This window comes from Pseudomonas sp. EL_65y_Pfl1_R83 (assembly GCF_963970695.1).
Taxonomy (GTDB): Bacteria; Pseudomonadota; Gammaproteobacteria; order Pseudomonadales; family Pseudomonadaceae; genus Aquipseudomonas; species Aquipseudomonas tritici.
Genome location: NZ_CAXAQI010000003.1, coordinates 283,361 through 339,969, shown reverse-complemented (window position 1 = coordinate 339,969; position 56,609 = coordinate 283,361). Strand labels below are relative to the sequence as shown.

The 56,609-nt window shown below is 60.2% G+C and carries 54 protein-coding genes (1 of these 54 cut by a window edge); 34 read left to right on the top strand and 20 right to left on the bottom strand.

The features are described 5' to 3' along the window. Positions 1 to 320: 320 nt before the first annotated feature. Both AACY08_RS06005 and AACY08_RS06000 read right to left on the bottom strand, forming a co-directional pair. Entirely contained in the window at positions 321 to 956 is a 636-nt protein-coding gene (locus AACY08_RS06005; RefSeq protein WP_339468587.1) for a response regulator transcription factor, read from the bottom strand. A gap of 180 nt (positions 957 to 1,136) precedes the next feature. Further along, positions 1,137 to 1,949 carry a response regulator gene (locus AACY08_RS06000; protein ID WP_339468585.1) on the bottom strand — a complete coding sequence of 271 codons (813 nt, stop codon included), beginning with the start codon at positions 1,947 to 1,949 and terminating at the stop codon, positions 1,137 to 1,139. Between the two features lie 391 nt (positions 1,950 to 2,340). On the opposite strand from AACY08_RS06000, the gene AACY08_RS05995 reads away from it, so the two are divergent. The 10 genes from AACY08_RS05995 to AACY08_RS05950 all read left to right on the top strand — a co-directional run bounded on the left by AACY08_RS05995 (position 2,341) and on the right by AACY08_RS05950 (position 11,472). Next, a complete protein-coding gene (locus AACY08_RS05995; protein WP_339468583.1) occupies positions 2,341 to 2,970 on the top strand; it encodes a DUF1120 domain-containing protein in 630 nt (209 codons plus the stop codon). A 94-nt stretch (positions 2,971 to 3,064) separates the two neighbouring features. Further along, complete coding sequence (locus AACY08_RS05990; RefSeq protein WP_339468582.1) at positions 3,065 to 3,682, top strand: DUF1120 domain-containing protein; 618 nt, start codon at positions 3,065 to 3,067, stop codon at positions 3,680 to 3,682. Positions 3,683 to 3,721: 39 nt separating this feature from the next. Continuing rightward, positions 3,722 to 4,345 (top strand): DUF1120 domain-containing protein, encoded by a 624-nt coding sequence (locus AACY08_RS05985; RefSeq protein ID WP_339468581.1) that lies wholly within the window; start codon positions 3,722 to 3,724, stop codon positions 4,343 to 4,345. An 82-nt stretch (positions 4,346 to 4,427) separates the two neighbouring features. After that, positions 4,428 to 5,054 (top strand): DUF1120 domain-containing protein, encoded by a 627-nt coding sequence (locus AACY08_RS05980; RefSeq protein ID WP_339468580.1) that lies wholly within the window; start codon positions 4,428 to 4,430, stop codon positions 5,052 to 5,054. A 2-nt stretch (positions 5,055 to 5,056) separates the two neighbouring features. After that, a complete protein-coding gene (locus tag AACY08_RS05975) occupies positions 5,057 to 5,803 on the top strand; it encodes a fimbria/pilus chaperone family protein (protein ID WP_339468579.1) in 747 nt (248 codons plus the stop codon). Between the two features lie 137 nt (positions 5,804 to 5,940). Continuing rightward, positions 5,941 to 8,379: a fimbria/pilus outer membrane usher protein gene (locus AACY08_RS05970; protein ID WP_445261415.1), complete on the top strand. Its 2,439-nt coding sequence runs from the start codon at positions 5,941 to 5,943 to the stop codon at positions 8,377 to 8,379. An 11-nt stretch (positions 8,380 to 8,390) separates the two neighbouring features. After that, the gene (locus AACY08_RS05965) at positions 8,391 to 9,515 is read left to right on the top strand and encodes a DUF1120 domain-containing protein (RefSeq protein WP_339468577.1); all 1,125 of its coding nucleotides are present in this window, start codon (positions 8,391 to 8,393) and stop codon (positions 9,513 to 9,515) included. Between the two features lie 10 nt (positions 9,516 to 9,525). Then, entirely contained in the window at positions 9,526 to 10,158 is a 633-nt protein-coding gene (locus AACY08_RS05960; protein ID WP_339468575.1) for a DUF1120 domain-containing protein, read from the top strand. 10 nt (positions 10,159 to 10,168) lie between these two features. After that, positions 10,169 to 10,804: a DUF1120 domain-containing protein gene (locus AACY08_RS05955; protein WP_339468573.1), complete on the top strand. Its 636-nt coding sequence runs from the start codon at positions 10,169 to 10,171 to the stop codon at positions 10,802 to 10,804. Positions 10,805 to 10,845: 41 nt separating this feature from the next. Beyond that, complete coding sequence (locus AACY08_RS05950) at positions 10,846 to 11,472, top strand: DUF1120 domain-containing protein (RefSeq protein ID WP_339468571.1); 627 nt, start codon at positions 10,846 to 10,848, stop codon at positions 11,470 to 11,472. Positions 11,473 to 11,483: 11 nt separating this feature from the next. Here the strand turns inward: AACY08_RS05950 and AACY08_RS05945 are convergent, their stop codons facing one another. The 5 genes from AACY08_RS05945 to AACY08_RS05925 all read right to left on the bottom strand — a co-directional run bounded on the left by AACY08_RS05945 (position 11,484) and on the right by AACY08_RS05925 (position 17,044). Then, positions 11,484 to 12,779, bottom strand: a complete 1,296-nt coding sequence (locus tag AACY08_RS05945; protein ID WP_339468570.1) for a CynX/NimT family MFS transporter — start codon at positions 12,777 to 12,779, stop codon at positions 11,484 to 11,486. 95 nt (positions 12,780 to 12,874) lie between these two features. Beyond that, positions 12,875 to 13,639, bottom strand: a complete 765-nt coding sequence (locus AACY08_RS05940; protein WP_339437903.1) for an amino acid ABC transporter ATP-binding protein — start codon at positions 13,637 to 13,639, stop codon at positions 12,875 to 12,877. Between the two features lie 11 nt (positions 13,640 to 13,650). Further along, positions 13,651 to 14,748: an amino acid ABC transporter permease gene (locus tag AACY08_RS05935; RefSeq protein ID WP_339468568.1), complete on the bottom strand. Its 1,098-nt coding sequence runs from the start codon at positions 14,746 to 14,748 to the stop codon at positions 13,651 to 13,653. A gap of 10 nt (positions 14,749 to 14,758) precedes the next feature. After that, complete coding sequence (locus AACY08_RS05930; protein ID WP_339468567.1) at positions 14,759 to 15,940, bottom strand: amino acid ABC transporter permease; 1,182 nt, start codon at positions 15,938 to 15,940, stop codon at positions 14,759 to 14,761. A gap of 72 nt (positions 15,941 to 16,012) precedes the next feature. Then, entirely contained in the window at positions 16,013 to 17,044 is a 1,032-nt protein-coding gene (locus AACY08_RS05925; RefSeq protein ID WP_339468566.1) for an amino acid ABC transporter substrate-binding protein, read from the bottom strand. 345 nt (positions 17,045 to 17,389) lie between these two features. Here AACY08_RS05925 and AACY08_RS05920 point away from each other — a divergent pair, with 345 nt between their 5' ends. Continuing rightward, the gene (locus AACY08_RS05920; RefSeq protein ID WP_339468565.1) at positions 17,390 to 18,046 is read left to right on the top strand and encodes an alpha/beta hydrolase; all 657 of its coding nucleotides are present in this window, start codon (positions 17,390 to 17,392) and stop codon (positions 18,044 to 18,046) included. A 96-nt stretch (positions 18,047 to 18,142) separates the two neighbouring features. After that, positions 18,143 to 19,618: an ATP-dependent RNA helicase RhlB gene (gene rhlB / locus AACY08_RS05915; RefSeq protein ID WP_339468676.1), complete on the top strand. Its 1,476-nt coding sequence runs from the start codon at positions 18,143 to 18,145 to the stop codon at positions 19,616 to 19,618. 53 nt (positions 19,619 to 19,671) lie between these two features. Here the strand turns inward: rhlB and moaE are convergent, their stop codons facing one another. The 5 genes from moaE to AACY08_RS05890 all read right to left on the bottom strand — a co-directional run bounded on the left by moaE (position 19,672) and on the right by AACY08_RS05890 (position 23,791). Beyond that, positions 19,672 to 20,121 carry a molybdopterin synthase catalytic subunit MoaE gene (gene moaE / locus AACY08_RS05910; protein ID WP_339468564.1) on the bottom strand — a complete coding sequence of 150 codons (450 nt, stop codon included), beginning with the start codon at positions 20,119 to 20,121 and terminating at the stop codon, positions 19,672 to 19,674. A gap of 2 nt (positions 20,122 to 20,123) precedes the next feature. Next, positions 20,124 to 20,366 (bottom strand): molybdopterin converting factor subunit 1, encoded by a 243-nt coding sequence (gene moaD / locus AACY08_RS05905; RefSeq protein ID WP_053131334.1) that lies wholly within the window; start codon positions 20,364 to 20,366, stop codon positions 20,124 to 20,126. Beyond that, positions 20,363 to 20,836: a cyclic pyranopterin monophosphate synthase MoaC gene (gene moaC / locus AACY08_RS05900; protein ID WP_339468562.1), complete on the bottom strand. Its 474-nt coding sequence runs from the start codon at positions 20,834 to 20,836 to the stop codon at positions 20,363 to 20,365. The genes moaD and moaC overlap by 4 nt, the downstream gene beginning before the upstream one ends. 96 nt (positions 20,837 to 20,932) lie before the next feature. After that, on the bottom strand, positions 20,933 to 22,327 hold the full coding sequence (locus AACY08_RS05895) for a PhoH family protein (protein ID WP_339468560.1): 1,395 nt from the start codon (positions 22,325 to 22,327) through the stop codon (positions 20,933 to 20,935). Between the two features lie 339 nt (positions 22,328 to 22,666). Beyond that, positions 22,667 to 23,791, bottom strand: coding sequence for a polysaccharide deacetylase family protein (locus tag AACY08_RS05890; protein ID WP_339468558.1), 1,125 nt, complete (start codon positions 23,789 to 23,791; stop codon positions 22,667 to 22,669). 120 nt (positions 23,792 to 23,911) lie between these two features. On the opposite strand from AACY08_RS05890, the gene yaaA reads away from it, so the two are divergent. From yaaA to AACY08_RS05825, 13 genes are all read left to right on the top strand, one after another. Further along, positions 23,912 to 24,691 (top strand): peroxide stress protein YaaA, encoded by a 780-nt coding sequence (gene yaaA, locus AACY08_RS05885; RefSeq protein WP_339468556.1) that lies wholly within the window; start codon positions 23,912 to 23,914, stop codon positions 24,689 to 24,691. 915 nt (positions 24,692 to 25,606) lie between these two features. Continuing rightward, entirely contained in the window at positions 25,607 to 26,923 is a 1,317-nt protein-coding gene (locus AACY08_RS05880) for a nucleotide sugar dehydrogenase (protein ID WP_339417661.1), read from the top strand. Between the two features lie 83 nt (positions 26,924 to 27,006). Continuing rightward, positions 27,007 to 28,488, top strand: a complete 1,482-nt coding sequence (alg8, locus tag AACY08_RS05875; protein WP_314569913.1) for a mannuronan synthase — start codon at positions 27,007 to 27,009, stop codon at positions 28,486 to 28,488. A gap of 37 nt (positions 28,489 to 28,525) precedes the next feature. Beyond that, a complete protein-coding gene (locus tag AACY08_RS05870) occupies positions 28,526 to 29,692 on the top strand; it encodes an alginate biosynthesis protein Alg44 (RefSeq protein WP_339468555.1) in 1,167 nt (388 codons plus the stop codon). An 8-nt stretch (positions 29,693 to 29,700) separates the two neighbouring features. After that, complete coding sequence (gene algK / locus AACY08_RS05865; RefSeq protein WP_339468554.1) at positions 29,701 to 31,224, top strand: alginate biosynthesis TPR repeat lipoprotein AlgK; 1,524 nt, start codon at positions 29,701 to 29,703, stop codon at positions 31,222 to 31,224. After that, positions 31,221 to 32,708, top strand: coding sequence for an alginate export family protein (locus tag AACY08_RS05860; protein ID WP_339417658.1), 1,488 nt, complete (start codon positions 31,221 to 31,223; stop codon positions 32,706 to 32,708). The genes algK and AACY08_RS05860 overlap by 4 nt, the downstream gene beginning before the upstream one ends. Beyond that, positions 32,708 to 34,282, top strand: coding sequence for a mannuronan 5-epimerase AlgG (gene algG / locus AACY08_RS05855; RefSeq protein WP_339468553.1), 1,575 nt, complete (start codon positions 32,708 to 32,710; stop codon positions 34,280 to 34,282). Before AACY08_RS05860 ends, algG begins: the two co-directional genes overlap by 1 nt. An 11-nt stretch (positions 34,283 to 34,293) precedes the next feature. Beyond that, positions 34,294 to 35,739 carry an alginate O-acetyltransferase gene (locus AACY08_RS05850; protein WP_339468675.1) on the top strand — a complete coding sequence of 482 codons (1,446 nt, stop codon included), beginning with the start codon at positions 34,294 to 34,296 and terminating at the stop codon, positions 35,737 to 35,739. Between the two features lie 24 nt (positions 35,740 to 35,763). Continuing rightward, positions 35,764 to 36,873: a mannuronate-specific alginate lyase gene (locus AACY08_RS05845; protein ID WP_339468552.1), complete on the top strand. Its 1,110-nt coding sequence runs from the start codon at positions 35,764 to 35,766 to the stop codon at positions 36,871 to 36,873. Between the two features lie 214 nt (positions 36,874 to 37,087). Next, the gene (locus tag AACY08_RS05840) at positions 37,088 to 38,620 is read left to right on the top strand and encodes an MBOAT family O-acyltransferase (RefSeq protein ID WP_012722328.1); all 1,533 of its coding nucleotides are present in this window, start codon (positions 37,088 to 37,090) and stop codon (positions 38,618 to 38,620) included. Between the two features lie 11 nt (positions 38,621 to 38,631). Further along, positions 38,632 to 39,816 carry an alginate O-acetyltransferase gene (locus AACY08_RS05835; RefSeq protein WP_339468551.1) on the top strand — a complete coding sequence of 395 codons (1,185 nt, stop codon included), beginning with the start codon at positions 38,632 to 38,634 and terminating at the stop codon, positions 39,814 to 39,816. A 16-nt stretch (positions 39,817 to 39,832) separates the two neighbouring features. Further along, entirely contained in the window at positions 39,833 to 40,486 is a 654-nt protein-coding gene (locus AACY08_RS05830; RefSeq protein ID WP_339468549.1) for an alginate O-acetyltransferase AlgF, read from the top strand. Between the two features lie 208 nt (positions 40,487 to 40,694). Then, positions 40,695 to 42,146, top strand: coding sequence for a mannose-1-phosphate guanylyltransferase/mannose-6-phosphate isomerase (locus tag AACY08_RS05825; protein ID WP_339417649.1), 1,452 nt, complete (start codon positions 40,695 to 40,697; stop codon positions 42,144 to 42,146). 92 nt (positions 42,147 to 42,238) lie between these two features. Here the strand turns inward: AACY08_RS05825 and AACY08_RS05820 are convergent, their stop codons facing one another. Together AACY08_RS05820 and AACY08_RS05815 are read right to left on the bottom strand one after the other, a co-directional pair. Further along, entirely contained in the window at positions 42,239 to 42,715 is a 477-nt protein-coding gene (locus AACY08_RS05820; RefSeq protein ID WP_339468547.1) for a hypothetical protein, read from the bottom strand. A gap of 177 nt (positions 42,716 to 42,892) precedes the next feature. Then, on the bottom strand, positions 42,893 to 43,129 hold the full coding sequence (locus AACY08_RS05815) for a hypothetical protein (RefSeq protein WP_339468545.1): 237 nt from the start codon (positions 43,127 to 43,129) through the stop codon (positions 42,893 to 42,895). Positions 43,130 to 43,486: 357 nt separating this feature from the next. On the opposite strand from AACY08_RS05815, the gene AACY08_RS05810 reads away from it, so the two are divergent. The 3 genes from AACY08_RS05810 to AACY08_RS05800 are packed head-to-tail and all read left to right on the top strand — an operon-like array spanning position 43,487 to position 45,179. Beyond that, positions 43,487 to 43,951, top strand: coding sequence for a multidrug transporter (locus tag AACY08_RS05810; RefSeq protein WP_339468544.1), 465 nt, complete (start codon positions 43,487 to 43,489; stop codon positions 43,949 to 43,951). A 14-nt stretch (positions 43,952 to 43,965) separates the two neighbouring features. Then, positions 43,966 to 44,778: an SDR family oxidoreductase gene (locus tag AACY08_RS05805; protein ID WP_339468543.1), complete on the top strand. Its 813-nt coding sequence runs from the start codon at positions 43,966 to 43,968 to the stop codon at positions 44,776 to 44,778. Then, on the top strand, positions 44,778 to 45,179 hold the full coding sequence (locus tag AACY08_RS05800; RefSeq protein ID WP_339468542.1) for a DUF4440 domain-containing protein: 402 nt from the start codon (positions 44,778 to 44,780) through the stop codon (positions 45,177 to 45,179). Before AACY08_RS05805 ends, AACY08_RS05800 begins: the two co-directional genes overlap by 1 nt. A gap of 103 nt (positions 45,180 to 45,282) precedes the next feature. Here AACY08_RS05800 and AACY08_RS05795 read toward each other — a convergent pair whose 3' ends face one another. The 4 genes from AACY08_RS05795 to AACY08_RS05780 are packed head-to-tail and all read right to left on the bottom strand — an operon-like array spanning position 45,283 to position 50,078. After that, a complete protein-coding gene (locus AACY08_RS05795) occupies positions 45,283 to 46,143 on the bottom strand; it encodes an HlyD family secretion protein (RefSeq protein WP_339468541.1) in 861 nt (286 codons plus the stop codon). 9 nt (positions 46,144 to 46,152) lie between these two features. Further along, positions 46,153 to 46,353, bottom strand: coding sequence for a DUF1656 domain-containing protein (locus AACY08_RS05790; RefSeq protein ID WP_012722318.1), 201 nt, complete (start codon positions 46,351 to 46,353; stop codon positions 46,153 to 46,155). After that, positions 46,343 to 48,532: an FUSC family protein gene (locus tag AACY08_RS05785; protein ID WP_339468540.1), complete on the bottom strand. Its 2,190-nt coding sequence runs from the start codon at positions 48,530 to 48,532 to the stop codon at positions 46,343 to 46,345. Before AACY08_RS05785 ends, AACY08_RS05790 begins: the two co-directional genes overlap by 11 nt. A 10-nt stretch (positions 48,533 to 48,542) precedes the next feature. Beyond that, on the bottom strand, positions 48,543 to 50,078 hold the full coding sequence (locus AACY08_RS05780; protein WP_339468539.1) for an efflux transporter outer membrane subunit: 1,536 nt from the start codon (positions 50,076 to 50,078) through the stop codon (positions 48,543 to 48,545). 182 nt (positions 50,079 to 50,260) lie between these two features. Between AACY08_RS05780 and AACY08_RS05775 the strand changes: the two genes are divergently transcribed. The 5 genes from AACY08_RS05775 to AACY08_RS05755 all read left to right on the top strand — a co-directional run bounded on the left by AACY08_RS05775 (position 50,261) and on the right by AACY08_RS05755 (position 54,680). Next, positions 50,261 to 51,229 (top strand): LysR family transcriptional regulator, encoded by a 969-nt coding sequence (locus AACY08_RS05775; protein WP_186688424.1) that lies wholly within the window; start codon positions 50,261 to 50,263, stop codon positions 51,227 to 51,229. A gap of 129 nt (positions 51,230 to 51,358) precedes the next feature. Beyond that, complete coding sequence (locus AACY08_RS05770) at positions 51,359 to 52,333, top strand: 2-hydroxyacid dehydrogenase (RefSeq protein ID WP_339468537.1); 975 nt, start codon at positions 51,359 to 51,361, stop codon at positions 52,331 to 52,333. A 113-nt stretch (positions 52,334 to 52,446) separates the two neighbouring features. Continuing rightward, a complete protein-coding gene (locus AACY08_RS05765) occupies positions 52,447 to 53,349 on the top strand; it encodes a chemotaxis protein CheV (protein WP_339468536.1) in 903 nt (300 codons plus the stop codon). Next, entirely contained in the window at positions 53,346 to 53,828 is a 483-nt protein-coding gene (locus AACY08_RS05760; RefSeq protein WP_339468535.1) for a GNAT family N-acetyltransferase, read from the top strand. Before AACY08_RS05765 ends, AACY08_RS05760 begins: the two co-directional genes overlap by 4 nt. Positions 53,829 to 53,936: 108 nt before the next feature. After that, positions 53,937 to 54,680 carry a YkgJ family cysteine cluster protein gene (locus AACY08_RS05755; RefSeq protein ID WP_339468534.1) on the top strand — a complete coding sequence of 248 codons (744 nt, stop codon included), beginning with the start codon at positions 53,937 to 53,939 and terminating at the stop codon, positions 54,678 to 54,680. A gap of 180 nt (positions 54,681 to 54,860) precedes the next feature. On the opposite strand, the gene AACY08_RS05750 is transcribed toward AACY08_RS05755, so the two are convergent. Next, on the bottom strand, positions 54,861 to 55,631 hold the full coding sequence (locus AACY08_RS05750; RefSeq protein ID WP_339468533.1) for a transporter substrate-binding domain-containing protein: 771 nt from the start codon (positions 55,629 to 55,631) through the stop codon (positions 54,861 to 54,863). Positions 55,632 to 55,795: 164 nt separating this feature from the next. Continuing rightward, positions 55,796 to 56,029 carry a hypothetical protein gene (locus AACY08_RS05745; RefSeq protein ID WP_339417613.1) on the bottom strand — a complete coding sequence of 78 codons (234 nt, stop codon included), beginning with the start codon at positions 56,027 to 56,029 and terminating at the stop codon, positions 55,796 to 55,798. Positions 56,030 to 56,242: 213 nt separating this feature from the next. Here AACY08_RS05745 and AACY08_RS05740 point away from each other — a divergent pair, with 213 nt between their 5' ends. After that, positions 56,243 to 56,609: the start of an efflux RND transporter periplasmic adaptor subunit gene (locus tag AACY08_RS05740; RefSeq protein ID WP_339468531.1), read on the top strand. 800 nt of this gene lie beyond the right edge of the window; the window shows 367 of its 1,167 coding nt (coding positions 1-367); the start codon lies at positions 56,243 to 56,245; its stop codon lies off the right edge, out of view.

Genomic DNA, 56,609 nt, shown 5'->3' with positions numbered 1-56,609 from the left:
CTTGATCCTTGGGCAGCGGCGTCCGTAACAGGGTCGTAGTGGATGAACTACTCGCCGCTTATCGCTATTTTTATCGCGCCCCATGCAACAACAACCGCCACTGAGATCGGTAATTCATTCATTAACACCCTGATCACCAGCTTGCATCTTTATCGACAAACATAAGGCATATTTGTCCGCCAGACGGCTAAACAGTACGCCTCTGCAATTAAACGAGTGACTGAGGCGCCTACACTCTTTGCGCGAGAGCCTGCAATACTTTACAACGCCGCTATTGCACACCCAATACAACAATTACGAACCCTTCAACATTCGCCAAACTAAGGCACCATGCCGGTATCTCGTGCATACGCAAACAAGTCGACATCAGTCGAAATACACAACCGCTGCATCGCCGTACTCTTCTGTTTACTGATTGTCGAGATACTCCGATTAACCCGCGCAGCAATCTGGCTGACGGTCATGCCGCTGGCCAGCATGCGCACCACCTCCTGCTCCTTGCCGGAAAGCGTAGGCGCAGTGGTTGGCTGGGCCGAACATGCCTGGTCCAACTGAACGCGCAAACACTCACTGACAAAGGTGCGCCCCTGAGCCACGGTGTTAAGGGCCTGGGGCAATTCCCTGGCAGATGCGCTCTTGGCAACCACACCGCGCGCGCCATGGCCGAAGGCCGCCCGCAGCGTTGCGACATTGGCAAACATCGTCACCACGATCACCGGCAGATCCGGATAGGTGCGATTCAATAATCCCAACAGCCCATACCCGTCAGCCTGCTGGTTCCCGGGCATCGCGAAATCGGTGACGATCAGATCACACGGCACACGACTCACCAACTCCAACAGTTGATCCGGACCCTCGGCCTCACCCACTACTTTGTACTTGCCACTCGCCTCGATCACGACGCGTTGTCCAACACGAACTATAGGGTGATCGTCAGCAATAATAATGCGGATCATCGACTGCTCCATGATGGCAATTTGAGACCGGCAAAATACCGCGATAGTCTTTTTGCAACAATAGGTAATAAATCTCCAACTTTCGATTTAGTCCTGCATTTAAAGCCCCAACAAAAGCACCTACACAAATAAGAGAAAAGTAATACAGAAAAGTACTACGTAACAAAAGGATGTATTCCTTCAGAGATGACTTAGATAATCCAAATAACGCGCCACTTCATGGCGTAACGCATCCAAGGCCGTTCGGTTCAACGCCATGCCTGTTGAATGCACGCTGTTGATCAACGCCACCGTAGGTCCTTCCAATCCGGTTTCCCCGAGGAACGCCACACTGCCCACCAAGCGGTGCAAACATTGTGCGGCCATCCTGGCGTCCAGCGTCGCTTGCGCATGGATCAGCATTGCCAAGTCGGCATGAGCTTCCTGAATCAGACTGAACAGCATCGGCTCCACCACATCCCAGGAACCAAATGTCTCGATCAGGCTGGCGCGGCTAGGGAAAGTGCTGTTGTGCGCCACCGTCGAACCTGTTCGCGTCCCGGCGAAAGCCGCACATTGCGGCGGCGGTAGCCAACAACGCAAGGCATCACGCAACTGCGCAAAACCGATGGGTTTGGGCAGCCATCCATCCATGCCGCATGCCACACAGAGGCGGGTTTCTTCCGGGCCCAGGCTGGCGGTCATCCCCAGCACCGTAATGGGCAGGCGACCTTCGGCGTGCTCGCGCTGGCGCAGTTCGCGGGTCATGGTGTAACCGTCCATGACTGGCATGCGGCAATCGCTGATCACGAGGTCGAAACGCTTGATCGCCAGCGCCTGTAATGCTTGCTCGCCATTACAGCAGCACTGATGGGCCACGCCGAGTTTTCCCAGTAGTGAGCCCAGCAGCAGGCGATAGGTGCAGTGGTCGTCCACCACCAACACCCGCACACGGGACCAAGGGTTCGCCAGGGCGTCTTCGGGCGCACCTAGGTCTGGAAAGTTGCCCGGCATAGAGCCCTCATCGAGAGCGATCAGTCCAACCGCCCAACCTGCGCGAGCAACACGTGGATCACAGCCGACTTGCTCGCAGCGAGACGATTACGCGAGTCCAAATGAAGGCGTTCAGGTAATCAAAGAGCGCGCAAAAGTATCCGAATGTATGGAAAACGGCGATACAACAAGTACGACAACCGACGCTCAAGCGCGAACTTTCAAGAAACAAGCCCTTTTGAAAGTGCCGACCTGTCATTCGTAATAGTTGCATTTCCTGTGTGGGGTCCCGGCGATACATTCTCTCCCGCTTTTCGCTGAAGCTGCGCATGCCCGAAAAAACCATAAACCCTTGGGCAACTTCACCGCGCGAATCTGTCCCCATGGCCCTTGCACAGGAAGACCAGCCGACATGAAAGACTCTCTCGCAGCCCTGACCGGCGCCCTGCTCATTGCCCACGCCAGTGTGTCAATGGCCGCCAGCACGGTGGACCTATCGGTCAAAGGGTCAATTACGCCGAGCGCCTGTACCCCCAGCATCAGCAATAACGGGCTGGTGGATCACGGCAAGATCTCGTTACAGGACCTCGAACCCACAGGGCCAACCGAACTGCCTAAAGCCGTCCTGAAACTGGGGGTTGATTGCGAGGGCGCAAGTTTGTTCGCACTGGCGTCCGTAGACAATCGTGCTTCAACACCTGGCCCTTCTTCTAGTTGGGTCATGGGGCGTCTGACGCCAACAACGTGGATCGGTTCTTATTTCTTGACGATGCAAAACATCCTGACCGATGACCCTGCCGCCTATGCGATCTACTCCTTCGATAACGGCTCGACCTGGCTGTTCAATTCTGAACAGGACTTGCCGTCCAGCACGCTTATAGCGTTTGGCAACCAGACCTCAGGCATCAGAGCACCGGTCCACCTCACTAACGTTTCTCTAGACCTGTTAGTCGAGTCCTTCATCCACTCGAAAACGGATATTCCGACCGGCACAACGATAGCGCTGGACGGCTCAGCCACATTTGAACTGCGCTACCTGTGACCCCTCTCGATTGGAAATTTCCGCTGGGCGACCACCCCACGTTAGGCGCGCTTGCCTGCAGACCGACTGCGCGCCCTCACAAGGACATGTGCTTATGAACAAAAACGCTCTTGCCTTCCTGCTGGCGGCGTTTACGCCAGGCGCTTTCGCCGCCAGCAATACCGACCTGAATGTAACCGGGGCCATCACCCCCAGTTCATGCACGCCCCTGCTGTCGAATGGCGGCGTGATCGATCACGGCAAAATGACCGCCCGAGACCTGCAACCGACCAAGCCGACCCAGCTTGATCCGGCAGAAATGCGCCTGGAAGTGCAGTGCGAGGGAGAGACTTTTTTCACCCTGAGCACGGTGGATAACCGTGCGGGCAGCTCGGCGATCAACCCGGCGCACCATGGCTTGGGTACCACCCCTGAAGACCAGAAACTGGGCAGTGTGGCGTTCTCACTGTTTGACCCCGTGGCGGATGAAAACGCGGTAAACGTGATCATCTCGCGCAATGGCGGTGCCAGCTGGAGCCTCTCGCCCTATCTGGGCCACAAGGCGCTGACGTCGTTTGCCGCCGTGGGCGCGCCCCCCCACACGCCTATCGCGCTGAAAAAACTGAGCGCCAGGTTGCGCGCCTTCACCATCATCGTTCAATCCACCGACCTGACCCTGCTCGATGAAGTGCCCATCGACGGCCAGGCCACGCTGCAACTGAAGTACCTGTGAGCAGCCGTTTTTCAACTTTTCCCGCTAAGGAGCAATACCATGAACAAAAGCCTGAACCCCCTGCTTGCCGCTGTGCTGATCGCGAGCGCCGGTAATGCGCTCGCGGCCTCCAGCGTTGATTTAACCGTGAAGGGCCTGATCACGCCGAGCGCCTGTGAGCCGAGCTTGCCCAATGGTGGAAATGTCGATGTCGGCAAAATCTCCGCCAAGGATCTCAAGCTCGATGACATCACCAACTTGGGCGAATACCGCCTCCAACTGACCGTGACGTGCGACGCTGCAACCTTGATGGCGATTGAACCTCAGGACAACCGCGCAGGCTCCAGCTCTGACAACGTCCCGTCGCGCTTCGGCCTGGGCCTGATCAACGGTGCCGAGAAGCTCGGGTTCCTCGAGATGTGGCTCGAAGCTCCGCTCGCCGACGGCGTAGCCGGACGCATCATTGGCTCAACGGACGGCGGCACGACCTGGGTCCGGCAACCGACCCTGGCAACCGGCAACATTACATCGGTTGCCGACAACACGACCATGGCGCCGATTCCGGTCCAGGTGCTCACCACTGATTTGGCTGTCACGCCGTCCATCGCCCCCGCCAGCAGCCTGACCCTGCTCGACGAAGTGGCCATTGATGGCTCAGTCACCCTGACCGTCAAATACCTGTAATGGCACGCGGGCGCAACGCAATGCCTTGCGCCCATCGCCGTTTTCACAGATGGCCCCTTGACCAAGGCTCCAACACCCGACCATGAACATGCTCTCACGCCGTTTGATGCCGACTTTTCTTTGCCTGTGCGCTACCCCTGCCCTGTGCGCCTCATCGGTGGAGGTGACGTTGTCCGGCAGCATCATTCCCAGTGCCTGCACGCCGACGCTATCGCCCAGTGGCATTGTCGATCATGGGCGGGTTCCGGCCCGTTCCCTCAATGAACACGTGTTCACCCGATTGCCCAGCAAGCAACTGGACCTGCATGTGAGCTGCAACGAGCCGGTGCTGTTTGTGCTGGTAGGCGTGGACAACCGTGCTGATTCGTCAGTGGGGCCCGGCTTTTATTACGGCCTGGGCAACAACATTCATGCGCCCGATGAGCGCCTCGGCTCGGTATCTCTGGCCATCCATGAAGTGATGGCTGACGACCAGCCCGCGCTGGTGCTGGCCTCTAGTAATCAGGGCGAGACCTGGTTTCCGGAACCCAACGCCTACCCCGACAACTACATGGGCTTTGCGCCACCCGGCACCCTGATCCCGGAACCCCACCGCCTGGTCACTGCCACCTTGCAAATCGACACATCGATCAACGCCGCCGCCTACCTGACCCTCGACCAAGAGGTGCCGCTGGACGGCTCCATCGTGCTAGACCTGAGGTACCTGTAGTCATGTTCCCTCTTCCTTGTTTTGCAGTTTTCTCACGGGCCTTCAACGTCGTGCGTTATGCCTGCCTGTACCTCGGCGCGGTAGCGTTGTCCCTGTGGGGCCCAACGCTGGTGCTCGCCGACGGGATGGTGCCGGATACCTCAGTGGTGATCGTCAACGAAGCCGACGGCGAAGCCTCGGTGTCGGTGACCAACACCGATTCGAAGCTGGCGCTATTGCACGTGACCCTGGAGAACATTCCTGAAGACACCGCTTCGCGAGTGTTTGTTACCCCACCCTTGTCTCGGGTCGAACCCTCCAAGAGTCAGTTGATCCGCTTCATCCTGCAAACCCCCGAACCGTTGCAAACCCAACACCTGATGCGCGTCATTTTCGAGGGCATGCCCCAAGGCAAGACCGCAGGCCAGGCCGGGCATGCGCGGGTCGGCGTGACCGTGCGCCAGAACCTGCCAGTGATCTTGCATCCCAAAGGCCTGGCACCCAACCGCACGCCCTGGACCGGGCTGACCTGGAGCCTGCAAAACAGTCAACTGAGCGTGCATAACCCGACGCCCTACGTGGTGCGTCTGGCCCAGGAATTGAAGCTGCTGCCGGGCGATGGTTCGGCGCTGCTGCCACGCACTTACGTACTGCCGGGAGAGACCTTGAGCGTTGCTGCCAGCCAACCGACGGCCAGCACTGTGCAGCTGCAACCGGCCACCGTTTATGGCTTTGCCGTGGAACCCTACCAAGCACCGATCACCCTCTGATCGCAGCGCCGGGAGGACTGGTTCCCGGCGCCCTGATAACGAAGTGGCCTCACCGTGAAGGCCACCAGGAGCCTGCCCGCGCCAGGGAGTGGAACGGGAACGCCTCCATTATTTGAGTACGACTTGTGAGCACAGTAATGACTGATCGCGACGGCGAAGCCGAGCCTGGCGTTTCACTGCGCCGGGCGCGCCGTAGGTGGCTGGCGGGCCTGGCGCTGGCCCTCGGGACCACCCTGCCAGCGGCCAAACCATTGGCGGACGAGGTCGCCGGTTCGTTCGATCCGCAAACCTTGTCCCAGCGTGGCATCGACCCGACGCTGGCCAACCTGCTGCTGCAAGCACCGCGCTTCGCCGCCGGGCGCCATGCCCTCAATCTGAACGTCAACGGCCAGCGGCGCGGCCGGATCGACGTAGTGTTCAACGACCAGGGCGGGTTGTGTTTCAACCAGGCGCTGCTGGACGCAGGCAGCTTGAAAATGCCGGCTGACAATGCCGAATGCCATGACTTCCTCAGCACGTACCCGCAGACCGTGATCGAGCAAGACCCGGCCAGCCTCAGCCTGTCCCTGATCGTGCCGACCGAGGCCTTGCGCCCCGCCGTGCAAGATATCTCCGGCTACCAGACTGGCGGGTATGCCGGCGTGCTCAACTACGATGTCACCGGCCTGCAAAACGAGTACGGCGACGACAACAGCCGCTTCGCGTCGGCCAATACCGAGGTTGGCTTCAATGCCGGCGACTGGATCGTGCGCAGCCGCCAGGTGCGCACCTGGCAAGACAAAGTCTCGCGCACGACCCATCTGGACGCCTACGCCCAGCGCACCTTTGCCAAACAGCAGGCAGTGTTCCAGGCAGGACAGATCAACCTCTACAACCCGGTGCTGGCCGGTGCGCAAATCACCGGCGCCCAGGTGCTGACCGAAACCGCGCTGAAGGACCAGAACCAGGGCGCGACCATCACCGGCATCGCCAACAGCCCGGCGCAGGTGGAGATCCGCCAGAACGGTACGTTGATTCATTCCACCGTTGTGCCCGCCGGGCCGTTTTCCCTGACCGATGTGCGACGCCTTAACAGCCGCTCCGACGTGGAGGTGACGGTCAAGGAAACCACGGGTGAAGAACGCCGCTTCACGGTACCAGCCGCCATGCTAGGTCTGGGTTTGCCGGCGCCTGGTTACTCGGTGGCCGCCGGTCGCCTACGTAAAATCGGTGACGGCGAAGGTGCTGAACCCTGGGTGGTCAGTGGCGGCTGGAGCGGTGCGCTGCACCCGCAAGTCAGCGTCGGCGCCGGGGTGCTGGCGGCCGAAGACTATCGCGCAACCGGGCTGAACCTGGGGTGGTTGCCGTGGCAAGACGGCCAGTTTCAAGTCTCTACACAACTCGCCCAGGCCAGTCGCCCAGGCAATGAACGCGGCGTGCAAACCGACCTGTCGTGGTCGCAGCGCCTCACCGAGAGCTGGGCGATTACCACCGCCGGCTCTTGGCGCACGATGGGTTATCGCGACCTTGAGGACTCGACTTACGCCACTGACACCCGCGAACAACAACGCTCGCGCTACCGCGACCAACAAAGTGCCACGGCATCCTGGTCGCATCCTATGCTGGGGGCATTCAGTGCAGGGATCTCGCGCTCGTCGACCTTTACCGGCGACAACAGCAGCCGCGCGCTGGCGTCATGGGGTACCAGCTTTGGTCAGGTATCGGTATCGGCCAGCGCCGAATGGCAAGTCGGCGGCCGCCAGCAAAGCGATGACAGTGTCTACCTGAACATCAGCGTGCCCCTCGGTGAAAACCGCCGTGGCCGCGCATGGGCACGTCATGCCGGCGGCGAGCATCGCCTCGGCGTGGGCATCAACGAACAACTCAACGACCAACTGAGCTACCGCGTCGGCGTGGAACGCGACAGCCGCGACCGTGCGGTGGAGTCGTCCGTGGGTGTTTCGGCCTTGCCTTATTACAGCCAGTTGGACTTCAACTACACCCGCAACGACGCCGAGCGCTCCAGCTATCAAGGCGGCGCGCGCGGTGGGGTGGTGCTGCATGGCGATGGCCTGACGTTCTCGCCGTACCCGGTACGCGAAACATTTGCGGTGATGTCGGTGGGCGACATGGCCGGGATCAAGGTCAGCACCCCAAGCGGCCCCGTGTGGACCGACTGGCAAGGCCAGGCCGTGGTGCCGCAACTCAGCGCCTATGGCCGCAGCCCGGTGGAGGTGCACACCCGCTCGCTGCCGCGCAACGCTGATATCAGCAATGGCCTGGCCGTGCTTTCCGTCGGGCGTGGCGCGGTAGACAAGGTCGAATTTGGCGTAGCCCTGACCCGTCGTGCACTGCTCAACGTCACCACGAAGGATGGCCAACCACTGCCCCGTGGCGCCACCGTGACTACCGAGGACGGCGAGTTCGTGACGCTGGTGCAGGAAGGCAGCCAAGTGTTCCTGCCCGATGTGCTTGACGGTCGCCCGCTATGGATCAGTGCCCCCGGCCAACCCCGCTGTCGCCTGAGCTTTGAACTGCCCGAGAAAGGCGACCCCCAGGTGTACTACGAAACCGCGCCGGCGCGGTGCCAATCATGAGGACTTCTACCATGGGCCTGAAACCCGTCTTGCTCTCGCTTGGCTTGCTACTGGGCGCCAATGCCTGGGGCGATGAGTGCCAGCTGAGCCTAAGCGAAACCGTGTTGGATTTCGGACTGATGAACCGCGCTATCGCGTTGGTTCCAGCAGACGAACGCCTGCTTGGGGAACGGCGTTTAAGCCTGACCCTGAACTGCCCGACCCCCACTGACATGAGCCTGTTCTATCGCGGTATTGCAGCCGGTACCGAGCGTTTTCAGTTTACCTCGCGCGGCAGTTACAGCCTGCGGGCAAGCGATGCGTTACTCGACGGCCAGGCCGTCGAACTGGGCTTGCTTGCAGGCAGCGGCCAGCCTGCTCTCAGCACGGGCGCCACCCTGCGCTGGCGCCCGGAGCACGGCATCGTGCCGATGCGCGCCGGGGTGCCGGTCAGTGGGCGCAGCTTGTCGCTGCAGCTTGAGGCGAGTGCCTGGGCCAGTGAAGAGGCCTCGCGGGTCAGCGATGCCGTCACCTGGGAAACCAGCGGAGTGTTTGACGCGATCAGCACCGGACGCTCACGGGAACTGCGCCTGCAAGCGCGCTTCGCTCCGGCGGCTTGCACGCCGAGCCTGTCCAACGGCGGCACGGTGGATTTCGGCAAATTGTCGGTGATGGATTTGCACATGGACAAGGAAACCGCCCTGCCCGACCGACCGTTGGTGGTCAGCGTCGCGTGCGATGCCCCCACGGCCTTCACCTTGCGTTTGCAGGACAACCGCCAGGGCTCAGCGACCGGTCACAACGACGAAACCACCTACGGCCTGGGGCTCGATGCCAAGGGGCAAAAAATCGGACGCTACGCGGTGATCTTCGATCCCGCGCGCGCCACCGCCGATAGTTTTGCCCAGCTCTACCGTACCGATTCCCCGACCGTAAACGCTCCGTGGAGCAGTGCCAGCGCCAGCCCTTTGGCCATCGGCGCCAGCCGACACCTGGGGTTCAACGCGAGCGCCGGGACCACCAGTGGCCCCGCCGCCATTCAACAACTCAGCGCCACGGCGAGCCTGGAGGCGGTGCTTGCACCGTTGGGTTCACTGGACCTGGGCAGCGAGGTGCGCCTCGACGGCGCTGCCACGCTCGAACTCAACTATCTCTAAGAGGCGCTCCATGAAAAACCTTCTGATTCCACTGGCCGTTTTGTCGCTGTTTGCAGGCAGCTCACTCGCCCAGGCCGGGTCCTCCGTCGACCTGAAAGTCAACGGCAAGATCACCCCCAGCGCCTGTGAACCTGGCCTGTCCAATGGCGGCGTATACGAACTGGGCAAGATCCCCGCCAAGGGCTTGAATGTCGATCAACCGACGCCCCTTACGGCCAAGAGCCTGCAAATGACACTCACGTGCCAGGCATTGACGCTGGTGGCGATAAGGTCCGTGGACAATCGTCCAGGCTCTCATTACGAAAGCGACAACTTGCTCAGGTTCGGCCTGGGGCTGGTCAATGGCAACGAAAAGGTCGGAGGCATGGGGTTGAGCTTGGAGTCGATCGTGGCCGATGGTGCCCCGATGTATGGCATCGGCTCCGTGGGAACGACCGGTTGGGGGCCAACGCAAGTCCTGTCACCGGCATTCCTCACCTCATTCACCCACGACATAAGCACGCCGGGTATGGCACCGGCGCCGATCCAGCGACTGACCGCAGACGTGCTGATCGAACCCAAAATCGCCCCCGCAAACACCCTGACCCTGACCGGGGAAGTCCCCATCGACGGGTCGGCCACCCTCGACATCACCTACCTCTAGGTACCCTCCCATGAAAACTATTCTGATTGCTTTGCTCCTTCTATCCGGCACTGCACACGCCGCCTCCACCGTCGAACTGACCGTCAAGGGCCTGATCACGCCGATGGCCTGCACGCCGCTGCTATCCAGCGGCGGGCTGGTGGACTTCGGCAAGATTTCGCGCAATGACCTCAACCTCACCAACGGCACCCGCTTGCCGCACAAGTATCTGACGCTGACGGTCAACTGCAACGCCGCCGGGCTCTTCGCCCTGCGCATGCGCGACAACCGCGACGGCACCGCCCACGTTAACAGCGAGATTTTTTACGGGCTGGGGCTGGACAGCAGCGGCAACAAAATCGGCGTGTATTCGGTGAGTTTTGATCCGAAGCAAACCGTGGTCGACGACCTCGCCGTGGTGTACGGCACCGAGTCCACTACGGGTGGCCTGGCCTGGCGCACCGCCAACCTCAACCCCATCGATATCGGCTCGCGCAGCCTGCTCGGTTTCACCGATGCAGTGGGCAGCACCTCCGGCCCATCGGCGATCCAGACACTCACCAGCACCCTGAAGCTGGAAGCCACGATCAACGCGCGGCAGAACCTGGACCTGAGTACGGAAACGCCAATGGACGGCTCCGCGACCCTGGAAGTTGTGTACCTGTAAATCCCTGAGACCTTCTACTTTCCCTAGTGAGGAGTAACACCATGAACAAGTCCCTTCACACCCTGATCGCCGCCCTGCTGCTGAGCGCCGCCAGCCAGGCCGTCGCCGCCTCCAGTGTCGATCTGAGCGTGCGCGGCCTTATTACGCCAAGCGCTTGCGAGCCCACGCTGTCAAATGGCGGGGTGTATGACCTGGGCAAAATTGCCGCCAAGGACCTCAACCCTGACCAGCCGAGCTTTTTCCCCTATCACGCCCTTCAAATGACCGTCACCTGCGACGCGCCGACCTTGATGGGGTTGCAATCCCAAGACAATCGAGCCGGCTCCCATTTCCAAAACGACGAGACGTATGAATTTGGCCTGGGCCTGATCAACGGCGACGAGAAGCTCGGCGCCTTGTCTCTGCGGCTCATCAGGCCGCTGGCGGACGGTGTGGAAGCCCGCACTGTCGGCTCAGAGGACGGCGGTGCAACGTGGTACAACGAGCGCTACCTGTATCGCAACAATATAGTTTCAGTAGCCGCGTTGGGGACGTTGGTGCCCATTGCAGTCCAAGTGTTCAGCGCGGAACTGGCGATCTATCCCACCATCGCCCCCACCAACAGCCTGACCCTCAACAACGAGGTGGCCATCGACGGTTCGGTGACGCTGACGGTCCGTTATCTCTGAGGCAACACGACTCAAACCCGCTCGCTACTGACTCCAACGTAGAGCGCACGACCCGCACCACAACCGGCAATGATCGCGCCTAGGCCGATCACGCCGAACACCCAGCCGGTGGCTCCCCAGCCACCGGTCCAGTCATGCAAGACGCCCACCGCCAACGGCCCCATGGATGCCAGCGTATAGCCGATGCCCTGGGCCATGCTCGACAGGTTGGCCGCCACGTGGGAATCGCGCGAGCGCAGCACAATCAAGCTCAGCGCCAGGCTGAAGGTGCCGCCCTGGCCCAGCCCGAGCAAAATCGCCCAGCCCCATAAGCCGTCGAGCGGCGCATACAGACAGCCGAACAGGCCACCCAAGGTCAGCAGCATCACCAATACAATCGCCAGGCGCTGGTCTTTGCCGCGCGTGGCCAACCAGGGCGCAGCCAGGGAGCTTGCCAGTTGCACGATCACCGAGCCGGAGAGCACCAGCCCGGCCTGGGTCGCGCTCAGGCCGCGGTCAATGAGGATCGACGGCAACCAGCCAAACACGATATAGGCCAGGGACGATTGCAAACCCATGTACAAGGTCACTTGCCAGGCCAGCGGATCGCGCAGCAATCCGCGCACGCGATAAGCCACGCGGTGTGCGCCGTGTTGGGTGCGCACTTGCGGTAACCAGAACAGGGCCGCCAACAGCGCCGGGAGCATCCAGAAACCCAGGCCAAGGCTCCAACTGTCGCCAAAGTACTGACTCAACGGCACCGTGGCGCCGGCCGCCAGCGCCGCCCCCAGGCACAAAGCCATGGTGTAGACGCCGGTCATGGCCCCTGCCCGCTTTGCGAAATCACGCTTGACGATGCCGGGCAACAATACGCCGATGATGCCGATGCTCGCGCCAGCCACCAGGCTGCCGGCGAACAGCCCGGCTTGACCGAATGAACTGCGCAAAATAATCCCACCGGCCAACGTCAGTAAAATCCCCAACACCACCCGTTCGGCGGTAAAACGTCGCGCTAGAATCGGCGCCAATGGCGCAAACAGGCCCAGGCACAACACTGGCAAGGTGGTCAGCAGGCCGGCGCTGGCCGCCGACAAGCCCAGGCTTGCAGAGACGTCACTGAGCAACGGCGACAGGCTCGACAACGCCGGGCGCAGGTTCAACGCCACCAGAATCAGGCCCAGCAGCAGTAACCACGGGCGCCCCACAACCGGTTGAGCGTGCTGCACCTGGGCATCATCGGCTTCGGCGTCGATCAGCCATTGTTCAAGCTCGGCCTTGGCCGAGGCGTGCTCTGAAGGGGACATTGGGTTCTCGGGTTCAAGGTTCATTGATCAACTGCCAGCAAAGAGCGCTGCATATTGGCCGAAAACACACAAAAAAACCCGGCGCCAGGCCGGGTTTTTTGTTCAGCTTGCGCCGCGCATCAATGCAGGATCTGGCTCAGGAACAGCTTGGTCCGGTCATTTTGCGGGTTATCGAAGAAGTCGTTCGGTGGCGCTTGTTCGACGATTTCACCTTTGTCCATGAAGATCACGCGGTTGGCCACGGTACGAGCGAAGCTCATTTCGTGGGTCACGCAGAGCATGGTCATGCCGTCTTCGGCGAGGCCGATCATGGTGTCCAGCACTTCTTTGACCATCTCCGGATCGAGGGCCGAAGTGGGTTCATCGAACAACATGATTTTTGGCTTCATGCACAACGCCCGGGCAATCGCCACGCGCTGTTGCTGGCCGCCGGACAGTTGCCCCGGAAACTTGTGGGCCTGCTCCGGAATACGCACGCGCTCAAGATAGTGCATGGCGATTTCTTCGGCCTTGCGCTTGGGCATCTTGCGCACCCACATCGGCGCCAGCGTGCAGTTCTGCAGGATGGTCAGGTGCGGGAAGAGGTTGAAATGCTGGAACACCATGCCGACTTCGCGGCGGATCGTTTCGATCTGCTTGAGGTCGTTGGTCAGCTCTACGCCATCGACCACAATACGGCCCTGCTGGTGCTCTTCCAAGCGGTTGAGGCAACGGATGGTGGTGGACTTGCCCGAACCCGACGGGCCGCACAGCACGATACGCTCGCCCTGCTTGACGTCGAGGTTGATGTCTTTCAACACGTGGAACTGGCCGTACCACTTGTTGACGCCCTGCATCTGGATAATGCCTTCAGGGCTCACAGGCTGTTTGATCGCTTCGCTCATAACAACAACTCCTAACGCTTGTGGCCAGTGTCGAGCTTGTGTTCCAAATGAATGGAATAGCGCGACATACCAAAACAGAAAATCCAGAACACCAGGGCCGCGAACACGTAGCCTTCGGTGGCCATGCCCAACCATTTCGGGTCAGCGGCGGCTTGCTTGACGCTGTTGAGCAGGTCGAACAGGCCGATGATGATCACCAGGCTGGTGTCCTTGAACAACGCGATGAAGGTGTTAACGATGCCGGGGATGACCAGCTTCAGGGCTTGCGGCAGAATCACCAGGCCCATGCTGCGCCAGTAACCCAGGCCCATCGCTGCGGCCGCTTCGTACTGACCTTTGGGAATCGCCTGCAGGCCGCCGCGCACCACTTCCGCCACGTACGCCGACTGGAACAGGATCACGCCGATCAGCGCCCTCAGCAGTTTGTCGAAGTTCATGCCTTCAGGCAGGAACAGCGGCAGCATCACCGAGGCCATGAACAGCACGGTGATCAACGGTATGCCGCGCCAGAACTCGATGAAGGTTACGCAGAGCACACGAATCGCTGGCATGTTCGAACGTCGCCCCAGCGCCAATACGATGCCCAGCGGCAATGCGCCGGCGATGCCGACGGTGGCGATGACCAAGGTCAGCATCAAGCCGCCCCATTTATTGGCAGGCACGTTAGTCAGGCCGAAGATACCGCCGTGCAGCAGGTAGTACGCGATGATCGGGTACAGCACCAAGAAGCTCAGGCCGTAGACAGCCTTACGCTGGAACCGCGAAATGAACAACGGTGCTGCGCCGACAATCGCCAGCCAAACGGTGAGGTCCACACGCCAACGCAGGTCGACGGGGTAGTAGCCGTACATGAACTGCCCGAAGCGTTGTTGGACAAACACCCAACAGGCGCCCTCTTTGGTGCAATCGGCTTGGGTAGTGCCGATCCAGTTCGCATCTAAAATTGACCACTGCAAAAGCGGCGGTACCACTAGATAGACCAGGTAGATCGCCAGCAATGTCAGGAGGGTGTTGAGCCAACTGGAAAACAGGTTGGCGCGCATCCATGCCATCGGGCCGAATACCTTGCCCGGCGGCGGCATGTCAGGTTTGAACGTATGCGTACTCATGGATGTTTCCTCACCGCTCAATCAGCGCAATGCGCTTGTTGTACCCGTTCATCAGCAGGGAAATGCTGATGCTGATCGCCAGGTACACGCTCATGGTGATGGCCATGACTTCAATCGCCTGGCCGGTCTGGTTGAGCACCGTGCCGGCAAACAACGAAACCATTTCCGGGTAACCGATACCGGCGGCCAACGATGAGTTTTTTGCCAGATTGAGGTATTGGCTGGTCAGTGGCGGAATGATCACCCGCAGGGCCTGCGGGATGATGACCTTGCGCAGCGTCGGCCCAGGGCGTAGGCCCAGGGAACGCGCGGCTTCGGTCTGGCCGTGGCTTACAGACTGAATACCCGAGCGCACGATCTCGGCGATAAACGCGGCCGTATAAACTGTAAGCGCCAGGGTCAGCGCCAGCAGTTCGGGGATCAATACCCAGCCACCGACAAAGTTGAAGCCTTGTAATTTAGGCATCTCCCAGTGCAGCGGTGAGCCAAAAACCAAGGTGCACAACGCGGGAATTGCGATGAACAACGCCAGGCCCGCCCAGAATTTATGGAACGGTACGCCGGTGGCCTCAAAGCGCTTGTTGGCCCAACGCGCCATCAGCACGATCGCCACGATAGCGACGACGACGCTGACCACAAACGGCCAAAAACCTTCAGCTGCCAGCGCGGCCGGCATATTCAAACCCCGGGCGCTCATAAAGAACATATCGGCAAAGTTATGGCTGTTACGCGGCAACGGCATGGTCAAAAATACTGCGAAATACCAAAAAAGGATCTGCAGTAGCGGCGGGATGTTGCGGAACACTTCCACATACACGGTCGCCAGTTTGTTGATCATCCAGTTCGGCGACAGTCGCGCCACACCGATAATAAACCCGAGCAGCGTTGCCAGGATCACGCCGATAAAAGTCACCAGCAAAGTGTTGAGCAAACCGATCACAAAGACCCGGGCGTAGCTGTCCGATTCGGTGTAGTCGATCAAATGCTGCGCGATGCCGAAGCCGGCACTGCGTTCAAGAAAGTCGAAACCCGAGGTGATGCCCCGGTGCTGCATGTTGGTCTGGGTATTGTCGAAGAGGTACCAGCCGAGCCAGACCACCGCCACAATCGTGATGATCTGGAAGAGCCACGCACGCACTTTGGGATCGCTGAAGCTGAGCTTCTGCTTGGGTGCGCCGATTTTATTTTGCATGAAGTGCCCCGAAAATAATGGAACAGAACATCACCCGGCAGTTGGCCCACCGGGTGACAGAACCATCAGCGATCAGCGCACAGGGGGTGCGTATTGAATGCCGCCGGCGTTCCACAGTGCGTTCAGGCCGCGGTCGATTTCCAGCGGGGTGTCCTTGCCGAGGTTGCGCTCGAACACTTCGCCGTAGTTACCGACTTGCTTGACGATCTGTACGACCCAGTCTTTCTTCACTTTCAGGTCTTTGCCGTATTCGCCGTCAGCACCGAGCAGACGAGCGACGTCCGGGTTCTTGGTGGACTTGGCTTCAGCTTCAACGTTTTTGGACGTGATACCGGCCTCTTCAGCGTTGAGCATGGCGTAGCCAACCCAGCGCACGATGGCCAGCCACTCGTCGTCGCCGTTACGCACGACCGGGCCCAGCGGCTCCTTGGAAATAGTTTCCGGCAGAACCACGTAGTCTTTCGGTGCCGCCAGCTTGCTGCGCTGGGCGAACAGTTGGGACTTGTCGGAGGTCAGTACGTCGCAACGACCGGATTCCAGCGCCTTGGCGCTTTCATCGGAGGTGTCGAAGGTGATCGGGGTGTATTTGAGGTTGTTGCCGCGGAAGTAGTCGGAAACGTTCAGCTCGGTTGTGGTACCGGCCTGGATGCAGATGGTTGCACCGTCCAGTTCCTTGGCACTTTTAACGCCCAGCTTTTTGTTTACCAGGAAGCCGATGCCGTCGTAGTAAGTGATGAAGCCTGGGAATTTCAGGCCCATGCCGGCGTCGCGGGAGCTGGTCATGGTGGTGTTACGGGACAGAATGTCGACTTCGCCCGATTGAAGTGCGGTGAAACGCTCCTTGGCGTTCAACTGGCTGAATTTGACCTTGGTCGCGTCCCCGAAAACGGCAGCGGCCACAGCGCGGCACACGTCAGCGTCGATCCCCAGGATCTTGCCGCTGGCATCCGGTACCGAGAAACCCGGCAGACCGTCACTCACGCCACATTGCACAAAGCCTTTCTTCTGCACGGCGTCCAGCGTGGCGCCAGCTTGGGCAAAACCGCTGACACCCAGTACAGCCGCCGCGGAAACGATGGCCAGGGTGGATTTCAATACCTTCATTCAAACCTCCAGTTGCTCTTGTTGTGTCGGAGCTCGAACCTCAGCGCACCCTTATGAGGCGATATCGACCCGTGTTGGCTTTTTTTAGGGTCAAGCGGCATGAGGTTGTTGCAGTCAATCCAGTTGCTATCCCACAAGCGGCAGTCACTGATAGTGTTACCGTCCTGAGATAGCGCTGACATCGTCGAATACTTAGCAAGGCCCGTACCAGAGTGCAGGCTGAGTCGATTCAGCCCACGGTCAATAGCAAAAGATTCAACCGTGCGACATCTTCTTAACAGATCAACCCGTCGCGCACCGTTCCGTTGCACTTAATCGGAGCGCGCGCACATTAATGGAGCAGACATGACCGAACCCTTGATTCTTCAGCCCTCCAAGCCCGCAGACGCCTGCGTAATCTGGTTGCATGGCCTGGGTGCCGATCGCTACGACTTCCTGCCGGTGGCCGAGGCGTTACAGGAAAGCTTGCTGACGACCCGCTTCGTTTTGCCCCAGGCACCTACTCGTCCGGTAACGATCAATGGCGGCTATGAGATGCCCAGTTGGTACGACATCAAGGCCATGAGCCCGGCCCGCTCGATCAGCCTGGAAGAGCTGGAGGTGTCGGCCAAAATGGTCGCGGATTTGATCGAAGCGCAGAAGAGAACCGGAATAGACGCGTCGCGGATTTTCCTCGCCGGGTTTTCCCAGGGCGGCGCCGTGGTATTTCATACCGCATTCCTGAATTGGGAAGGCCCACTGGGCGGCGTTATTGCCCTCTCAACCTACGCACCGACATTCGGCGATGAGCTGGCGTTATCCGCCAGCCAGCAGCGCATTCCAACGCTGTGCCTGCACGGCCAGTACGATGAAGTGGTGCAGAACGCCATGGGCCGCAGCGCCTACGAGCATTTAAAGAGCCGTGGTGTCACCGTGACATGGCAGGAATACCCAATGGGCCACGAAGTGTTACCGGAGGAGATCCGTGATATCGGTGCCTGGTTGACTGCTCGCCTGGGCTGAAAACCACCGTTTGTGTAGCCGTATGACAGACGCACTACGCCGCGCCCGATTCTTGCATTACACTGGCCGGCGTACATTCCTTAACCAATTAATGAGATCACCGTGCTCAAAGCACTCAAGAAGATGTTCGGCAAAAGCGAGGCTGAGCCGCTCGCGCCTGATTCCAGTGCTCCTGTCTCTATTACCGGCAGCCGCAACGACGGTGCACAACCCGGCCGGACAGCACCCATTGCCCAGCCGAAGGTAACACCGCCTGAACAGGCAACACCGGCTGCAGCCGCGCCCGCGCCAGTGGCTCCCAAGCCTCGCCGCGAACGCGCACCAAAGCCGGTCGTGATCCCCTGGAAACTCGAAGACTTCGCCGTCGAGCCCCAGGAAGGCAAGACCCGCTTCCACGATTTCAAACTGGCCCCGGAACTGATGCACGCCATCCAGGACCTGGGGTTCCCGTACTGCACGCCGATCCAGGCGCAGGTGTTGGGCTTTACCCTGGCGGGCAAAGACGCCATCGGCCGCGCCCAGACCGGTACCGGCAAGACCGCCGCGTTCCTGATTTCGATCATCACCCAACTGCTGCAGACGCCGCCGCCGAAAGAACGCTACATGGGTGAACCGCGCGCGCTGATCATCGCCCCAACCCGGGAGCTGGTGGTACAGATCGCCAAGGACGCCGCCGACCTGACCAAGTACACCGGCCTCAACGTCATGACGTTCGTCGGTGGCATGGACTTCGACAAGCAGCTCAAGCAGCTCGAAGCCCGTCACTGCGACATCCTGGTAGCCACGCCGGGCCGCCTGCTCGACTTCAACCAGCGCGGCGACGTGCACTTGGACATGGTCGAAGTGATGGTGCTGGACGAAGCCGACCGCATGCTCGACATGGGCTTTATCCCGCAAGTGCGTCAGATCATCCGCCAGACCCCGCCCAAAGCCGAGCGCCAAACCCTGCTGTTCTCCGCGACCTTCACCGAAGACGTGATGAACCTCGCCAAACAATGGACCACTGACCCGTCCATCGTCGAGATCGAGGCGCTTAACGTCGCCAGCGAAAACGTCGAGCAGCACATCTACGCCGTGGCCGGTGCCGACAAGTACAAGCTGCTCTACAACCTGGTCAACGACAACGGTTGGGAGCGCGTGATGGTATTCGCCAACCGCAAGGACGAAGTACGCCGCATCGAAGAGCGCTTGGTGCGCGATGGTGTGAACGCCGCGCAACTGTCGGGCGACGTGCCGCAGCACAAACGCATCAAGACGCTGGAAGGCTTCCGCGAAGGCAAGATCCGCGTATTGGTCGCCACCGACGTGGCGGGTCGCGGGATTCACATTGATGGCATCAGCCACGTGATCAACTTCACCTTGCCGGAAGTGCCCGACGACTACGTGCACCGCATTGGTCGTACCGGCCGTGCCGGGGCGGCGGGTGTGTCGATCAGTTTTGCGGGTGAGGATGACTCGTACCAGTTGCCGTCAATCGAGGCGCTGTTGGGGCGCAAGATCAGTTGCGAGACGCCGCCGACGCATTTGCTGCGAGCCGTTGAGCGTAAACGCCCCCAGGCTGAAACGCAGTAAAAAATGTGGGAGCGGGCTTGCTCGCTCCCACATTTTGTTCTGCGTTCGGCGTGCTATTTCCAGCGATCAGCGGCTGCATGGTCGCTACTGCGCCCTTCTACCCAGCGCGGCCCCTCACGGGTGTTTTCCTTCTTCCAGAACGGCGCCCGCGTCTTCAGGTAGTCCATCACAAACGCACAGGCATCAAACGCCGCCTGGCGATGGGCACTGGCGGCTGCAACAAACACAATCGGCTCACCCGGCTCCAGCGCGCCAATGCGGTGCAGCACTTCCAGCTTGAGCAACGGCCAGCGCTGTTCAGCTTCCACGGCGATCTTGGCCAGGGCCTTTTCGGTCATGCCGGGGTAGTGCTCCAGGAACATGCCCGACACGTCGCGGCCGTCATTGAAGTCGCGCACGTAGCCGACAAAACTCACCACCGCGCCCACGCCGACATTGGCCGCGTGCATCGCATTCACCTCGACGCCCGAATCAAACGCTTGGGCCTGCACACGAATGGCCATGCTTAGCCTCCCGTCACGGGCGGGAAGAACGCCACTTCGTCGCCCGCTTGCAATGGCTCGTCGAGACCACACAACTCCTGGTTGCGCGCGCACATCAGGCTGGTTTCGTTGAGCACTTCGAAACCCGGATCACCGGCCAACGCCTGGCGCACCGCATCGACGGTGGCGAAGTCGCCTTCCATTTCCAAGGAGTCCAGGCCAACCGCTTCGCTGTAACGCGCAAAAAACAGTACGTTGATGCTCATGGCTGGTCCGCCTTGAAGTGCCCACTTTTACCGCCAAGCTTTTCCAGCAGGCGAATGCTTTCGATGGTCATGCCGCGATCCGCGGCCTTGCACATGTCGTAGATGGTCAATGCCGCGACGCTGGCGGCGGTCAACGCTTCCATCTCCACGCCGGTCTGGCCGGAGAGTTTGCAGCGCGCCAAGATATGCACCGCGTCTGCGCCGTCGGCGCTCAATTCAACCTTGACGCCCGTCAACATCAACGGGTGGCACAGAGGGATCAGGTCACTGGTTTTTTTCGCGGCCTGGATTCCGGCAATGCGGGCCACGGCAAACACGTCGCCCTTGGGATGGGCGCCGTCGACAATCATTTTCAGGGTCTCGGGCAACATGCGCACGCGCGCTTCGGCCACCGCCTCACGGAACGTCACGGACTTGTCGGTGACGTCGACCATATGGGCGCGACCTTGGGAATCGAGATGAGTTAGCACGAGGCCTCCTTGAGGCAGCAAAAAAGCTACAAGCGGCAAGCGGCAAGTGAAAAGCTCACTGGACCAACTTGCAGCTTGTAGCTTAAAGCTTGCTACTCAGAGATGCGACTCTGCGTATTCAGCCAGGATCGAACGTGGAACACCCTGCAGCGCAATGTGCACGCCGTTCGGGAAGTCTTTGAAGCGTTCCGTCAGGTACGTCAGCCCGGAGCTGGTCGCAGACAGGTAAGGGGTGTCGATCTGCGCCAGGTTGCCCAGGCACACCACTTTGGAACCGGCGCCGGCACGGGTGATGATGGTTTTCATCTGGTGTGGGGTCAGGTTCTGGCATTCATCGATCAAAATCAGGCTCTGCTGGAAGCTGCGACCTCGGATGTAGTTGAGGGATTTGAACTGCAACGGCACTTTGCTGAGGATGTAGTCGACGCTGCCATGGGTGTTTTCGTCATCCATGTGCAAGGCTTCGAGGTTGTCGGTGATCGCCCCTAGCCACGGTTCCATTTTTTCCGCCTCGGTGCCGGGCAGGAAACCGATTTCCTGGTCCAGGCCCTGCACGCTGCGGGTGGCGATGATGCGGCGATAGCGCTTGGTCACCATGGTCTGCTCGATGGCGGCAGCCAAGGCAAGGATGGTTTTACCGGAACCGGCAGCACCCGTCAGGTTGACCAGGTGGATGTCCGGGTCGAGCAGCGCGTACAGCGCCAGGCTCTGGTAGATATCGCGCGGTTTCAGGCCCCAGGCCTCCTGATGCAACAGGGGCTCCTGATGCAGGTCGAGAATCAGCAGCTTGTCGACCTGGATTTCTTTGATCCAGCCGACAAAGCCCTGTTCGTCGATGATGAATTCATTGATGTGTACCGCCGGCAGGTTGTCGATCAGTTGTACCTGATGCCAGGTGCGGCCATGGTCCTGTCGGGTTTCGACCTTGCTGACGAGGTCCCAGAAGGAGCCGGTCACCGTGTGATAGCCACGCGACAACATCGACACGTCGTCGACCAGTTGGTCAGTGCTGTAGTCCTCGGCAGCGATCCCACACGCGCGTGCCTTGAGGCGCATATTGATGTCTTTGGTCACCAGCACCACGCGCAGGTTCTTGTCGCGGGCGTGCAGGTCGATCAATTGGTTGATGATTTTATTGTCGTTCAGATTTTCCGGCAGCAGGCTGTTGGGCTCGCTGCGCTTGCTCATCAGAATCGACAGCAAGCCCTTGGGCCCGCTTTTGCCACGCTGGATTGGTACGCCGACTTCAACATCCTCCGGCGATGCTTCGCCCAGTGTCTTGTCGATCAGACGGATGGCCTGGCGGCATTCGGCGGCAACGCTGTGGGGCCCGCTTTTGAGTTTGTCGAGTTCCTCAAGCACGATCATCGGGATGGCGACGTGGTGTTCTTCGAAGTTAAGCAGTGCGTTCGGATCGTGGATCAGTACGTTGGTATCAAGCACATAAAGGATTGGCTGGTCGGAAGAAGGGTTACGTCCATGATCATCCATACTCGGTCACCTTTGTGGGAGCCAGTCGACGCAATACCTGGGCGGTGCTGCGCCTCGATTCGACCACCGACTGCACCTGAGTGACGTCAAGCGCAGTGCCCACATGAGGAGTCTTGTAAGACGCCACCTGTGTTGCAGGTTTCGGCGATCTGACTTCGTAATACCGCAAAACCCATGACAGGAAAAAGCACTTTGACGCTTTTTTGAAGTTTATTTTTCAGGATGACGAATAGCACTAGCCGAGCTCCAGGTACCCCGTTAAAGTCGGAAGTCGGCCTGCATCGAAATACCGTACAAAATCACCCCAAAAATGCCTCACACCCAACAGGGCCGGGCACTTCAGCGAAACGCCTCTCGGCAGTCCTGCCAACCCAGACCACTCTGTGCCGTTGCCTGTAGCAGGATGGGTAAAGCAACCCGCGCCTTGTCCTGGGTGTCGTGAAACACAATCACACCTTTGCGCCACAGCAGCATCAATGTCAGCACCCGTTGCGCCGACTCATCGGCCTTGAGCTTGCCAGGCTCGTCCTGGGAATCGATGTCCCACAATGCCACCTGCAAGCCTTGGGCTTGAAAGAAACCCTGGCTGTCGGCGCGACGCTGGCCGTAGGGCGGACGGAAGAGAGGCACGTAGTTTTCCGGCATCAGGTTTTGCGCCAGTGAGGCACTGCGGGTGATTGAGCTCTGCCAATCCACCCAATGACTGTGGGAACGGTACTGCCAACCCTGGGTGCCCACGCACTGGCCCTGGTACAGCGCCTGCACATCAGCAACGGAACTGCGCTCCACCCGGGTTTGCAGGCTGCTGCCGAGGACAAAGAACGTGGCGTTCATCTTTTGCTTGCGCAGGTAGTCGGTGAGCCAGTCGGTATTGCCGCTGACCGGGGCCGGGCCGCCGTCGAAGGTCAGCAGGAACAGCCGGTCGTTGAATTCATCGCCATTACGCTCATGGTCACCAAACCGCGCGATTTCGCTGCTTATCTGTGGAAACAGCGCAGCCTTGCGCAGCAGCTCATCCAGGTACCGTTCATGGAAGCTATGACTGGGGCCGGCCCAGCCTATATAGAAGGAATCGCTGCTGACCTCGAACTTGCCGGCCTGCTCGCGCAGGTCGTCCATGCTTTCCACCAGGTAGCAGAACGAGGCATCTTCCTCGCAACTCTGCTGGGCGAAGGTGTAGTTTTCGAACAGGCGCTGCCAGAGCTGACGACGCAGGTCATCGATGGCGGACAGGTTGATGATTTTCAGGCCCAGCCGCTGTTTGAGCGTGCTTTCATCATGATTCTCGCTGGCCAACAGGCTATGGGCGAACATCAGGATTTCCGCGCGCGAGGCGACGTCGAACAGCGCCGGGCTGCCGAGTTTTTCGGGCCAGGTGCCACGGTCCAGGCTGGCCACATCCACGGGCGCCGCCTGGGCATTCAGGCACAGCAGGCATACCGACAATAAAAGCGCTATTCGCACACAGGGTCTCCCTCTCCAGAGTCGTCGGCCATCATAGCGGATCGCGCCTATCGCCATCATAGGTGGAGTCAAAACGCTCAAGCCCCTAGAATCCCTCCCACGATTCCAGGAGCCAACTTCATGCTGATGGTGATTTCCCCCGCCAAGACCCTCGATTTCGAGACCGCGCCCGTGACCCAGCGCTTCACCCAGCCGCAGTACCTGGACCACTCCCAGGCACTGATCGAGCAATTGCGCACCCTCAGCCCGGCGCAAATCAGCGAATTGATGCATGTATCCGACAAGATCGGCGGCCTCAACGCTGCCCGTTTCGGCAGCTGGACCCCAGCGTTCACCCACGCCAACGCCAAACAGGCACTGCTAGCGTTCAAGGGTGATGTCTACACCGGCCTGAATGCCGACACCTTCAGCGATGCCGATTTCACCTACGCCCAGGACCACCTGCGCATGCTCTCGGGCCTCTATGGCCTGTTGCGCCCGTTGGACCTGATGATGCCGTACCGCCTGGAAATGGGCACCAAACTGCCCAACGCCCGTGGCAAGGACCTGTACGCCTTCTGGGGCACGCGCATCAGCGAATGGCTCAATCAAGCGCTGGCCGAACAAGGTGATGACGTGCTGCTCAACCTGGCCTCGAACGAGTACTTCTCGGCGGTCAAGCGCACGGCCCTGAACGCGCGGATCATCAACACCGAGTTCAAGGACCTGAAGAACGGCCAGTACAAGATCATCAGCTTCTACGCCAAGAAGGCACGGGGCATGATGAGCCGCTTTGTGATCGAAGAACGCATCAACGACCCGGAAAAGCTCAAAGCGTTTGATGTGCAGGGGTATCGCTTCAATGCAGAGCAGTCGAAGCCGGACAACCTGGTGTTCTTGCGCGATCATGCACCGGAATAAAGCCCTCCCCCCCCCTCAAACGCGCTGATCTCCAAATGTGGGAGCTGCGGTGCGACGATTCGACTTGCCTGCGATAGCGGTGGATCAGTCGGTACATCTGTTACTGATAGACCGCTATCGCAGGCAAGCCAGCTCCCACCTTTGCGTGCGCACTCCAACGCCAGATCGTCATATTTTTGGCGTCAAAAAACATCCTGAAGCATGTCTAACAATTCTTTCACTCGACATCCGTCTTTTTTTTTCGTAGTGGCACCACTTTTTTAAAAGCGTGATGGCACAAAACTATCTCTGCGCGCCAACTCCCCACAACTACTGGCCCAAATAGCAAGTGCTATCAATATAGTACTAGTGCCATCCTGCCTAACATTTCAAGAAATTTCGGGAAACAGGATGAGCGGCCCGGAACTTCGTCAACACGCACGGCTCATACCACCGGTAACGAAATTCTCTGTTTCTGTAGGAGATGACTTACATGGCGACCAATGGAGAGTATCGAAGTTGTCACATTAAACTTTGACTGAGTGGTCACTTTATAAATGCTTAGTTAGGAGCGGCGACAAGGATGATTTGCCACGAACTATGAGGCCAAGGCTGTGCTTACCCTAATGGGTCAGTGACACAACCCAAGATATTGATATTTAAGGTTAAAAAACCCATATCAAAATCTTGTGGCACTGGCGCCACGCCCTTCTCCCAGGAAGGCTGGCTGCATTTCAGGGCAGGCCCCAACAATAAGGCCACGTTGCGCACAACTTGAGTGCAATAGTTAGTCACTCACTATTTAACATGCCTGTACGCGATAAGTCGGCGTCTATTCGCCCAACTTTCGCGGCATCAGTGACGCTTGCAAACATGAACTCCGGCCAATTATTGGCATGATTAACACCGTCTTCAATGACACATGAGGTAAATGCGATGCGCATCAGCATATTTGGTTTGGGTTACGTTGGCGCAGTCTGTGCCGGTTGCCTGTCTGCACGTGGCCACGAAGTGGTCGGCGTAGATATCTCCAAGGATAAGATCGACCTGATCAACGCTGGCAAATCGCCGATTGTTGAGCCAGGCCTGGGCGAACTGTTGAGCCAGGGTATTGAAACCGGCCGGCTGCGCGGCACGACCAACTTCGCCGAAGCCATCCGCGATACCGACCTGTCGATGATTTGCGTCGGCACGCCGAGCAAGAAGAACGGCGACCTGGAACTCGACTACATCGAAGCGGTATGCCGCGAGATCGGCCTGGTCCTGCGTGACAAAGCCACCCGCCACACTGTGGTCGTGCGTAGCACCGTCTTGCCAGGCACCGTAGCCAACGTGGTGATCCCGATCCTCGAAGACTGCTCTGGCAAAAAAGCCGGTGTGGACTTCGGCGTTGCGGTTAACCCGGAATTCCTGCGTGAATCCACCGCCATCGCTGACTACGACCTGCCACCGATGACCGTGATCGGCGAATTCGACAAAGCCTCCGGCGATGTCCTGCAGTCGCTGTACGAAGAACTCGACGCGCCGATCATCCGCAAGGACATCGCCGTTGCCGAGATGATCAAGTACACCTGCAACGTGTGGCACGCTGCCAAAGTGACCTTCGCCAACGAGATCGGCAACATTGCCAAGGCTGTTGGCGTCGACGGTCGCGAAGTGATGGAAGTGGTGTGCCAGGACAAGACCCTCAACCTGTCCCAGTACTACATGCGCCCAGGCTTCGCCTTCGGCGGTTCGTGCCTGCCAAAAGACGTGCGCGCCCTCACCTACCGCGCCAGCACCCTTGACGTGGAAGCGCCGCTGCTCAACTCGCTGATGCGCAGCAACGAGTCTCAGGTGCAGAACGCCTTCGACATCGTTTCCAGCCACGACAAACGCAAAGTCGCGCTGCTGGGCCTGAGCTTCAAGGCCGGCACCGATGACCTGCGCGAGAGCCCGCTGGTAGAGCTGGCCGAAATGCTGATCGGCAAGGGTTATGACCTGAGCATCTACGACAGCAACGTCGAGTACGCCCGTGTCCACGGCGCGAACAAAGACTACATCGAAGGCAAGATCCCGCACGTGTCGTCCCTGCTCAACTCGGACTTCGACGACGTGATCAACAACTCCGACGTGATCATCCTGGGCAACCGCGATGAGAAGTTCCGTGCCCTGGCGCAGAACGCCCCGCACGGCAAGCAAGTGGTTGACCTGGTGGGCTTCATGTCCAAAGCCACCAGCGTAACCGGCCGTACCGAAGGCATTTGCTGGTAACAGCAACGGCAAGTTCCGGGCTGCAAGCGTACCAATCCCCAGCGCTTGCAGCCTGGAGCCTTCTTCACCTTCGGATGACGCTCATGTCCAAGTTAAAACACGTACTGCTCCAATCCGCCGGCTGGCTGTTCTTCCTGAGCCTGCTGCTGGGACTCGCCCTGCTGCTGCCGGCGAGTACGTTCGACTCTGAGTCGAAGAATTTTATTTTCCTGATTGGCGCCGTTGGTATCTGGCGCTACTCGATGGGTGCTACGCATTTCTTTCGCGGCATGCTGTTCCTGTACGTGGTCTACCCACACCTGCGCCGTAAAGTGCGCAAGCTGGGCAAGGCCGCCGACCCCTCCCATGTGTTCCTGATGGTCACCAGCTTCCGTATCGATGCGCTGACCACTGCCCAGGTCTACAGCTCGGTGATTCGCGAAGCCATCGAATGCGGCTTCCCTACGACCGTGGTCTGCTCACTGGTGGAAATGTCCGACGAGTTGCTGGTGAAGAGTTTGTGGGAACGCATGAACCCACCGGAGCACGTCAAGCTCGACTTCGTGCGGATCGCCGGTACCGGCAAACGCGACGGCCTGGCCTTTGGTTTCCGCGCCATCTCCCGCCACCTGCCGGATGACCGTGCAGTGGTTGCGGTGATCGATGGCGACACCGTGCTCGCCGAAGGCGTCGTGCGCAAGACCGTGCCGTGGTTCCAGCTGTTCGGCAATGTCGGCGGCCTGACCACCAACGAGTTCTGCGAAGTGCGCGGCGGCTACATCATGAGCGAGTGGCACAAACTGCGCTTCGCCCAACGCCACATCAACATGTGCTCCATGGCCCTGTCCAAGCGCGTACTGACCATGACCGGTCGTATGTCGGTGTTCCGTGCCAGCGTAGTGACCGACCCGGGCTTTATCGCCGATGTGGAAAGCGACTCGCTGCAACACTGGCGCCTGGGCCGCTTCAAGTTCCTGACCGGCGACGACAAGTCCAGCTGGTTCAGCCTGATGCGCCTGGGTTACGACACGTTCTACGTGCCGGACGCCGCGATCAATACCGTGGAACATCCGCCGGAAAAAAGCTTCATCAAGGCCAGCCGCAAGCTGATGTTCCGCTGGTACGGCAACAACCTGCGCCAGAACTCCCGTGCCCTGGGCCTGGGTGTGCGTCGGCTGGGCTTGTTCACCAGCGTGGTGCTGTTCGACCAGCGCGTGTCGATGTGGACGTCCCTGCTCGGCCTGACCGTGGCGATCATCGCCACCTTCAAATACGGCGGCGCGTTCATCCTTGCGTACCTGCTGTGGATCGGCATCACCCGCCTGATCCTGACCCTGCTGCTGTCGTGCTCCGGCCACAAGATCGGCCCGGCCTACCCGGTGATTCTCTATTACAACCAGATCATGGGCGCACTGGTGAAGATCTACGTGTTCTTCCGCCTTGATCAACAGTCCTGGACCCGCCAGGACACCAAACTGACCCGCGATTTGGCCAGCTTTCAACGTTGGTTCAACACCTGGTCGTCTCGGACCATGACCTTCTCCGCCGGCAGCATCTTCGTTGCCGTGTTGCTGATGATGGTCTGACCCTGCCAAGCCTGAATTAACTCTAGGAAATGCCCTGATGAACAGTCCAGTAAACGCCAACGTAGTCCACGAATCCGAAGCCCAGCGCCAGCACGCCCGTGTCAAAATCCCGGCCAAGCTGCGCTTTTTCAACACCGACCGCACGCCGACCGAAGCACGCGTGCACGACCTGTCCGCCGGCGGCCTCTCGTTCACAGCGACGCAGCCGCTGACCATCGGTGAAGTGCACAAGGGGCGCCTGCAATTCGTCATCGACAACCTCGGCCTGGCCATGGACGTGGAGCTGCAGATTCGCTCCTACGACCGCCAGACCGGCCGCACCGGTTGCCAGTTCCAGAACCTCGATGCCCAGGATATTTCCACCCTGCGCCACCTGATCACCTCGCACTTGTCCGGTGACATCGTGACCATGGGCGACGTGCTCGCGACCCTGCAGCGTGACAACTTCACCAAGGCGCGCAAGGTCAAGGACAGTGGCAGCAACATGAGCGCCTTCGGTCGCTTGCGCGCCGTGACGTTCAGCCTGGCAATCTTCCTGGTGGGTCTGGCCGCGTTCGGCTTTGTGTTCAAGTCGGTCTACGGCATGTACTTCGTCAGCCACGCCCAGGCCGGCATTGTCAGCGTGCCTGGCATGAACGTGACCATGCCACGCGACGGCACCGTGCAAAGCCTGCTCAAGGGTGATGCGATCGCGGCCAAAGGTGCACCACTGGCCACCTTCAGCACCAGCATGCTGGATGTGCTCAAGGGCCATCTGGATGAAGACCAACTGCAACCGGCCAAGGTTGAGGAGCTGTTCGGCAAGCAAATGACCGGCACCCTGACTTCGCCATGCGACTGCATCGTTGCCCAGCAAATGGTCGCCGACGGTCAGTACGCCAGCAAAGGCGATGTGATCTTCCAACTGGTACCGCGCGGCGCCCAAGCCAACGTTGAAGCGCGCTTCACCTATCGCCAGTTTGGTGACGTTCGCCCAGGTACACCGGTGAGCTTCCAGGTGGCCGACGAAGAACAACTGCGCACTGGCACCATCGTCAGCAGCACCAGCCTGAACAGTGCCGACCTGTCCTCCGACATCCGCGTGCAGATCAAGCCTGACGCGCCGCTGGACAGCACTTACGCCGGCCGCCCGGTCGAAGTGACCAGCGACCGTGGCCCATCACTGAACTGGCTGATCGATAAAGCCATGGCTCACGGTCTGTAAGCGAGGACATGCCTGTGAAGCCAATTTCAAGAACAGCACAGCCCCCTGTGGGAGCCGGGTTTGCCCGCGATTGCATCGACTCGGTACACCTGCAACACCGAGGTGCCCGCATCGCAGGCAAGCCAGCTCCCACACAGAGCAGATCTCATTCGGCCGCTGTGTATTGCGCTCTGGCTCTGGCCGTCAGCCTCGCCGGTTGCGCCGGCCTGCCCGACCAACGCCTGGCCAATGAAGCGCTCAAGCGTGGCGACACCGTCACCGCGCAGCAGAATTACCAGCAACTGGCAGACCTGGGTTACAGCGAGGCCCAAGTGGGCCTGGCCGATATCCAGGTAGGCACTCGCGATCCGGCGCAAATCAAACAGGCTGAAGCCACTTACCGTGCGGCGGCGGGCACCTCGTCCCGTGCCCAGGCTCGTCTCGGTCGCCTGCTGGTGGCCAAGCCCGGCTCCACCGAAGCCGAGCACCATGAAGCCGAAGGCCTGCTGAAAAAAGCCTTCGCCAATGGCGAAGGCAACACGTTAATCCCGCTGGCGATGCTGTACCTGCAATACCCGCACAGCTTTGCGAACGTGAACGCCCAGCAGCAGATCAGCAAGTGGCAAGCAGCGGGGTATCCGGAAGCCGGCTTGGCCCAGGTGCTGCTGTATCGCACCCAGGATACCTACGACCAGCATCTGGATGATGTGGAGCGCATTTGTAAAGCCGCGCTCAACACCACCGACATCTGCTACGTCGAGCTGGCCACGGTTTACCAGAAAAAAGCCGAGCCCGAAAAACAGGCCGAGCTCCTCAAGCAAATGGAAGCGGGCTACAGCCGTGGCACCGTCACCGCACAACGCATCGACAGTGTTGCTCGCGTATTGGGTGATGCTTCGCTGGGCAAGACCGACGAGAAAACTGCCCAGGCGCTGCTGGAAAAAATCGCGCCTGGCTACCCGGCTTCCTGGGTCAGCCTGGCGCAACTGCTCTACGACTTCCCGGAACTCGGCGACGTCGACCAGATGATGAAGTACCTGGACAACGGCCGCGCCGCCGATCAGCCGCGCGCCGAGCTGTTGCTGGGCAAGCTCTACTACGAAGGCAAGTGGGTGCCGGCAGACGCCAAGGCGGCCGAAGCACACTTTCAGAACGCCTTAGGCCGCGAAGTGGCTGCCGATTACTACCTCGGCCAGATCTACCGCCGTGGCTACCTGGGCAAGGTCTACTCGCAAAAAGCGCTGGACCACTTGCTGACGGCAGCGCGCAACGGCCAGAAGAGTGCCGACTACGCCATCGCCCAATTGTTTTCTCAAGGCAAGGGCACCAAGCCCGACCCACTGAATGCCTATGTCTTCAGCCAATTGGCTAAAGCCCAGGGCACACCAGAGGCCAATGACTTGGCCACGCAGCTGGAAGCGCCGCTGACGCCTGAGCAACGCGCTCAAGGCCAACGCCTGGTGCAACAGGAACTGGCCGCACGCGGCACCCTGGCCCAGAGCACGCTGCAACTGCACGCCCTGCAAGAAGAAGACGGCGAGGAATCCCTATGAAGCTCAACCCATTCGTCAAAGCCGGCATCGGCCTGACCTTCGCCCTGCTGTGGTCGTGCCCGACCCTGGCCGCGCTGACCGAAGCCAAGAACTTCGGCCTGGAAGTCAAAGCCACCGCGCAGTCCGAAGATGACCGCGATCTCGGCACCCAGAAAGGCGGCGACGTCAACGGCGTCGGCCTCGACCTGCGTCCTTGGATCTACGGCGAAAGCGGTGCGTGGAGCGCCTACGCCATGGGCCAGGCTGTGGTGTCCAGCGACATCATCGAGACTGATACGCTGCAACAGTCGGCCGATGACCAGAACCAGCAAACCACCAACAACGACCGTAAGGCCAAGAAAAACTACCTGGCCATGCGCGAGTTCTGGGTCGGCTACAGCGGCTTCACGCCTTACCCCGGCGAGATCCTCAAGCTGGGTCGTCAACGCCTGCGCAATGACGACGGCCAATGGCGTGACACCAACATCGAAGCGCTGAACTGGACCTTCGACACCACCCTGCTCAAGGCCAATGTCGGCGTTGCCGAACGCTTCAGCGAATACCGCACCGACCTCAAGGAACTGTCGCCGAAGGACAAGGACCGTCAGCACTTGTACGCCGACGCGTCCTACCAGTGGACGCCGGGCCAATGGATCGGCCTGCGCGGCCACCACACCCATGACAACGGTAAGCTCGATTACCCGGAACCGGGCCAACCGACCGACTCGCTGGACAAGCGCGAGAACGGCGACCTGACCTGGCTCGGCATCGAAGCCAACAGCGACGCGTACAACTGGCGCAACACCAACACCGTCAACTATTGGGCGAGCATTACCGGCATGCAGGGCGACCGTGACACGGTCAACGCTTTGAAGGCCGACGGCACCCGTCCCGACCAGGCCAAGCGCAGCGACGACGTGAATGGTTGGGCCACCGACTTGGGTATCCGCCTGCGCCTCGACCCGCAGTGGCAAGTGGGTGCTGCCTACGCCCGCGCCAGCGCCGAATACGAACAGAACGGCCTGCAAAGCAACCGTTCGAACTGGACCGGCACCCAGTCCCGCGTGCACCGCTTCGGCGAAGCCTTCCGTGGCGAAATGAACAACATGCAGTCCATGAGTCTCTTCGGTTCCTGGCAGTTGCGCGAGGACTACGACGCCAGTTTGGTGTACCACAAATTCTGGCGTGTCGACGGCAACAAGCCGGTGGGCAGCAACGGCATCGATGCCGTGCAGAACAACACCGACGACGTGACCGGCGCGATCCTGTCCAGCACTTCCCTGCCGCTTGAAGACGGCAAGAAAGACCTGGGCCAGGAGATGGACCTGGTCGTTACCAAGTACTTCAAGACCGGCTTGCTGCCGGCCGCGCTCAGCCAGTCGATTGATGAGCCGTCTGCGCTGGTGCGTTTGCGTGCTGGTGTGTTCAAGCCCGGTGACGCCTACGGCAGCCAGGTTGACTCGTACATGCATCGCGCCTTTGTCGACGTGATTTGGAAGTTCTGATGGGAGCCTGCGCAATGATTCCTAAACGCTTGCTGGTGACCGCGATGCTGATGGCCAGCGCCACAGCCTTCGCCGATACCGCGCAGCAGGTCAAGGCGCCGACCATCGCCAAAGAACTGCAACAGGCCAAGACTTACACTATTTCCAGCCCGCCGACCGCGCCGCTGGAAATGGCCAAGCCGGCGCTGCCGGACCTGTCGGGATACACCGCTGCTGCGATGCAAAAGAAGATCGTGCGTGGCAAAGCGGGCAAGATCAGCATCCGTCGCATGATGCAGGAAGACGCCCTCAAGGACTTCATTGGCGGTGACAACAAGATGGCCGAATGGGTGGTGCGCCAGCACGGCATTCCCCAGGCGATCTTTGTCGATGACGGCTACATGAACCTCAAGGACCTGCTGGGCAAGGTGCCCAAGCAGTACCTGAGCGAAACTTCGCCGGGCGTGTTCCTGGCCAAGTTGCCGATCGTGGTCGGGCGCAAAGGCATCCTGGAAATCGACAAGAAAACCCAGGAATTGCGTTTGTCCCAGGACGCCGGTTCGTTCCTGATCAACGATGGCCAGCTGTTTGTGAGTGACACTAAAGTCACCGGCTGGAGCGAAAAAGCAAACGGCCCGGCGCTGTTCAGGTCGGCCAAGGAATTTCGCCCGTTCCTGCTGGCTTGGGGCGGCACCGAGACGTACATCTCCAATACCAAGATGGCCAGCTTCGGCTACGCCAACAGTAAGTCGTACGGGGTGAGTATTTCCCAGTACACGCCTAACATGGCCAAGGTGCTCAAGCGTCCTGAGCCGACCGGTTGGATCATTGATTCCGAGTTCTCGGACATGTGGTACGGCTTCTACTGCTACGAGACCACGGGCTTCGTGATCAAGGGCAATACCTACAAAGACAACATCGTCTACGGCATTGACCCCCACGACCGTTCCCATGGCCTGATCATCGCGGACAACACCGTCTACGGCACCAAGAAGAAACACGGCATCATCATTTCCCGTGAAGTGAACGACAGCTTCATCTTCAACAACCGCAGCTACGACAACAAACTTTCAGGCTTGGTGATCGACCGTAACAGCGTGAACAACCTGATCGCCGACAACGAGATCTACCGTAACCACACCGACGGCATCACCCTCTATGAGAGCGGCGACAACCTGTTGTGGGGCAACAAAGTGATTGCCAACCGTCGCCACGGTATCCGCGTGCGTAACAGCGTGAACATCAAGCTGTACGAAAACACTGCCATGGCCAACGGCCTGACCGGCGTCTACGGCCACATCAAGGATTTGACCGACACCGACCGCGACATCGCCCTCGACCCGTTCGACGCCAAGGTCTCGCTGATCGTGGTCGGCGGTGAACTGGCGGGTAACGGCAGCGGGCCGCTGTCCATCGACTCGCCGTTGAGCATCGAGCTGTACCGCGTGTCGATGCTGGCGCCGACCAAATCCAGCGGCATCAGCTTTTCCGGTGTGCTTGGCGATCGCCAGGAAGAGATTCTCGACCTGCTGGTACGCCAGCAGAAAGCCGTGCTGATCGACCCTGTCGAACGCCAGACCGAAATGCAGGACTGAGGATGACCCTTATGCACCCACACATGATCAAACTGCTGAGCCTCTCGGGTCTGACCCTCGGCCTGCTCGCGGCCAGCCAGGGCGTGCGCGCCGACGAAATCAAGGCGCCGACCTTCACCGCCGAGCCGTGCTGCAGCCTGTGCCCGGCCGCCCATGATGCGCGCAACTACACCACACGTTATCAGCAGAACTTCACCACCCTGGTACAAGCCCAGGGCGACTGGCTGTTCCGTACTCAGGAAGATCTGCGTACCGAGTTCGACACCACCCCGTCCGGCTACAAGCGCATGCAACAACTGCATGACGCGTTCAAGTCCAAGGGTGTGGAACTGGTGGTGGTCTACCAGCCGACCCGTGGCCTGGTAAACCGCAACAAGCTCAACCCCGAGGAAAAAGCCAAGTTCGATTTCGACAAGGCATTGGCCAACTACAAGACCATGCTTGGCCGTTTCGCCAAGATGGGCTACGTGGTGCCGGACCTGTCGCCGTTGACCAACGAGCAACTGCCGGATGAGCTGCCGGCCCACGATTTCTACTTCCGTGGCGACCAGCACTGGACCCCGTACGGCGCCCAGCGCACCGCGAAAATCGTCGGCGCCAAAGTGCGTGCCATGCCTGAATTCGCCGATATTCCCAAGCGCGAATTCGAAACCAAGCGCTCCGGGCGCATGGGCAAGACCGGCACCCTGCATAACATGGCCGGGCAACTGTGCGGCACCAGCTACGCGATCCAGTACATGGACCAGTTCACCACCGAGCCGAAGGGCGAAGCCGGTGACGGCGACCTGTTCGGCGATTCGAGCAACCCGCAGATCACCCTGGTGGGCACCAGTCACAGCGGCAAGAACTACAACTTCGCCGGTTTCCTGCAACAGGAAATCGGCGCCGATATCCTCAACGTCGCCTTCCCCGGTGGTGGTCTTGAAGGCTCGATGCTCCAGTACCTGGGCAGCGACGAATTCCAGAAGTCGCCGCCAAAGATTCTGATCTGGGAGTTCTCGCCGCTGTATCGCCTCGACCAGGAGACCATCTATCGCCAGATGATGTCCCTGCTCGATAACGGCTGCGAAGGCAAGACCGCGCAGATGGCCGCGAGCACCACCTTGAAACCCGGCAAGAACGAATTGCTGGTGAACAGTTCGAACAAAGACCTGCGCAACGCCAACCATCAGGTTGATATCCGCTTTGCCGACCCGTCGGTGAAAACCTTGCAAGCCACCCTCTGGTACATGAACGGTCGCCACGAGGACATCAAGATCGAGAAACCCGAAACATCCGATACAGACGGGCGTTTCGCCTTTGAACTGCGCACCGATGAAGACTGGGCCTCTCAGAACTTGCTGGCCGTGGAAGTGCAGGGCCCCGAAGCAGGCGCTGCCGCGCAGAAAGTCGAAGCGAAAATTTGCACACGCAACGTATTCCCAAGCGGCGGTCAAAAAACCGCATCAACGCATTGAAATAAGCGTGCAATGAGGTTACCTATGCAGAAGTTATTGATCCCTACGTTACTGGGCCTGGCGATGTTCGCAGGCTCCGTCAACGCCGCGGCACCCCTGCGTCCACCACAAGGCTATTTCGCACCGATTGAAGCGTTCAAGACTGGCGATTTCAAGAAAAACTGCGACACCATGCCGACGCCGTACACCGGGCCGTTGCAGTTTCGCAGCAAGTACGAAGGCTCCGACAAGGCGCGTTCCACGCTGAATGTGCAATCCGAAAAAGCCTTCCGCGACAGCACTGCCGACATCACCAAGCTGGAAAAAGACACCAGCAAACGCGTGATGCAGTTCATGCGCGACGGTCGCCCCGAGCAACTCGAATGCACCCTGAACTGGCTGGTATCGTGGGCCAAGGCCGATGCATTGATGTCCAAGGACTTCAACCACACCGGCAAATCCATGCGCAAGTGGGCGCTGGGCAGCATGGCCTCGGCCTATGTGCGCCTGAAGTTCTCCGACTCGCACCCGCTGGCCAACCACCAGCAGGAATCGCAACTGATCGAAGCCTGGTTCAACAAACTGGCCGATCAGGTAGTCAGCGACTGGGACAACCTGCCCCTGGAAAAAACCAACAACCACTCCTACTGGGCCGCCTGGTCGGTGATGGCAACGTCGGTCGCCACCAACCGCCGCGACCTGTTTGATTGGGCTGTCAAGGAATACAAGGTCGGCGTCAACCAGGTCGATGACCAAGGCTTCTTGCCGAACGAATTGAAACGCCAGCAACGCGCCTTGTCGTACCACAACTACGCCCTGCCGCCGCTGTCAATGATCGCCAGTTTTGCCCTGGTCAACGGTGTTGATCTGCGCCAGGAAAACAACAGCGCGCTCAAGCGCCTGGGCGACAAAGTGCTGGCCGGGGTGAAAGACCCGGAAATCTTCGAGCAGAAGAATGGCCAAGAGCAAGACATGAAGGACCTCAAGGAAGACATGAAATATGCCTGGCTTGAGCCGTTCTGCACCCTCTACACCTGCGCGCCGGATGTGATCGCGCGCAAACACGGGATGCAGCCGTTCAAGACGTTCCGCCTCGGGGGCGACCTGACCAAGGTGTACGACCCGGCGCATGAGAAAGGCGACAAAGGTTCCTGACCGGACTCGGTCCCCTGTGGGAACGGGCTTGCCCGCGATAGCTATATGACATGCAACATTGATGTCGTCTGACACACCGCTATCGCAGGCAAGCCAGCTCCCACACTGACCCAGTTCCGACAGTGAGATTGTTGTACCGCCCTCCCCCGAATTTCGTGGGGGGGTTTGGGGGGGCTCTGGCCCTTGACTGTCTGTTAAACATGGAGAGATCGGGATGGTTTTCTCGTCCAATGTGTTCCTGTTTCTGTTCTTGCCGATCTTTCTCGGTTTGTATTACTTGAGCGGGCAACGCTATCGCAACCTGCTGCTGCTACTGGCCAGCTACGTGTTCTACGCCTGGTGGCGAGTGGACTTCCTGGCGCTGTTCGCAGCGGTGACGCTGTGGAACTACTGGATCGGCCTCAAGGTCGGTGCGGCAGGCGTGCGCACCAAGCCGGCCCAGCGCTGGCTGCTGCTGGGCGTGGTGGTCGACCTGTGCATCCTCGGCTACTTCAAGTACGCCAACTTCGGCGTCGACAGCATCAATGTGATGATGAAGTCGGCGGGCCTGGAGCCGTTTATCCTGACCCACGTGTTGTTGCCGATCGGTATCTCGTTCTACATCTTCGAGTCCATCAGCTACATCATCGACGTGTATCGCGGCGACACCCCGGCCACGCGCAACCTCATCGACTTTGCAGCGTTCGTGGCGATCTTCCCGCACTTGATTGCCGGCCCTGTGTTGCGCTTTCGCGACCTGGCCGACCAGTTCAACAACCGCACCCACACCCTCGACAAGTTCTCCGAGGGCTGCACGCGGTTCATGCAGGGTTTCATCAAGAAGGTCTTCATCGCCGACACCCTGGCGGTGGTGGCCGATCATTGCTTCGCCCTGCAAAACCCGACAACGGGCGATGCCTGGCTCGGCGCGCTGGCCTACACCGCACAGCTGTACTTCGACTTCTCCGGCTACAGCGACATGGCGATTGGTTTGGGCTTGATGATGGGTTTCCGCTTCATGGAAAACTTCAAGCAGCCGTACATCAGCCAGTCGATCACCGAGTTCTGGCGTCGCTGGCACATCAGCCTCTCCACCTGGCTGCGTGACTACCTGTACATCACCCTGGGCGGCAACCGTAAAGGCACGCTGACCACCTACCGCAACCTGTTCCTGACCATGTTGCTCGGTGGCCTGTGGCACGGTGCGAACATCACCTACATCGTGTGGGGCGCCTGGCACGGCATGTGGCTGGCGATTGAAAAAGCCATCGGCCTCAACACCTCGCCGCGCAGCTTCAACCCCGTGCGGTGGGCCTTTACCTTCCTGCTGGTGGTAATGGGCTGGGTGATCTTCCGCGCCGAGAACCTGCACGTCGCCGGCCGCATGTACGGTGCGATGTTCAGCTTTGGCGAGTGGTCGCTGTCGGAACTCAACCGCGCCAACCTCACCGGCCTGCAAGTGGCAACTCTGGTGGTGGCCTATGCAACCCTGGCGTTTTTTGGCCTGCGCGACTTCTACACAAATCGCCCTGCCGAGAAGACCAAGCCAGCCGACCCGAGCCTGATCAAGGCCGTACCGGGCGACAACCCTGGCAGCATCCACGAGCCCGGTTTCACCGTGGGCCAAGATGCCGCCGTGCAACCGGCCTACTGGACCGCTGACTGGCCACGCTACGCCATGCGCGCTGCGGTGCTGCTGTTGTTCGTGGCGTCGATTCTCAAATTGTCGGCGCAGAGTTTCTCGCCGTTCCTTTACTTCCAATTCTGAGGGAGCCGACCATGACCCGTTCATTACGCGTCCTCTATATCGGCCTGTTCCTGGTGCTGCTGCTGGCCCTGGGTGCCTGGTCGCTGCGCAGTTTCTTCGGATTCAGCACCAATGCCGACGCGACCGTGCTCAACGGCCGTTGGACCAAGGCTGTCGAGACGCACTACGACGAAGAGTTCCCGATCAAACGCCTGGGCACCAACCTGTGGGCAGCGCTGGACTATAAGCTGTTCAATGAAGGTCGCCCTGGCGTGGTACTGGGTCGCGATCACTGGTTGTACAGCGACGAGGAGTTCAACCCCACCGTCAACGAAGACCAGAACCTTGAAGGCAACTACGCGCTGGTCGAAGGCGTACGCCAGAAGCTTAAGGCGCAGGGCATTCAACTGGTGATGGCGATCGTGCCGGCCAAGGTGCGCCTGTACCCGGAACACCTGGGTGAGGTGAAACCCGCCAGCATCCACGCCAATCTGTACCAGGACTTCCACGCCCGTGTCGCCGCCGACAAGATCATCGCGCCCGACCTGCTTGGCCCACTGCAACAGGCCAAGCTCGCTGGCAAGCAAGTGTTCCTGCGCACCGACACTCACTGGACGCCGGACGGTGCTGAAATTGCCGCCAAGCAGTTGGCCAAGACGATTACCGAAAAGACCCCGCTGAGCGGCGAGCCACAACGCTTTGTCACCGAAGCTGAGAAAACCGAGCCGCACAAAGGCGACCTGCGCCTGTTCCTGCCCCTGGACCCGCTGTTCGAAAACCTGATGCCACCTAAAGAGCCGCTGGAAAAACGCGTCACGCACCTGGCCGAAACCAAAGGTGACGACGCGCTGTTCAGCGACAGCGAAACCCCGGTGGCACTGGTAGGCACCAGCTACAGCGCCAACCCCAACTGGAACTTCGTCGGTGCCCTTAAGCAAGCCCTGGGCAGCGACGTAGTCAGCTACGCCGAAGACGGCCATGGCCCGATCCTGCCGATGCTCAGCTACCTCAAAAGCGATGACTTCAAGAACAGCCCGCCACAGGTGCTGATCTGGGAGTTTCCTGAACGTTATCTGCCCGTGAACAACGAAATCGGCGATGCCGACCCCAAGTGGGTTGCGCAACTTAAACAAGCCGGTACGCGCCAACAAGACATGGCACAGAACACCCCAGTTAAACATCAAAAATCCGAGACGCCCGACCGGGCGCAAAACTGAAAGAGAGGTAACTCACATGACTTTCACTACAACTCCTCGTCGTCTCGCCAAAACCTTGGCCCTCGCCGCTGGCATGAGCATCGCTTCGATGTCGGCCTTCGCCGGTGATGCCGCCTTGTACGGCCCCGTCGCACCGAAAGGTTCAAGCTTCGTGCGCGTCTACAACGCCTCCAATCAAGAAGTCAGCGCCACCGTTGGCAGCACCAACCTGAGCGACGTCGCGCCACTGGCGAGCAGCGATTTCAGCTTCATGCCGGGCGGTGACTACAGCGCCAAGGTGGGCAGCCAGACCGTACCGGTCAAACTCGCCGCCGATCACTACTACACCCTGGTCAACAACGGCAGCGGCCAGCCACAGCTGATCGAAGAACCACCGTTCAAGAATAAGCAGAAGTCCCTGGTGCGCGTGCAGAACCTCAGCGACAAGGCCCTGGCCCTGAAAACCGCTGACGGCAAGACCGACGTGGTCAAGACCGTGGCTGCCAAAGGCCGCGGCGAGCGCGAAATCAACCCGGTGAAAGTGAGCCTGGCCTTGTATGACGGCGACAAGAAAGTCAGCGACCTGAAGCCAGTTACGCTGGAGCGCGGTGAAGCCGCCGTGCTGTACGTTACGGGTTCCGGTTCGAGCCTGTCGCCAGTCTGGGTGAAACGCCCAGTGTCGACCCGCTGATCAATTTTTCGACCTGACTCCGTTCCCCTGTGGGAGCTGGCTTGCCTGCGATGGCATCACCTCGGTGTAACTGACAAACCGAGTCGTTCGCACCGCGGGCAAGCCCGGCGCCCACAGGCACCGAGGAGTCTGGTCGGACCGAGACAAAAACAAGAGTGAAACGACAAACCTTCGTAGCTCTGACCCAAATTGATTCAAGGAGAAACACATGATCCCAGTAATCCTTTCCGGTGGTAGCGGCTCACGTCTTTGGCCGCTTTCCCGTAAACAGTTCCCTAAACAATTCCTGGCGCTGACCGGCGAACACACGCTGTTCCAGCAAACCCTGGAACGCCTGGTGTTTGAAGGCATGGACGCCCCGATCGTGGTCTGCAACAAGGACCACCGCTTTATCGTCAACGAACAACTGGCGACCCGTAAGCTGGAATGCCAGCGCATCCTGATGGAACCGTTCGGTCGCAACACTGCGCCGGCCGTGGCTCTCACCGCGATGATGCTGGTCAACGAAGGCCGCGACGAGCTGATGCTGGTGCTGCCGGCCGACCACGTGATCGACGACCAGAAAGCCCTGCAACGTGCGCTGGCCCTGGCCACCGTAGCCGCCGAGCGTGGTGAGATGGTGTTGTTCGGCGTGCCGGCGACCCGTCCGGAAACCGGTTATGGCTACATCAAGTCCACCGCTGATTCGCTGCTGCCCGAAGGCGTGAGCCGCGTGCAACAGTTCGTGGAAAAACCCGATGAAAAACGTGCCGTCGAGTTCGTCAAAAGCGGCGGTTACTTCTGGAACAGCGGCATGTTCCTGTTCCGCGCCAGCCGCTTCCTTGAAGAGCTGAAAAAGCACGATCCGGACATCTACGACACCTGCGTGCTGACCCTGGAACGCAGCGAGCAAGATGCCGACACCGTGTCCTTAGACGAAGCCACTTTCGCCTGCTGCCCGGACAACTCCATCGACTACGCCGTGATGGAAAAAACCCAGCGCGCCTGCGTGGTGCCGCTGAGCGCCGGCTGGAGCGACGTGGGTTGCTGGGCGTCGCTGTGGGCTGTCAACGACAAAGACATCCACGGCAACGTCAGCAAAGGCGACGTGGTGATCCAGGACAGCCGCAACTGCATGATCCACGGCAACGGCAAACTGGTGTCGGTGATTGGTCTGGACAACATCGTGGTCGTTGAAACCAAGGACGCGATGATGATTGCCCACAAGGACAAGGTCCAGGGCGTCAAGCAGATGGTCAACACCCTGAACGACCAGGGCCGCACTGAAACCCAGAACCACTGTGAAGTCTATCGCCCGTGGGGCTCCTACGACTCGGTGGACATGGGCGGCCGCTTCCAGGTCAAACACATTTCGGTCAAGCCGGGCGCGTGCCTCTCGCTGCAAATGCACCACCACCGCGCCGAACACTGGATCGTGGTCAGCGGCACGGCCGAAGTCACCTGTGACGAGAACGTGTTCCTGCTCACCGAAAACCAGTCCACCTACATCCCGATCGCCTCGGTGCATCGCCTGCGCAACCCAGGCAAGATCCCGTTGGAGATCATCGAAGTGCAATCGGGCAGCTATTTGGGCGAAGACGATATCGAGCGGTTTGAAGATATCTACGGCCGCTCGACGCCAGTTGAGCGTGGCGTGTCGGTGAAAACTATCGCGCAGTAAAACAGTCGTACAAGAAGCCCCCGTCCAGCCGACTGCGTCCCCTATCCGCAGCCGGTTGGGCGGGGGCTTTTTAGTTCACAGGCCGTTCAAGCCTATGCGCGACCGCCCCAGTTATTCGGGCTATAGGCATTGTAATTGCCCGTATTGTTAGTGCTGGCGCCCGCCACTTCATATTTGTTCTTGCCATATTCCTCCATAGTCCTACCGCCCCAGACCATAGCCCCTCCGAAAACTTTCGCACCTGCGCCACCACTGGTCGCAATTCTCGCGCCAGCCCCCTGCATCGCCGCACCTGCCACCGTTATGGCGGCCCCTGCGGCCTTGCCGTTATTCGAATCATCTTTAACGTGAAGCGCCGTTGAAAAATGCGAATTGACGCGATTGCTGATGCCTTGCATAAGCGTCTGGCGCAGATTCGTAAGCCCCAGGTTTTGCATACGGGGTAACCCGTTCGAGCTGACCTCCTGCTTGACCACTTGATTGGGTGTTCCCAGCACCGCAGGCGCTGGCGTGGATGCCAGCGAAACAAAAGGCGTCAGTACAGGGGCAAGGGTATTTAATACGGTCATAGAACATCTCACTTCGTAAGTCTACGGTTGAGTTCCTTCATGGCTAAGCGCGCAACTCCGTGCTCAAACTCTGTGGGAAAAAGCTCGAAACCGGTTCCCGTATCAAAGGAAATGCGTACACACCCGGGTCGTGCTTTGCGGCTGCTAAACAGACGCAATCCGGGGTTTTGATTGCCGTTACCTGCGACTGGCGTGATCGAATGTGTCGGCATCATACTCCTGGACAACCTTGCCCCCCACGCTCATCGCGGCGCCGAGGACTTTGGACAACGTCCCACCGCTGGTGGCCAGTTTTTGCCCAGCCTCCTGGGTGGCCATGCCGCCCATGTCAATACCAAACCCCTTGGCGTGCCGGGCGTTCATACCGCTGTTGCGCAGATCTGCTGAAGGCGCTTGCAGCAAGGTTTGCCCCAAGTTTGTAAGCTTCTGATTCTGCATACGACCAGACGGGCGTGAACCCGGCTCTTCGTTCGTTTGCCTGGACGCTCCAGCCGTATTCGGCGCTGGTGCTCGCTGAGCCGTGATGAGAGAGGTCACCGCCGACGCCAGGGCGGTGCTGACGGCCGGCACAAGAAGGGCTGCTGCAATCATAGTTTTTCTCACTAAATCAGACTGCGGTTGATAACCCTCCTGGGTAGTCGGTATTTCCCTATGCTGGCTCTGTGGAGAAAATGAGTCATCAGGTTCCCTGTAAACGAAAACCGATACCCGCGATAGGCACCGAGGCCACCCCGCAGGTAGGATGTTTTATCTGCTTATGAGGTTGTCATCATGTTCTTCGGCGTCCTGCTCATCGTCACTTGGTTGATTCTGCTGCTGCGCTACCCGGCCAAGGCCTTGCCGGTGTCGTTGGCTGCCGCCGTCGGCCTGGGTTTGGTCGCCGTTTGGGTGGTATGGCTGGACAATCGAGAAGCGTCGCAATTGGCCCGCCTGGAATTACGTATTGCCTACGCCGCCGAAGAATGCCCGGCAGACCGGCCGCTCAAACTGACCCTGAACAACGGCAACGACGTGCCCCTCACCGAACTGCGCTGGCGCGTCGCCGCTTATGCGCCGGGCGACACGGTCAACCTCGCCGACAATGTCTACGCCGCCCCGCGCTATCGCGGCCCTGGTGAGTTGCAGGCCGGCGCCACCTGGGACGATTGCCTGCCCACACCGCCTTTGCGCCCCGGCTACCGCCCGCAAACCCTGGCATTTCGTGCCGAGCACCTGCAAGGCAGTTTCTCGGACTGACAAAGGACTGACCCATGCCCAACGTACTCATCACCGGATGTTCAAGCGGCATTGGCCGTGCTCTGGCAGATACTTTCAAAGCGGCTGGCTACACCGTGTGGGCCAGCGCCCGCCGCCCGGAAGATGTCACCGCTCTCGCCGCCGCTGGCTTCAATGCCGTCGAACTGGACGTCAACGATCGGGTCGCCTTGATGCACCTGGCCGAGCAATTGGGAGAGCTGGACGTTCTGATCAACAACGCTGGCTATGGCGCCATGGGACCGCTGCTTGACGGCGGCACCGAGGCAATGCAGCGCCAATTCGAGACCAACGTGTTCTCCATCGTCGGCGTGACCCAGGCGTTGTTCCCAACCCTACGGCGCAGTAAGGGCCTGGTGGTGAATATCGGCAGCGTTTCCGGGGTACTGGTAACGCCTTTCGCAGGCGCCTACTGCGCGTCGAAAGCGGCCGTGCATGCATTGAGCGATGCGCTGCGTATGGAGTTGGCACCGTTTGGTGTGCGCGTGATGGAGGTCCAGCCTGGCGCAATCAACACCCACTTCGCAAAAAATGCCGGGGCCCAGGCCGAACTGTTGATCAATGAACAGTCGCCGTGGTGGCCGTTGCGCGACAACATCCGTGCGCGCAGCCAGGCCTCCCAGGACAAGCCGACGCCGGCCGGCGAGTTCGCGGCCGAGGTGCTCAAGGCCGTGCAGCAACCTCAGCCTCCACGCCTGTTGCGTTCGGGCAATGGCAGCCGAGCGCTGCCGTTGATGGCGGCACTGCTGCCCAAAGGTTTATTAGAGAGCGTCTTGAAAAAGCGCTTTGGATTGGAGCGGAGTTTGTAATGATCGACTACAGCGACTTTTTTGATGAAGTGATCCAGACCCATGTCGAGATCGAGCAATGGTTTGCCGGCGTTGCGCCGGAGGGCACTTTGCAGAGTTTGCTCGCGCGTTTCTCGCCGGCGTTCAGCATGGTTGCACCGGCGACCGGTACCCGGGTCAATACGGCCGGGGTCAATGCGCTATTCACCCGTTTGGGCGGCATGCGTCCAGGGTTGAAGATCACGTTGAGCGAGATGACCGGGATTGACCGGCATGCACGTGGCGCCACGGTGACTTATCGTGAACATCAGATCGACGACAGCGGCACCCAGACCGATCGCCGCGCCACGGTGGTGTTCGAGAAGCAAGCCAGCGGCGCGCTGTTGTGGCGGCATTTGCATGAGACCTTTATCAAGGCCTGACAAGGTCAACAAACGTAGGAGCGGGCTTGCTCGCGAAGGCGTTGGGTCAGTCGATGAATTAGGTGACTGTCACACCGCATTCGCGAGCAAGCCCGCACACAGTTTAGTTTTGTGTTTGGTTCACGATTACGGTGCAGGTAATGCCTGCCGCCAACAACACCCCTTCCGGCACTTCATCAATGTGAATCCGCACCGGCACGCGCTGCGCCAAACGCACCCAATTGAAGGTCGGGTTCACATCGGCAATCAGCTCGCGACTTTCGGGGTTGTCACGGTCGTAGATGCCGCGTGAAATGCTCTCCACGTGCCCCTTCAGCGTCTCGCCGCTCATCAGTTGCATGTCGGCCTTATCACCGACTTTAACGTGAGGCAGTTTGGTTTCTTCGAAGAACCCGTAGACCCAGAACGAGTTCATATCCACCACCGCCATCTTGGCTTCGCCGATGCGGGCGTAGTCGCCGCGATGCACATTCAGGTTGGTGACATAACCATCGACCGCCGCCACGACTTGAGTGCGTTTCAGGTTGAGTTCGGCCGCTTCCAATTGCGCCAACGCGTGCTGGTAATCCGCCAGTGCCGAGTCAGCGATGTTGCTGGCGTCTTCGCGGTTTTCCTTGGAAATCACCAGCGCATCCAGGTCAGCTCGGCGATGGGCGTTGACCTTGCGCATCTCCCAGGTGGCCTTGCGCGACGCCACCAGCGATTGCGCCTGCTTGACCGCAATGCGGTAGTGCTCGGGGTCGATCTGCATCAGCAGGTCACCCTTTTTTACCCGTTGGTTATCACGTACAGGCACATCGACCACTTCACCCGTTACGTCAGCCGCCACGTTGATGATGTCCGCACGCACGCGGCCGTCGCGGGTCCACGGGGTCTCCATGTAATGCACCCACAGCGTGCGGCCAATCCAGATCGCCAAGGCCAGTACCAGCAAGGTCGCAAGCAGGCTGAAAAACTTTTTCATCGGGCATTCTCAACGGTAGACGGTCAGCGCCAGGGCGCCAAACAGGCAAACGAACAGGCTCAGGCGCAGCAACGCCGGGTGCCAGAAAAAACGGTACAGGTCGAACCCGGCCAGGAAGCGATCCAGCGCCCAGGCCAGCACGGCCGCGATCAAAAACATCAGGGTCATGGTCGGCATGTACACGCCGTGGAAGGCGATTTCACGGGGCATGCGGAGATCCTTGCGTGGCGCCTTCGAGGGCTGCCAGTGGTGATTGCGGGTTCAAAAGCGAGGTGCGGATAAAGTGCAGATAGCTCTTCACCCGGCGCAGGGCCGAGGTGTCAAAGTGCGGGGCGAAGGGTTCGTCGGTGGCCTGCACGCGGCTGATCGCGTGGTCCACAGCGATCAGGCCACGCTCCAGGTTGCTCGCGCTGGGTTGCAGGAACAGGCGTACCAGCGAGCGGCCCATCACGCGGATCGCCTGGCGCCAGGGCTGGGATTCGGCGTACGCCGGGTGCACTGGCAAAATCGCCTGTTCCTTGCGCAACTCGATGATCGCGTGGCCGACTTCCAGCACCACGAACATCCAGCGCAACAGGTCGCGCTGCACGTGTGGCTGGCCGACGGCCAGGCCATAGGCCTGGTGCAGCAGGTCGCGGGTGCGGCTTTCGAAACTCGAGGCCAGGCCCTTGAGCTTGCCGCTGATCGCGTATACCACTTGCTCACGCAGGTCCTGCTCCAGGCGGCGCCACAACCAGCGACTGTTGGGCGGCAGGATGATCGCCCCCGCCGCCGCGCACACCAGCATGCCGATGACCATGGCGATGTAGTCGTTGATAAAGGTGTAGGGGTTGTAGACCGTGAGGTTGTCCGGCACCGAGCCGGTGCTGAAGAAGATCAGCAGGCCCACGCCTACGCCAGCGTATTGCGGGCGTGAAGCGAGGAAGGCGCCAAAGATGATCACCGGGGCGAGCATCACGCAGAGCAGCGGGAAGCCGTCGATCAAGGGAAATACGAAGAACATTTCGACAAAACCCACCAGTGCACCGATCAAGGTGCCGCACGCCATCTGGAATGCCATGCGCTTGGGGTTGGGTGTGGCGGCGGACAAGCCGACGGTGGCCGCCGCGATTAAGGTCATGGTTGCGCCGCTGGGCCAGGCGGTGGCGACCCAATAGCTGCCGAGCACGATCAAGATGAATGACGCACGAATCCCCGAGGCGGCGCAGGCCAGCCAATTGGTTTTCGGTATGAAGGTTTCGTCCCACTGCTCGCGCGCATGGCTGTGATCCGCGAGGGAGGCGTGGGTTTGCGCGTAGTTGTGCAGGTCATCGACAAAGCGGTAAAGCAGCTCGTAGGCGGTATGAAAATCCAGCTGTTCGGCTTCGCTGGGGCTCTGTTCCTGGAAGGTCGCGCGCAGGCTGCGGACCTTGGCGGGCAGGCCGTCCTTGTAGGCGCTCAATTGGTTAACCAGGCGCGCCGCGTCAGGGCTGGTGAGTGCGCGACCGGAGAAACCGTCGAGCACTTCGGCAAGATCCTGCAGGCCGGGTTTGATTGCCGCTACCACGTGGTCCGCCTCGTCGGTGCGTAGGCGTTCAAGCAACTGGTGCAAGGCGTTGAACCGCGTGGTGATACTCATGAATTCGCTGTTGAGGCGGCTCAGCCGACCATTGCGCCGGCGCATGTGCGGGTCTTCAAACACGGTGAGACTGCGCAGCCCTTCCAGGCCGATCGCTTCGGCGATAAAGCGTACATTGCTGGCCTCGAAACCGTCGCGTTCACTGCGCCCGCGCAGGCCATCGGTGACAAACAGCGCGAACACGCCAAAACGTTGGTACAAGGCGTTGCGCATGGCGGCGCTGCTTGTTTGCGGCAGGATCGCCGCGCTGACCAGCGCGGAACACAAAATCCCCAAGGAGATTTCCAGCACGCGCCACACCGCCGCCATAAAGGCGCCGTCCGGGTGGGCCAGGGCTGGCAAGCCGACCATCGCCGCCGTGTAGCCGGCCAGTACAAACCCGTAGGCGCGAAAGTTACGGTTGCGCGTCGCACCCGCGGTGCAGACGCCGACCCAGATCGCCAGCGCGCCGAGAAACAACTCGGTGTTCTGCGCAAACAGGGCAATCAACAACACCATCACCGCCGACCCTGCCAGGGTGCCAAGGAAGCGGTAGAAACTCTTGGCAAACACCTGGCCGCTCTGCGGTTGCATCACGATAAACACGGTAATCATTGCCGTGCGCGGTTGCGGCAGCTCCAGGCGCATGGCCAACCACAGCGTGAGGAACGCGGCGATCAGCACCTTGAAGATATACACCCAGGTCACGCCGTCGCTGCGTGCCCAGTCGAAAAAACCACGGCGCCACTCAAGGGAATGCAGCCAGCGCAGCGGTGCAGGCAAGAGGGTCATCTAATCCTACTCAGTGATCAAACACGGCGAGCGCCGCCGGGGTCTTGCTCGGGAGGGTCTTGGTATCTGGCGGTACGTCGTCGCCGGCCTTGATACCGCCGCCCAGGGCGGTCACCAGTTCGGCATGGGTGGTCAGGCGTGCGGCCAGTACTTGTTGCTCAATCTGCTGCTGGCGGAACAGCAAAGTCTGGGCATTGAGCACATTGAGATAATCGGTGAGGCCGCGCTGGTAGGCGATCATCGCGATGTCGTAGGTCTTTTGCGCCGACGCCACCGATTGCGCGGCGAAAGAGGATTGCTTATCCATCGATTCACGGCGGATCAATTGATCGCTGATGGCTTTGAGCGCATTCACCAGGGTTTGGTTATAGCGCGCCACCGCGATGTCATAACCGGCACTGGCCTCACCCAGTTGCGCACGCAAGCGACCGCCGTCGAAGATCGGCAAGGTGATCGCCGGGCCAACGGTGTAGTTGAATTTCTTGCCCGCCAGGAACGCTAGCATGCCGCCGCCGGTGGCCACGTAGCCGAGGCTGCCGAGCAGGTCCACGTTGGGATAAAAGCCGGCGCGGGCCACATCGATACCACGCGCCTGGGCCGCAACCTGCCAGCGGCTGGCGACCACATCCGGGCGTTGGCCGAGCAATTGCGCGGGCAGGCTTGAGGGTAATGTCAGCGGTGCGGCCAGGGACAGTGTCGGGCGTTGCAATTGCGCGCCCTCCCCCGGGCCTTTGCCCGCCAACGCCGCCAGCTGGTTACGGCTCAGGGCAATTTCTTCGTCCAAGGCGTCAAGTTGGCGGTGGGTTTCCGGCAGCGGGGTTTCAGCCTGGCTGACGTCGAAGTGCGTGCCGATCCCGGCGTTCAGGCGTTTGTTGGCCAGGTCGAGAATCTGCTGCTGTTGCGCCAGGGTGGCCGCGAAGATATCGCGATTGGCGTAGTGCAATGACAGCTGGATATAGGCGCGCACCACGTTATTTTGCAGTTCGAGCTGGGCCTGGCGTGCTTCGGCGGCGCTCACATGCGCCAGGTCGACGGCACGCTCGGTGGTATTGCTTTCGCGGCCCCAGAGATCGAGGGCATAGCTCAGGCCGAGGGACGAATTATTGTCCCAGGTGTTGGCGCCACTCAATTCACCTGGGCCATAGAACTGATCCTTCGGCCAGTTGTGGCGCTTGAGGGTGGTGTCACTGTTGACCTGCAACGACTCGGCTGACTCGGCAATCCCGGCCATCGCCCTTGCTTCACGTACGCGTGCGGCGGCCATGGCCATGCTCGGGTTGTTTTGAGTGGCGAGGCCGACCCAGCGGTTGAGTTGAGGGTCGCCGTAGGCCTGCCACCATTGCGCGGTGGGAAAATGAGCATCCTTGGCGGCACTCTGGATCGCTTCGTCGGTGGCCAGGTTGTTGACGTTGAGGGACTGGCCTTGGGGGGCGATTCCTCCGGTTCCGATGCAGCCGCTGATTGCTAACGATAAAGCGCAAACACTGAGAGCCTTCAGCCCTCTGTTAATGAGAGTCTTCAGCTCTCTGCTGATGCGACGCGGCACGGCAAGCGAATTCCTGAGGTGGTGATGCGAGGGAGGTGGCGCAATTCTAGGCGGCGCCATGAGAGACGATAAGCTGGTATTCCTGTGAATCTTTGTTACCGTTCCAGCGATAATCCGTTGGTAGGGATCACTGGACGGCGTAACTTTCTGTCACAATTTGTTATCTCCCTTGAGAACACTCCATGGACACTTTGCAAAACATGCGCGCCTTCAGTTGCGTGGCCGAAGCTGGCAGCTTCACCGCCGCCGCCGTGCAACTGGATACCACCACAGCCAACGTGTCGCGCGCGGTCTCCAATCTTGAGGCCCATCTGCAAACCCGCTTGCTCAACCGCACCACCCGCCGCATTGCGCTGACCGAAGCCGGAAAGCGTTATTTGTTGCGCTGCGAGCAGATCCTGGCCTACGTCGAAGAAGCCGAGGCCGAAGCCAGCGACGCCCACGCGCGCCCTTCCGGGCAGCTGAAAGTGCACACCATGACCGGCATCGGCCAGCATTTCGTGATTGACGCCATCGCCCGCTACCGCCGTACCCACCCGGACGTGACCTTCGACCTGACCCTGGCCAACCGCGTGCCGGACTTGCTCGACGAGGGCTATGACGTGTCGATCGTGCTCGCCAGCGAGCTGCCGGACTCGGGTTTCGTGTCGCAGCGCCTGGGCATCACCTACAGCATCGCCTGCGCCTCGCCGGATTACGTCAAGGCCAAGGGCTGCGCGCATCGCCCCCATGACCTGCTCAACCATGCCTGCCTGCGCCTGGTCAGCCCGGTGATCCAGCTGGACAAGTGGACCTTCAACGGCCCCGAAGGCCAGGAAAGCGTGGCGATCAACACCTCACCGTTTCTGGTGAACTCGGCCGATGCGATGAAAACCGCGATCACCAGCGGCATGGGCATCGGCTTGCTGCCGGTGTATGCGGCCATCGAGGGCTTGCGCAACGGCACCCTGGTGCGGGTGATGCCCAATTACCGCTCCCAGGAGTTGAACCTGTACGCCATCTACCCGTCGCGCCAGTACCTCGATGCGAAGATCAAAACCTGGGTGGAATACCTGCGCGGCTCGCTGCCGGAGATTCTGGCGGCGCACCAGGCGGAGTTGGTGGCGTATGAGTTGAGTGGCAGCCTCAGCGGCGCTCGGTTGGCGAACTGAGTCCTCTCACGCAACACCGATTCAATGTGGGAGCTTGCCTGCCCACTTTAGGTCGGCGGTGCCCTGACAATTGTTGGCAGGAATGTTAGCGTGCTTGGCATTCTTCCGTAGTCGATGAGCCCGCCTGCAATGAAAAAGACTGTCCTCGCCTTCAGCCGTGTCACCCCGGAAATGATCGAACGCCTGCAACAGGATTTCGAGGTGATTGCGCCCAACCCCAAGCTGGGCGATATCAACGCTCAATTCAATGAAGCCCTGCCCCACGCCCACGGCCTGATCGGCGTGGGACGCAAGCTGGGCCGCGAGCAGTTGCAAGGCGCGGGCAAACTGGAAGTGGTGTCCAGCGTGTCGGTGGGTTACGACAACTATGACGTGTCGTACTTCAACGAGCGCGGGATCATGCTCACCAACACCCCCGACGTCCTCACCGAAAGCACCGCCGACCTGGCCTTCGCTTTGCTGATGAGCAGCGCCCGCCGTGTGGCCGAGTTGGACGCGTGGACCAAAGCCGGCCAGTGGAAAGCCAGCGTGGGCGCGCCGTTGTTCGGTTGCGATGTGCATGGCAAGACGCTGGGCATCGTCGGCATGGGCAATATCGGCGCGGCCGTGGCACGGCGTGGACGCTTGGGTTTCAACATGCCGGTCCTGTACAGCGGCAACAGCCGCAAGCCGGCGCTGGAGCAGGAACTGGGCGCGCAATTTCGCAGCCTGGATGAACTGCTGGCCGAGGCGGACTTCGTCTGCCTGGTGGTGCCGTTGAGCGACAAGACCCGTCACCTGATCAGCACCCGCGAGCTGGGGTTGATGAAGTCCAGCGCGATCCTGATCAACATTTCCCGAGGCCCGGTGGTCGACGAGCCGGCGCTGATCGTAGCACTGCAAACCCAGCGCATCCGTGGCGCCGGGCTGGATGTGTATGAACAAGAGCCGTTGGCCGAGTCGCCGCTGTTCCAACTGAGCAATGCCGTGACCCTGCCGCACATTGGCTCGGCCACGAATGAAACTCGTGAAGCCATGGCCAACCGTGCGGTGGACAACCTGCGCAGCGCCCTGCTGGGTCAACGTCCGCAGGACCTGGTGAACCCGCAGGTGTGGAAGGGTTGACACAAATCCCCTGTGGGAGCGGGCCATGTACCACACAAAATACGGTTAAAGCCTGGCGCGCCCAAGTCGATAACCTTCCATAGATCGTCCTCCCTGATCCACAGAAGGTTTTTATGTCCACCACCAAAGCCCGCGCAGACTCACTTTCGCTTCTGCTCTTTACCTTGCGCAGCGGCAAACTGATGGCCATCAACCTGCTGAAAGTCAGCGAAATCATTCCGTGCCCGCCGCTGACCAAGCTGCCGGAGTCTCACCCGCACGTCAAAGGCATTGCCACCCTGCGCGGTGCCTCGCTGGCAGTGATCGACCTGAGCCGTGCCCTAGGCGAAATGCCCCTTGAAGACCCCAACGGCGGCTGCCTGATCGTCACGGATGTGAGCCGTTCCAAGCAGGGCCTGCATGTGCAGGCGGTGAGCAAGATCGTGCATTGCCTGACCACCGACATCCGCCCGCCGCCCTATGGCTCCGGCGGTAACCGTGCGTTCATCACCGGGGTCACCCAGGTGGAAGGCGGCCTGGTGCAGGTACTGGATATCGAAAAAGTCATCCACGGTATCGCGCCGGCACCGGTCGAAGTGGCGCCTACCGACCTGACCATGGAAGAAGCCGAAGTACTCGGCCATGCGCGGATCCTGGTGGTCGACGACAGTCAGGTCGCCCTGCAGCAATCGGTGCACACCCTGCGCAACCTCGGCCTCACCTGCCACACCGCGCGCAGCGCCAAGGAAGCTATTGATGTGCTGCTGGAGCTGCAAGGCACGGCCGAGCAGATCAATGTGGTGGTGTCGGACATCGAGATGTCCGAAATGGACGGCTACGCCCTCACCCGCACCCTGCGTGAAACCCCGGACTTCCAGCACCTGTATGTGTTGCTGCACACCTCCCTGGACAGCGCGATGAACAGCGAAAAAGCCCGCCTGGCCGGGGCCAACTCGGTGCTGACCAAGTTTTCCTCGCCCGAGCTGACCAAGTGCCTGGTAGTGGCCGCCCAAACCGTGGCGCAACAGGGTCTGTGACCGAGTATTTCCAACTACTGCGCCGCGACCTGAGGGGCAGCCTGCCCGCCCCGCAGTGGCCGGCCAATACACAGTTGGATCATTACCGCGCAGACCTCGGCCCGGCGATTCACGCGGTGTTGCGCATGACCCAAGACCAGGGCGGTGGCCGCGTTCCCAACCTGGAAACCTGGCAGCGCCAATTCACCACCGATGCCGAGTTCGACCCCACGCTGTGCCTGGTGGCCAGCAACGGCGAGGGCATTCTCGGCGTGGCGCAGTGCTGGACCAGCGCCTTTATCAAGAACCTTTGCGTACACCCTTGCGCCCAGGGCCAGGGAGTGGGCCGTGCGTTGTTGCTGCACAGCTTCCAGGTATTCAAGCAGCGCGGCGAACCCTACGTGGACCTCAAGGTGCTGGAGAGCAACCTGCGTGCCCGGCAACTGTATGAAAGCGCGGGCATGGTATTTGTCCTACGGGATGTGGTCGCAGACGACTGACAGTCGCTGGCGCATAACTTGCTTCCAGAGTCCCTTAACGGTGAACAGAGGTAAAAACCCGTCACCGTTCCTGCGTGCCTTCTGACCTAGCCTGGTGACAGATCTGCCATGAACACTCACTTTTCCTGCGTCGGTTGCGGTAAATGCTGCACCGACCATCACGTGCCCCTGACACTCGACGAGGCCCGCCTGTGGGCGGCGGACGGCGGTAACGTCATCGTCCTGGTGGAAGGGTTCCTGGGTAATGGCCTGGGCCTGCCCCAGCAGCAACGCGAACATGCCGAGCGCCGTTCGGTGTTGGTACCCAGCGGTAACACCGAGGCGTTTGTGGCGATCACCTTTGCCGCCTACAACGCCGGACGCTGCCGGAATCTTGACGAAGACAACCTGTGCCGCATCTATGAACGCCGGCCATTGGTGTGCCGCATCTACCCGATGGAGATCAACCCGCACATCCCGCTGAACCCTGCCGCCAAGGACTGCCCACCGGAATCCTGGGAACAGGGCCCTGCGCTGATCGTGGGCGGTGAGTTGATGGACCTGGAGCTGGCTGAGTTGATCCGCCGTTCACGTCAGGCCGATCGCGATGACGTGCAGACCAAGGAAACGGTGTGCGCCTTGCTGGGCATACGGACCACGGCGCTCAAGGGGGATGGGTTTACCGCGTACCTGCCGGACATGGGCGCATTTGGCCAGGCGCTTGAGTCCGCAGCGAATCAGCCACCCGTGGCCAGCGAGTGGGTGTTCCATGTGTCGGGCCTGGACATCGCCGAACAGGTGCTGGACGCCGGCGCGCGGGTTGCGACTGAGGTGCCGGCCAACTATGCGTTTATTTCGTTGCGGGCGGCTTAGACTGTTCCGGCCTCATCGCGGGCAAGCCCGACTCCCACAGCAGACTGCGTGCCCCTGTGGGAGACGGGCTTGCCCGCGATAGCGATGGCGCTTTCAACACGAGACCGTTGATTTGCGTGACGCACTGGCTGGGGCTGGCACCGTCCAGTGCGACGCCAGCATGCTGGGCCTGTTGGACGCTCACGGTGCATTCAGCCGATAAGGCGCAAGAATCCGCTGATACTCGCCGTTGTGCATAAGGTGTTCGAGGGCGCGATTAAGCTCAGTACGCAACGCTGTATCGGTATTGCGCAGTGCAATCGCCACGCCCTCGCCCAGCAGTTCGGCAGACACGGCAGGGCCCAGGAAGTCGAAATCCGCACCAGCGACCGTGTCGAGCAAGGCGTTGCGGATTTCCACAGTGCCCTGCAGAGTGGCATCAATATCGCCTGCCACCAGGCTGCGCACCAATTCGTCGTTGAGCCAGAAGCTCTTGATGATCACCCCGTTGCGCGCCCATTGCGACCGGGCAAAGGCTTCGCGATTGCTGCCCAACAATACGCCAACGCGCTTGCCCTTGAGCGACGCTGTCGTTGGCATCAGGCCTGAGGTTCGATGCGCGACCAGGCGCGTGGTGAAGGGGTAGAGGATATCGCTGAAGCTCACCCAGCGCCGCCGCTTGGGGGTGGGCGCGATCCCCATGATTGCATCGAATTGGCGGGCATCAAGGTCTTCGAAGTTCTCGACCAACACCTGGTCGACCCAGGTGCAGCGCGCATTCAACTCCTGGCACAAAGCATTGCCCAGCTCGATATTCAGACCGACCAACTGCCCTTTCGGGTTACGGCTCTGGAAGGGGGGGAATTGCGCGGCAACGGCGAAGCGGATTTCGCGTCGCGGTTGATCAATGCCAGCAACGGCATCCACCGCGAGCAACAGGGCAAGCGCTACACAGAGCTGTATCAGGGCCACAGGAAACATCCTTTTCCGGAAAGAGCGCCGTCTGTTCAGCCTCGGTAAAAAGTCGAGGCAGAACAGAAGCGGTGCAAGCTTTCAAGAAACGATCGCGGGCCTACAAGCGGAAATTTCAGCGGGCGCTGTAGGTAGCATCCTGCAATGCGTGTTGCAGATTATTCCTAACGTTTACCCATCGAACGACGAGTACCCGGCGGCGCCATGCCAGGGGTCTTGGTGTGGCCGTTCTTGGCACCGTTTTTGTACCAGGGCTGGGCGTCACTTTTGCTGCCGCCCAGTTCACCCGGTTTGAAGGGAAACTTGAACGCCGGGATCTCGGCTTTTTCAACGCCGTCGGCGTTGGCCGAATCGACGAGTTCGGCCGCTTCAACAGAGGGGGGTGTCGGGGATTTCATGAAAGCTCCGGGGCATGCAGAAAATGATGTAGCCCCAGGTGAAGGGCCACATAGATAGGAAGTATACCTGTGCGACTCAGATCTTTGACCAACGTCGTACGAATGGTCAGGAGTTAACTGACGCAGCTGTCAGATAGCGGTCACTTTACTGACTGGGTCAGCAGGCTATAAATACTCCCACCTACCTCAACCCCTGCCTTGGCGCCTTACAGCATGCACATTAAAAGAAAAACTGTATTGACCGTGGGAGTCCTCGCAATTCTGGCTGTCGCGGCCTGGGCGCTGACCCGACCTGGCAAGCCCAAACTGGTTGCCTCCACCGCCGTGCCGGTAAGGGTCGTGAAGGTGGTGGAGCAGGACTTGCCGCGCTACGTGACCGGAATCGGCTCGGTGCTGTCGTTGCACAGCGTGATCATTCGCCCGCAAATCGACGGCATCCTCACTCGATTGCTGGTCAAGGAGGGGCAACTGGTCAAGGCTGGTGATCTGCTGGCGAGCATCGATGACCGCTCGATCCGTGCCAGCCTCGACCAGGCCAAGGCACAACGGGGCGAAAGCCAGGCACAACTGCACGTGGCGC

What these genes read in the sequence shown, in the direction of transcription:
- AACY08_RS05765 (WP_339468536.1), top strand. Translation starts at nt 52,447, where the DNA reads ATGTCCACCACCAAAGCCCGCGCAGACTCACTTTCGCTTCTGCTCTTT.
- AACY08_RS05785 (WP_339468540.1), bottom strand. Translation starts at nt 48,532, where the DNA reads ATGACCCTCTTGCCTGCACCGCTGCGCTGGCTGCATTCCCTTGAGTGG.
- AACY08_RS05835 (WP_339468551.1), top strand. Translation starts at nt 38,632, where the DNA reads ATGACCCGTTCATTACGCGTCCTCTATATCGGCCTGTTCCTGGTGCTG.
- algK (WP_339468554.1), top strand. Translation starts at nt 29,701, where the DNA reads ATGCCTGTGAAGCCAATTTCAAGAACAGCACAGCCCCCTGTGGGAGCC.
- AACY08_RS05980 (WP_339468580.1), top strand. Translation starts at nt 4,428, where the DNA reads ATGAACATGCTCTCACGCCGTTTGATGCCGACTTTTCTTTGCCTGTGC.
- AACY08_RS05830 (WP_339468549.1), top strand. Translation starts at nt 39,833, where the DNA reads ATGACTTTCACTACAACTCCTCGTCGTCTCGCCAAAACCTTGGCCCTC.
- AACY08_RS05895 (WP_339468560.1), bottom strand. Translation starts at nt 22,327, where the DNA reads ATGGATGATCATGGACGTAACCCTTCTTCCGACCAGCCAATCCTTTAT.
- AACY08_RS05850 (WP_339468675.1), top strand. Translation starts at nt 34,294, where the DNA reads ATGCACCCACACATGATCAAACTGCTGAGCCTCTCGGGTCTGACCCTC.
- AACY08_RS05745 (WP_339417613.1), bottom strand. Translation starts at nt 56,029, where the DNA reads ATGAAATCCCCGACACCCCCCTCTGTTGAAGCGGCCGAACTCGTCGAT.
- alg8 (WP_314569913.1), top strand. Translation starts at nt 27,007, where the DNA reads ATGTCCAAGTTAAAACACGTACTGCTCCAATCCGCCGGCTGGCTGTTC.
- AACY08_RS05755 (WP_339468534.1), top strand. Translation starts at nt 53,937, where the DNA reads ATGAACACTCACTTTTCCTGCGTCGGTTGCGGTAAATGCTGCACCGAC.
- AACY08_RS05925 (WP_339468566.1), bottom strand. Translation starts at nt 17,044, where the DNA reads ATGAAGGTATTGAAATCCACCCTGGCCATCGTTTCCGCGGCGGCTGTA.
- AACY08_RS05965 (WP_339468577.1), top strand. Translation starts at nt 8,391, where the DNA reads ATGGGCCTGAAACCCGTCTTGCTCTCGCTTGGCTTGCTACTGGGCGCC.
- AACY08_RS05860 (WP_339417658.1), top strand. Translation starts at nt 31,221, where the DNA reads ATGAAGCTCAACCCATTCGTCAAAGCCGGCATCGGCCTGACCTTCGCC.
- AACY08_RS05985 (WP_339468581.1), top strand. Translation starts at nt 3,722, where the DNA reads ATGAACAAAAGCCTGAACCCCCTGCTTGCCGCTGTGCTGATCGCGAGC.
- AACY08_RS05935 (WP_339468568.1), bottom strand. Translation starts at nt 14,748, where the DNA reads ATGAGTACGCATACGTTCAAACCTGACATGCCGCCGCCGGGCAAGGTA.
- AACY08_RS05795 (WP_339468541.1), bottom strand. Translation starts at nt 46,143, where the DNA reads ATGAAAAAGTTTTTCAGCCTGCTTGCGACCTTGCTGGTACTGGCCTTG.
- AACY08_RS05995 (WP_339468583.1), top strand. Translation starts at nt 2,341, where the DNA reads ATGAAAGACTCTCTCGCAGCCCTGACCGGCGCCCTGCTCATTGCCCAC.
- AACY08_RS05845 (WP_339468552.1), top strand. Translation starts at nt 35,764, where the DNA reads ATGCAGAAGTTATTGATCCCTACGTTACTGGGCCTGGCGATGTTCGCA.
- AACY08_RS05930 (WP_339468567.1), bottom strand. Translation starts at nt 15,940, where the DNA reads ATGCAAAATAAAATCGGCGCACCCAAGCAGAAGCTCAGCTTCAGCGAT.
- AACY08_RS06000 (WP_339468585.1), bottom strand. Translation starts at nt 1,949, where the DNA reads ATGCCGGGCAACTTTCCAGACCTAGGTGCGCCCGAAGACGCCCTGGCG.
- AACY08_RS05960 (WP_339468575.1), top strand. Translation starts at nt 9,526, where the DNA reads ATGAAAAACCTTCTGATTCCACTGGCCGTTTTGTCGCTGTTTGCAGGC.
- AACY08_RS05990 (WP_339468582.1), top strand. Translation starts at nt 3,065, where the DNA reads ATGAACAAAAACGCTCTTGCCTTCCTGCTGGCGGCGTTTACGCCAGGC.
- AACY08_RS05800 (WP_339468542.1), top strand. Translation starts at nt 44,778, where the DNA reads ATGATCGACTACAGCGACTTTTTTGATGAAGTGATCCAGACCCATGTC.
- AACY08_RS05945 (WP_339468570.1), bottom strand. Translation starts at nt 12,779, where the DNA reads ATGAACCTTGAACCCGAGAACCCAATGTCCCCTTCAGAGCACGCCTCG.
- AACY08_RS05950 (WP_339468571.1), top strand. Translation starts at nt 10,846, where the DNA reads ATGAACAAGTCCCTTCACACCCTGATCGCCGCCCTGCTGCTGAGCGCC.
- AACY08_RS06005 (WP_339468587.1), bottom strand. Translation starts at nt 956, where the DNA reads ATGATCCGCATTATTATTGCTGACGATCACCCTATAGTTCGTGTTGGA.
- moaE (WP_339468564.1), bottom strand. Translation starts at nt 20,121, where the DNA reads ATGGCCATTCGTGTGCAGGCCCAAGCGTTTGATTCGGGCGTCGAGGTG.
- AACY08_RS05825 (WP_339417649.1), top strand. Translation starts at nt 40,695, where the DNA reads ATGATCCCAGTAATCCTTTCCGGTGGTAGCGGCTCACGTCTTTGGCCG.
- AACY08_RS05840 (WP_012722328.1), top strand. Translation starts at nt 37,088, where the DNA reads ATGGTTTTCTCGTCCAATGTGTTCCTGTTTCTGTTCTTGCCGATCTTT.
- algG (WP_339468553.1), top strand. Translation starts at nt 32,708, where the DNA reads ATGGGAGCCTGCGCAATGATTCCTAAACGCTTGCTGGTGACCGCGATG.
- AACY08_RS05870 (WP_339468555.1), top strand. Translation starts at nt 28,526, where the DNA reads ATGAACAGTCCAGTAAACGCCAACGTAGTCCACGAATCCGAAGCCCAG.
- AACY08_RS05810 (WP_339468544.1), top strand. Translation starts at nt 43,487, where the DNA reads ATGTTCTTCGGCGTCCTGCTCATCGTCACTTGGTTGATTCTGCTGCTG.
- AACY08_RS05970 (WP_445261415.1), top strand. Translation starts at nt 5,941, where the DNA reads ATGACTGATCGCGACGGCGAAGCCGAGCCTGGCGTTTCACTGCGCCGG.
- AACY08_RS05805 (WP_339468543.1), top strand. Translation starts at nt 43,966, where the DNA reads ATGCCCAACGTACTCATCACCGGATGTTCAAGCGGCATTGGCCGTGCT.
- AACY08_RS05880 (WP_339417661.1), top strand. Translation starts at nt 25,607, where the DNA reads ATGCGCATCAGCATATTTGGTTTGGGTTACGTTGGCGCAGTCTGTGCC.
- moaD (WP_053131334.1), bottom strand. Translation starts at nt 20,366, where the DNA reads ATGAGCATCAACGTACTGTTTTTTGCGCGTTACAGCGAAGCGGTTGGC.
- AACY08_RS05770 (WP_339468537.1), top strand. Translation starts at nt 51,359, where the DNA reads ATGAAAAAGACTGTCCTCGCCTTCAGCCGTGTCACCCCGGAAATGATC.
- AACY08_RS05955 (WP_339468573.1), top strand. Translation starts at nt 10,169, where the DNA reads ATGAAAACTATTCTGATTGCTTTGCTCCTTCTATCCGGCACTGCACAC.
- AACY08_RS05790 (WP_012722318.1), bottom strand. Translation starts at nt 46,353, where the DNA reads ATGCCCCGTGAAATCGCCTTCCACGGCGTGTACATGCCGACCATGACC.
- yaaA (WP_339468556.1), top strand. Translation starts at nt 23,912, where the DNA reads ATGCTGATGGTGATTTCCCCCGCCAAGACCCTCGATTTCGAGACCGCG.
- AACY08_RS05975 (WP_339468579.1), top strand. Translation starts at nt 5,057, where the DNA reads ATGTTCCCTCTTCCTTGTTTTGCAGTTTTCTCACGGGCCTTCAACGTC.
- AACY08_RS05940 (WP_339437903.1), bottom strand. Translation starts at nt 13,639, where the DNA reads ATGAGCGAAGCGATCAAACAGCCTGTGAGCCCTGAAGGCATTATCCAG.
- AACY08_RS05920 (WP_339468565.1), top strand. Translation starts at nt 17,390, where the DNA reads ATGACCGAACCCTTGATTCTTCAGCCCTCCAAGCCCGCAGACGCCTGC.
- AACY08_RS05775 (WP_186688424.1), top strand. Translation starts at nt 50,261, where the DNA reads ATGGACACTTTGCAAAACATGCGCGCCTTCAGTTGCGTGGCCGAAGCT.
- AACY08_RS05820 (WP_339468547.1), bottom strand. Translation starts at nt 42,715, where the DNA reads ATGACCGTATTAAATACCCTTGCCCCTGTACTGACGCCTTTTGTTTCG.